The sequence below is a fragment of the Alteromonas sp. Mac1 genome (assembly GCF_001562125.1).
Taxonomy (GTDB): Bacteria; Pseudomonadota; Gammaproteobacteria; order Enterobacterales; family Alteromonadaceae; genus Alteromonas; species Alteromonas stellipolaris.
Genome location: NZ_CP013932.1, coordinates 959,045 through 1,016,715 on the forward strand (window position 1 = coordinate 959,045; position 57,671 = coordinate 1,016,715).

General features: G+C 44.3%; 58 protein-coding genes and 1 other RNA gene (2 of these 59 running past the window's edge). 39 read left to right on the plus strand and 20 right to left on the minus strand.

What is annotated here, in order from left to right:
- The 10 genes from xerD to mazG all read left to right on the plus strand — a co-directional run.
- Nucleotides 1-911, plus strand: the 3' portion of a protein-coding gene (xerD, locus tag AV939_RS03990; protein ID WP_057793803.1) for a site-specific tyrosine recombinase XerD. It extends 7 nt beyond the left edge of the window; only the last 911 of its 918 coding nucleotides appear in the window; the start codon falls outside the window, past its left edge; it ends in the stop codon at nucleotides 909-911.
- A 183-nt stretch (nucleotides 912-1,094) separates the two neighbouring features.
- The gene (gene dsbC, locus AV939_RS03995) at nucleotides 1,095-1,817 is read left to right on the plus strand and encodes a bifunctional protein-disulfide isomerase/oxidoreductase DsbC (RefSeq protein WP_138118119.1); all 723 of its coding nucleotides are present in this window, start codon (nucleotides 1,095-1,097) and stop codon (nucleotides 1,815-1,817) included.
- A 137-nt stretch (nucleotides 1,818-1,954) separates the two neighbouring features.
- Nucleotides 1,955-3,676 (plus strand): single-stranded-DNA-specific exonuclease RecJ, encoded by a 1,722-nt coding sequence (gene recJ, locus AV939_RS04000; protein ID WP_057793799.1) that lies wholly within the window; start codon nucleotides 1,955-1,957, stop codon nucleotides 3,674-3,676.
- Between the two features lie 63 nt (nucleotides 3,677-3,739).
- Nucleotides 3,740-4,015, plus strand: a complete 276-nt coding sequence (locus AV939_RS04005) for a hypothetical protein (protein WP_057793797.1) — start codon at nucleotides 3,740-3,742, stop codon at nucleotides 4,013-4,015.
- A 45-nt stretch (nucleotides 4,016-4,060) separates the two neighbouring features.
- The gene (gene recO, locus AV939_RS04010) at nucleotides 4,061-4,774 is read left to right on the plus strand and encodes a DNA repair protein RecO (RefSeq protein WP_057793795.1); all 714 of its coding nucleotides are present in this window, start codon (nucleotides 4,061-4,063) and stop codon (nucleotides 4,772-4,774) included.
- A gap of 155 nt (nucleotides 4,775-4,929) precedes the next feature.
- Nucleotides 4,930-5,667 (plus strand): pyridoxine 5'-phosphate synthase, encoded by a 738-nt coding sequence (gene pdxJ / locus AV939_RS04015; RefSeq protein ID WP_057793793.1) that lies wholly within the window; start codon nucleotides 4,930-4,932, stop codon nucleotides 5,665-5,667.
- Between the two features lie 54 nt (nucleotides 5,668-5,721).
- Nucleotides 5,722-6,099: a holo-ACP synthase gene (acpS, locus tag AV939_RS04020; RefSeq protein ID WP_057793791.1), complete on the plus strand. Its 378-nt coding sequence runs from the start codon at nucleotides 5,722-5,724 to the stop codon at nucleotides 6,097-6,099.
- Nucleotides 6,100-6,116: 17 nt separating this feature from the next.
- Nucleotides 6,117-7,538, plus strand: coding sequence for a 23S rRNA (uracil(1939)-C(5))-methyltransferase RlmD (gene rlmD / locus AV939_RS04025; RefSeq protein WP_057793789.1), 1,422 nt, complete (start codon nucleotides 6,117-6,119; stop codon nucleotides 7,536-7,538).
- 12 nt (nucleotides 7,539-7,550) lie between these two features.
- Nucleotides 7,551-9,734 (plus strand): GTP diphosphokinase, encoded by a 2,184-nt coding sequence (gene relA / locus AV939_RS04030; RefSeq protein ID WP_057793787.1) that lies wholly within the window; start codon nucleotides 7,551-7,553, stop codon nucleotides 9,732-9,734.
- Nucleotides 9,712-10,635, plus strand: coding sequence for a nucleoside triphosphate pyrophosphohydrolase (gene mazG / locus AV939_RS04035; RefSeq protein WP_057793784.1), 924 nt, complete (start codon nucleotides 9,712-9,714; stop codon nucleotides 10,633-10,635). The genes relA and mazG overlap by 23 nt, the downstream gene beginning before the upstream one ends.
- A 33-nt stretch (nucleotides 10,636-10,668) precedes the next feature.
- On the opposite strand, the gene AV939_RS04040 is transcribed toward mazG, so the two are convergent.
- Both AV939_RS04040 and AV939_RS04045 read right to left on the minus strand, forming a co-directional pair.
- Nucleotides 10,669-11,313 (minus strand): tetratricopeptide repeat protein, encoded by a 645-nt coding sequence (locus tag AV939_RS04040; protein ID WP_057793782.1) that lies wholly within the window; start codon nucleotides 11,311-11,313, stop codon nucleotides 10,669-10,671.
- 94 nt (nucleotides 11,314-11,407) lie between these two features.
- On the minus strand, nucleotides 11,408-12,298 hold the full coding sequence (locus AV939_RS04045) for a transporter substrate-binding domain-containing protein (protein WP_057793780.1): 891 nt from the start codon (nucleotides 12,296-12,298) through the stop codon (nucleotides 11,408-11,410).
- A 286-nt stretch (nucleotides 12,299-12,584) separates the two neighbouring features.
- On the opposite strand from AV939_RS04045, the gene rplM reads away from it, so the two are divergent.
- The 15 genes from rplM (at nucleotide 12,585) to AV939_RS04120 (ending at nucleotide 29,025) form a co-directional block, all read left to right on the plus strand.
- Nucleotides 12,585-13,013: a 50S ribosomal protein L13 gene (gene rplM / locus AV939_RS04050; protein WP_013785378.1), complete on the plus strand. Its 429-nt coding sequence runs from the start codon at nucleotides 12,585-12,587 to the stop codon at nucleotides 13,011-13,013.
- Between the two features lie 12 nt (nucleotides 13,014-13,025).
- Entirely contained in the window at nucleotides 13,026-13,418 is a 393-nt protein-coding gene (gene rpsI, locus AV939_RS04055; RefSeq protein WP_013785377.1) for a 30S ribosomal protein S9, read from the plus strand.
- A 134-nt stretch (nucleotides 13,419-13,552) separates the two neighbouring features.
- Nucleotides 13,553-14,116: an RNA polymerase sigma factor gene (locus tag AV939_RS04060; protein ID WP_057793778.1), complete on the plus strand. Its 564-nt coding sequence runs from the start codon at nucleotides 13,553-13,555 to the stop codon at nucleotides 14,114-14,116.
- On the plus strand, nucleotides 14,116-15,105 hold the full coding sequence (locus AV939_RS04065; protein ID WP_057793776.1) for a FecR family protein: 990 nt from the start codon (nucleotides 14,116-14,118) through the stop codon (nucleotides 15,103-15,105). Before AV939_RS04060 ends, AV939_RS04065 begins: the two co-directional genes overlap by 1 nt.
- A gap of 67 nt (nucleotides 15,106-15,172) precedes the next feature.
- Nucleotides 15,173-18,298, plus strand: a complete 3,126-nt coding sequence (locus tag AV939_RS04070; protein ID WP_057793774.1) for a TonB-dependent receptor — start codon at nucleotides 15,173-15,175, stop codon at nucleotides 18,296-18,298.
- Between the two features lie 75 nt (nucleotides 18,299-18,373).
- Nucleotides 18,374-19,582 carry a M14 family metallopeptidase gene (locus AV939_RS04075; RefSeq protein ID WP_057793772.1) on the plus strand — a complete coding sequence of 403 codons (1,209 nt, stop codon included), beginning with the start codon at nucleotides 18,374-18,376 and terminating at the stop codon, nucleotides 19,580-19,582.
- Nucleotides 19,579-21,102 (plus strand): amidohydrolase, encoded by a 1,524-nt coding sequence (locus AV939_RS04080; RefSeq protein WP_231751161.1) that lies wholly within the window; start codon nucleotides 19,579-19,581, stop codon nucleotides 21,100-21,102. The genes AV939_RS04075 and AV939_RS04080 overlap by 4 nt, the downstream gene beginning before the upstream one ends.
- A gap of 350 nt (nucleotides 21,103-21,452) precedes the next feature.
- Nucleotides 21,453-22,085 carry a ubiquinol-cytochrome c reductase iron-sulfur subunit gene (gene petA, locus AV939_RS04085; RefSeq protein WP_013785371.1) on the plus strand — a complete coding sequence of 211 codons (633 nt, stop codon included), beginning with the start codon at nucleotides 21,453-21,455 and terminating at the stop codon, nucleotides 22,083-22,085.
- A 1-nt stretch (nucleotide 22,086) separates the two neighbouring features.
- Nucleotides 22,087-23,349, plus strand: coding sequence for a cytochrome b (locus tag AV939_RS04090; RefSeq protein WP_013785370.1), 1,263 nt, complete (start codon nucleotides 22,087-22,089; stop codon nucleotides 23,347-23,349).
- Nucleotides 23,349-24,083, plus strand: a complete 735-nt coding sequence (locus AV939_RS04095; protein WP_057793768.1) for a cytochrome c1 — start codon at nucleotides 23,349-23,351, stop codon at nucleotides 24,081-24,083. Before AV939_RS04090 ends, AV939_RS04095 begins: the two co-directional genes overlap by 1 nt.
- 109 nt (nucleotides 24,084-24,192) lie before the next feature.
- Complete coding sequence (gene sspA, locus AV939_RS04100; RefSeq protein WP_013785368.1) at nucleotides 24,193-24,825, plus strand: stringent starvation protein SspA; 633 nt, start codon at nucleotides 24,193-24,195, stop codon at nucleotides 24,823-24,825.
- The gene (locus AV939_RS04105; protein WP_082604968.1) at nucleotides 24,822-25,277 is read left to right on the plus strand and encodes a ClpXP protease specificity-enhancing factor; all 456 of its coding nucleotides are present in this window, start codon (nucleotides 24,822-24,824) and stop codon (nucleotides 25,275-25,277) included. The genes sspA and AV939_RS04105 overlap by 4 nt, the downstream gene beginning before the upstream one ends.
- A 136-nt stretch (nucleotides 25,278-25,413) precedes the next feature.
- A complete protein-coding gene (locus AV939_RS04110) occupies nucleotides 25,414-25,767 on the plus strand; it encodes a tRNA-binding protein (protein ID WP_057793766.1) in 354 nt (117 codons plus the stop codon).
- Nucleotides 25,768-25,925: 158 nt separating this feature from the next.
- On the plus strand, nucleotides 25,926-26,825 hold the full coding sequence (locus AV939_RS04115) for an AraC family transcriptional regulator (protein ID WP_057793763.1): 900 nt from the start codon (nucleotides 25,926-25,928) through the stop codon (nucleotides 26,823-26,825).
- Between the two features lie 181 nt (nucleotides 26,826-27,006).
- Nucleotides 27,007-29,025 (plus strand): cache domain-containing protein, encoded by a 2,019-nt coding sequence (locus AV939_RS04120; RefSeq protein ID WP_138118111.1) that lies wholly within the window; start codon nucleotides 27,007-27,009, stop codon nucleotides 29,023-29,025.
- Between the two features lie 37 nt (nucleotides 29,026-29,062).
- Here the strand turns inward: AV939_RS04120 and mgtE are convergent, their stop codons facing one another.
- From mgtE to AV939_RS04180, 12 genes are all read right to left on the minus strand, one after another.
- The gene (gene mgtE / locus AV939_RS04125) at nucleotides 29,063-30,421 is read right to left on the minus strand and encodes a magnesium transporter (RefSeq protein ID WP_057793761.1); all 1,359 of its coding nucleotides are present in this window, start codon (nucleotides 30,419-30,421) and stop codon (nucleotides 29,063-29,065) included.
- A gap of 158 nt (nucleotides 30,422-30,579) precedes the next feature.
- A complete protein-coding gene (locus AV939_RS04130) occupies nucleotides 30,580-30,852 on the minus strand; it encodes an HPr family phosphocarrier protein (RefSeq protein ID WP_013785364.1) in 273 nt (90 codons plus the stop codon).
- Entirely contained in the window at nucleotides 30,852-31,697 is an 846-nt protein-coding gene (gene rapZ / locus AV939_RS04135) for an RNase adapter RapZ (RefSeq protein ID WP_041453031.1), read from the minus strand. The genes AV939_RS04130 and rapZ overlap by 1 nt, the downstream gene beginning before the upstream one ends.
- Nucleotides 31,698-31,731: 34 nt before the next feature.
- Nucleotides 31,732-32,178, minus strand: a complete 447-nt coding sequence (gene ptsN, locus AV939_RS04140; RefSeq protein WP_057793759.1) for a PTS IIA-like nitrogen regulatory protein PtsN — start codon at nucleotides 32,176-32,178, stop codon at nucleotides 31,732-31,734.
- An 8-nt stretch (nucleotides 32,179-32,186) separates the two neighbouring features.
- Entirely contained in the window at nucleotides 32,187-32,474 is a 288-nt protein-coding gene (gene hpf / locus AV939_RS04145) for a ribosome hibernation promoting factor (RefSeq protein ID WP_013785361.1), read from the minus strand.
- Nucleotides 32,475-32,503: 29 nt separating this feature from the next.
- On the minus strand, nucleotides 32,504-33,988 hold the full coding sequence (locus AV939_RS04150) for an RNA polymerase factor sigma-54 (protein WP_013785360.1): 1,485 nt from the start codon (nucleotides 33,986-33,988) through the stop codon (nucleotides 32,504-32,506).
- A gap of 75 nt (nucleotides 33,989-34,063) precedes the next feature.
- Nucleotides 34,064-34,789: an LPS export ABC transporter ATP-binding protein gene (lptB, locus tag AV939_RS04155; RefSeq protein WP_057793757.1), complete on the minus strand. Its 726-nt coding sequence runs from the start codon at nucleotides 34,787-34,789 to the stop codon at nucleotides 34,064-34,066.
- A 2-nt stretch (nucleotides 34,790-34,791) separates the two neighbouring features.
- A complete protein-coding gene (lptA, locus tag AV939_RS04160) occupies nucleotides 34,792-35,343 on the minus strand; it encodes a lipopolysaccharide transport periplasmic protein LptA (protein WP_082604967.1) in 552 nt (183 codons plus the stop codon).
- On the minus strand, nucleotides 35,312-35,890 hold the full coding sequence (lptC, locus tag AV939_RS04165) for an LPS export ABC transporter periplasmic protein LptC (protein WP_057793754.1): 579 nt from the start codon (nucleotides 35,888-35,890) through the stop codon (nucleotides 35,312-35,314). Before lptC ends, lptA begins: the two co-directional genes overlap by 32 nt.
- Nucleotides 35,887-36,453, minus strand: a complete 567-nt coding sequence (gene kdsC / locus AV939_RS04170) for a 3-deoxy-manno-octulosonate-8-phosphatase KdsC (protein ID WP_082604966.1) — start codon at nucleotides 36,451-36,453, stop codon at nucleotides 35,887-35,889. Before kdsC ends, lptC begins: the two co-directional genes overlap by 4 nt.
- Complete coding sequence (locus AV939_RS04175; RefSeq protein WP_057793752.1) at nucleotides 36,453-37,427, minus strand: KpsF/GutQ family sugar-phosphate isomerase; 975 nt, start codon at nucleotides 37,425-37,427, stop codon at nucleotides 36,453-36,455. Before AV939_RS04175 ends, kdsC begins: the two co-directional genes overlap by 1 nt.
- Nucleotides 37,427-38,383 carry a calcium/sodium antiporter gene (locus tag AV939_RS04180; protein WP_057796342.1) on the minus strand — a complete coding sequence of 319 codons (957 nt, stop codon included), beginning with the start codon at nucleotides 38,381-38,383 and terminating at the stop codon, nucleotides 37,427-37,429. The genes AV939_RS04175 and AV939_RS04180 overlap by 1 nt, the downstream gene beginning before the upstream one ends.
- A 434-nt stretch (nucleotides 38,384-38,817) precedes the next feature.
- On the opposite strand from AV939_RS04180, the gene mlaF reads away from it, so the two are divergent.
- The 7 genes from mlaF to murA all read left to right on the plus strand — a co-directional run bounded on the left by mlaF (nucleotide 38,818) and on the right by murA (nucleotide 43,522).
- Nucleotides 38,818-39,618, plus strand: a complete 801-nt coding sequence (gene mlaF / locus AV939_RS04185) for a phospholipid ABC transporter ATP-binding protein MlaF (protein WP_057796340.1) — start codon at nucleotides 38,818-38,820, stop codon at nucleotides 39,616-39,618.
- A complete protein-coding gene (mlaE, locus tag AV939_RS04190) occupies nucleotides 39,615-40,391 on the plus strand; it encodes a lipid asymmetry maintenance ABC transporter permease subunit MlaE (RefSeq protein ID WP_057793750.1) in 777 nt (258 codons plus the stop codon). Before mlaF ends, mlaE begins: the two co-directional genes overlap by 4 nt.
- 9 nt (nucleotides 40,392-40,400) lie before the next feature.
- Nucleotides 40,401-40,874, plus strand: a complete 474-nt coding sequence (mlaD, locus tag AV939_RS04195; protein ID WP_013785351.1) for an outer membrane lipid asymmetry maintenance protein MlaD — start codon at nucleotides 40,401-40,403, stop codon at nucleotides 40,872-40,874.
- A gap of 110 nt (nucleotides 40,875-40,984) precedes the next feature.
- Nucleotides 40,985-41,638, plus strand: a complete 654-nt coding sequence (locus AV939_RS04200; protein ID WP_376738717.1) for an MlaC/ttg2D family ABC transporter substrate-binding protein — start codon at nucleotides 40,985-40,987, stop codon at nucleotides 41,636-41,638.
- Nucleotides 41,635-41,943, plus strand: a complete 309-nt coding sequence (locus AV939_RS04205; RefSeq protein WP_057793744.1) for an STAS domain-containing protein — start codon at nucleotides 41,635-41,637, stop codon at nucleotides 41,941-41,943. The genes AV939_RS04200 and AV939_RS04205 overlap by 4 nt, the downstream gene beginning before the upstream one ends.
- A 44-nt stretch (nucleotides 41,944-41,987) precedes the next feature.
- Entirely contained in the window at nucleotides 41,988-42,245 is a 258-nt protein-coding gene (locus AV939_RS04210) for a BolA family protein (RefSeq protein WP_057793741.1), read from the plus strand.
- A gap of 14 nt (nucleotides 42,246-42,259) precedes the next feature.
- On the plus strand, nucleotides 42,260-43,522 hold the full coding sequence (gene murA / locus AV939_RS04215) for a UDP-N-acetylglucosamine 1-carboxyvinyltransferase (RefSeq protein WP_057793739.1): 1,263 nt from the start codon (nucleotides 42,260-42,262) through the stop codon (nucleotides 43,520-43,522).
- Nucleotides 43,523-43,676: 154 nt separating this feature from the next.
- On the opposite strand, the gene AV939_RS04220 is transcribed toward murA, so the two are convergent.
- From AV939_RS04220 to AV939_RS04230, 3 genes are all read right to left on the minus strand, one after another.
- A complete protein-coding gene (locus AV939_RS04220; protein ID WP_061997167.1) occupies nucleotides 43,677-44,747 on the minus strand; it encodes a trypsin-like peptidase domain-containing protein in 1,071 nt (356 codons plus the stop codon).
- Nucleotides 44,748-45,001: 254 nt separating this feature from the next.
- The gene (locus AV939_RS04225) at nucleotides 45,002-46,369 is read right to left on the minus strand and encodes a DegQ family serine endoprotease (RefSeq protein WP_057793735.1); all 1,368 of its coding nucleotides are present in this window, start codon (nucleotides 46,367-46,369) and stop codon (nucleotides 45,002-45,004) included.
- Nucleotides 46,370-46,449: 80 nt separating this feature from the next.
- Complete coding sequence (locus tag AV939_RS04230; protein WP_057793734.1) at nucleotides 46,450-46,887, minus strand: ZapG family protein; 438 nt, start codon at nucleotides 46,885-46,887, stop codon at nucleotides 46,450-46,452.
- Nucleotides 46,888-47,150: 263 nt separating this feature from the next.
- Here AV939_RS04230 and zapE point away from each other — a divergent pair, with 263 nt between their 5' ends.
- Nucleotides 47,151-48,248, plus strand: coding sequence for a cell division protein ZapE (zapE, locus tag AV939_RS04235; protein ID WP_057793732.1), 1,098 nt, complete (start codon nucleotides 47,151-47,153; stop codon nucleotides 48,246-48,248).
- A 120-nt stretch (nucleotides 48,249-48,368) separates the two neighbouring features.
- Entirely contained in the window at nucleotides 48,369-49,091 is a 723-nt protein-coding gene (locus tag AV939_RS04240) for a YebC/PmpR family DNA-binding transcriptional regulator (RefSeq protein WP_057793730.1), read from the plus strand.
- 110 nt (nucleotides 49,092-49,201) lie between these two features.
- On the opposite strand, the gene AV939_RS04245 is transcribed toward AV939_RS04240, so the two are convergent.
- Entirely contained in the window at nucleotides 49,202-50,101 is a 900-nt protein-coding gene (locus AV939_RS04245; RefSeq protein WP_061997169.1) for a DUF2306 domain-containing protein, read from the minus strand.
- Nucleotides 50,102-50,300: 199 nt separating this feature from the next.
- On the opposite strand from AV939_RS04245, the gene AV939_RS04250 reads away from it, so the two are divergent.
- A complete protein-coding gene (locus AV939_RS04250) occupies nucleotides 50,301-51,500 on the plus strand; it encodes a helix-turn-helix domain-containing protein (RefSeq protein WP_061997171.1) in 1,200 nt (399 codons plus the stop codon).
- A 27-nt stretch (nucleotides 51,501-51,527) separates the two neighbouring features.
- Here the strand turns inward: AV939_RS04250 and AV939_RS04255 are convergent, their stop codons facing one another.
- Complete coding sequence (locus AV939_RS04255) at nucleotides 51,528-52,052, minus strand: DUF421 domain-containing protein (protein WP_061997173.1); 525 nt, start codon at nucleotides 52,050-52,052, stop codon at nucleotides 51,528-51,530.
- Between the two features lie 141 nt (nucleotides 52,053-52,193).
- Here AV939_RS04255 and AV939_RS04260 point away from each other — a divergent pair, with 141 nt between their 5' ends.
- The 4 genes from AV939_RS04260 to rnpB all read left to right on the plus strand — a co-directional run bounded on the left by AV939_RS04260 (nucleotide 52,194) and on the right by rnpB (nucleotide 57,240).
- Nucleotides 52,194-52,601 (plus strand): hypothetical protein, encoded by a 408-nt coding sequence (locus AV939_RS04260; protein ID WP_061997175.1) that lies wholly within the window; start codon nucleotides 52,194-52,196, stop codon nucleotides 52,599-52,601.
- 70 nt (nucleotides 52,602-52,671) lie between these two features.
- The gene (locus AV939_RS04265; protein ID WP_061997177.1) at nucleotides 52,672-55,284 is read left to right on the plus strand and encodes a protein translocase subunit SecDF; all 2,613 of its coding nucleotides are present in this window, start codon (nucleotides 52,672-52,674) and stop codon (nucleotides 55,282-55,284) included.
- Between the two features lie 92 nt (nucleotides 55,285-55,376).
- Entirely contained in the window at nucleotides 55,377-56,837 is a 1,461-nt protein-coding gene (locus AV939_RS04270) for a potassium/proton antiporter (RefSeq protein WP_061997179.1), read from the plus strand.
- A 53-nt stretch (nucleotides 56,838-56,890) separates the two neighbouring features.
- Nucleotides 56,891-57,240: RNase P RNA component class A (gene rnpB, locus AV939_RS04275), an RNA gene on the plus strand.
- A gap of 41 nt (nucleotides 57,241-57,281) precedes the next feature.
- Here rnpB and AV939_RS04280 read toward each other — a convergent pair.
- A protein-coding gene (locus AV939_RS04280; protein ID WP_061997181.1) for a putative bifunctional diguanylate cyclase/phosphodiesterase crosses the window boundary here: on the minus strand, nucleotides 57,282-57,671 show its end. The gene runs 1,563 nt beyond the window's last position; 390 of the gene's 1,953 nt are visible here — the last part of the coding sequence; its start codon lies beyond the right edge, outside the window; the stop codon is at nucleotides 57,282-57,284.

The following is a 57,671-nucleotide window of genomic DNA, read 5'->3' on the forward strand; positions in this document are numbered from 1 at the left end:
GTGAGCTTACTTATGTGCCTGCTGCTAGTCAGGCACATATCGATGGCTTTATAGAAATGCTGTGGCTTGAGAAGGGATTGTCTGATCATACTCAACAAAGTTATCGCACCGACTTAACTAAACTGGCTATATTCTGCAATAACCAAGGCATTAAAGACATTGCGGTACTTACCACCGAAATGATGCAAGATTATCTTGCCTACCGTCACGACAAGGGGCTTTCAGCACGAAGCACACAACGTGCAATGAGTGCGTTACGGGCTTTTTATACGTATTTAATTGGTAAACAAATACGGGTAGATAATCCAATATCTTCCTTATCAAACCCTAAATTACCTAAATCTTTACCTGCCTCGTTAAGTGAGCGTCAGGTAGAAGACTTACTCGCCGCGCCCTTAGTTGAAGACCCTATAGAGTGCCGAGATAAAAGCATGCTCGAAGTGCTTTATGCCACGGGATTGCGGGTAAGTGAACTTATCGGTTTACAAATGAGTGAGGTAAGCTTGCAGCAAGGCGTGGTTCGGGTGACTGGTAAGGGTAACAAAGACAGACTAGTACCATTGGGTGAAGACGCCATAGAATGGCTGTTAACCTACATAAAAACGGCTCGGCCAGTTCTTGCGACAAAGCAATCAGATTATGTATATTTGAGCAGACGCGGTCAAAAGATGACGCGGCAAACCTTTTGGCATCGTATAAAATATTATGCAGTGAAAGCCAATATTGACCAGCACTTGTCTCCACATACTTTACGTCATGCCTTTGCCACGCATTTACTCAATCATGGCGCCGACTTGCGCGTTGTGCAGATGTTGTTGGGGCACAGCGATTTGTCGACGACCCAAATCTATACCCATGTGGCGACCGAGCGATTACAAACACTTATTCACAGTCATCACCCTCGGGGATAACTCCACTAATTGGTAAGGCAAACTTCAGTGTTCCCCAGCGAGGGGTGTGTTAGCATTGCTTTAAATACTCGCTAAGTATTGCTTTAGTGAAACGAATAGATGAAATTTTTCTCAACGTTAAGCGGTCTTAGTTATATCCCATTTTAATATTTTGAAAGCATGGTTGCTGTCGGAGTAAATATAGTGAAAGTAGTAAAATTTAGCCTATTAGTTGCAATGGTGTTCACCACGAGCCTTTTTGCGAGTGTTGCAAGCGCAGCTGATGATGCGGCAATTAAAGATAAGCTGACTAATATGCTTGGCTTAGACGTTGACTCTCTTGCCGATTCTCCTATTCCGGGCTTGGTACAAGTATCTACCAACCGTGGTTTCTTTTATGTCAGTGATGATGCTAAATATCTAGTTCAAGCGCGTATTCTTAATATTGATGAAGGCATGCGTAATGAAACGGAAGTTGCCTATTCAGGCCTTCGTATTGAAGGGGTGAACGAAATGGCGTCATCGGCCATTACGTTTAAAGCTAAAAACGAAAAGCATGTGATCAGTGTTTTCACCGATACCACTTGTGGTTACTGCCGAAAGCTTCATAAAGAAGTGGGCGACTTAAACGACATGGGTATTACCGTAAACTACTTGGCCTTTCCTCGTGCTGGTTTAGATAGCCAAAATTACCGAGACATGGTGTCGGTATGGTGTGCGGCAAATCCACAAAAAGCATTAACTGACGCAAAAGCGGGCAACGATGTGGCAACCGCTAAATGTGCTAATAAAGTTGCAGAACAATATTTGTTAGGGCAAAAGTTGGGTGTAAATGGTACCCCTAACATTGTATTACCAGATGGCTCGCTTATTCCTGGTTACCAACCTGCTGGTATGATTGCACAGGCTATTGAGCAAGCCGAATAGCGTCAATCTTAATTTTTTAAAAACGCACCATAGCAAAAGGTAATGCTTAGGCTAGGTGCGTTTTTTATGTTCTCATTTTACCTACCTCATTCCCTTGGGTATCATTACCCTCTAATTAACCGTAGTGATGAATGTCGATGATATTGCCTGTAGTGCGCCGTGAAACTGGTGACGCCCCTCTTGCTTCTGCTTTGCACCCTGTTATAGACCGGATTTATCGCGGCAGAAACGTACAAGATGTTAGCGAATTAGAAAATGGCCTTAAGGGCCTTACCCACTTTAATGAGCTAAAGGGTATGGCTGCTGCGGCGAGCATTCTGGCTGACACCATTGAGCAGGATAAGACCCTTATTATTGTAGGTGACTTCGATGCCGACGGCGCGACTAGTATTGCGGTGTGTATCCACTCACTGCACATGATGGGCTTCAACAATGTGGACTATCTTGTGCCGAATAGATTCGACTTCGGCTATGGTCTAAGCGTGCCTATTGTGGATATCGCTAAGCAGCAAGGCGCCGATGTTATCATTACGGTAGATAATGGCATTGCATGTATTGAAGGGGTGACGCATGCAAAAGCATTGGGCATAGAGGTTATTGTTACTGATCACCACTTACCCGGTGATACGCTTCCTCCCGCCGATGCGATTGTAAATCCCAATCAACCAGGTTGTACCTTCCCCTCTAAAAACTTAGCTGGGGTAGGTGTGGCGTTTTACATTATGTTAGCGCTTAAAACCGAACTACAGCAACGAAACTGGTTTACTGAAAAGCATATTCCAGCGCCTAATTTGGCATCGTTACTAGACATTGTGGCTGTAGGCACCGTGGCCGATGTGGTGGTATTAGATAAAAACAACCGAATTTTGGTACACCAAGGCTTACAGCGAATTCGAGCAGGTAAATGCAGACCGGGTATTAAAGCCTTAGTTGAAGTGGCTAATCGAGACTGCACTCACCTTACCTCTACCGATTTAGGTTTTGTTATTGGCCCTCGCTTAAATGCAGCCGGCAGATTAGACGATATGTCTCAAGGCATAGCTTGCCTGTTAGAAGACGATACTATGCAAGCTCGCATGATAGCCTCGGAGCTAGATGCACTAAACCGCGAACGTCGAGAAATAGAAACTGGAATGAAGGCGCAAGCCGAACAAGTGCTAGAAAAAATGTCCCTCACTGAAGGCGATATTCCTGCCGCATTGGTAGTATATCAAGCGGATTTTCACCAAGGTGTAATTGGTATCGTGGCGGGGCGCTTAAAAGAAAAGTATTTGAAACCGGTTATCGCTTTTGCTCATCAAGACGATACGACTATAAAAGGTTCGGCTCGCTCTATCCCAGGAGTGCATATTCGTGATGTACTCGATGAAGTGAATACCCGCTTTCCGGGCGTTATTGATAAATTTGGTGGACATGCGATGGCAGCCGGGTTGAGTTTACCGGTTGCTAACTTAGCCGCATTCGAGAAGGCCTTCATCAACATTGCTAAGCAGCATGTGGATAAACTAGACGGCAACCAAGTACTACTGTCTGACGGCAGCTTAACGGGACAAGAGTTGTCTTTGTCTTTTGCCCATTTGCTCAGGCAAGCAGGTCCCTTTGGTCAGGGCTTTGAATCGCCACTCTTTGATGGTGAGTTTCAAGTGGTGCAACAACGTCTGGTGGGTGAAAAACACTTAAAGCTGGTATTGCGAGAACCTTCAGTGGGCGAAGTAGATGCCATTGCCTTTAACATTGATATTAAAGCTTGGCCGAATGCCATGGTAAAACAAGTGCGTATTGCCTACCGATTAGATGTAAATGTATTTCGCGGCCAAGAGTCTGTACAGCTTATTATCGAACAGCTAGAAAGCGCATAAAGGCAAAGCACGCAGAGCATAGCGCTCACTCATCAGAACACAACGCGGTGCAAGGTGAATAATATGAAATCAGAGACTGACAAATTAATCAGCAAGCATGGCCAGTTAAATCAGTCTGATAATATGAAGGTGGTGTCTCATGTTCAGCGTGAAGAAGATGACTGGATACGGCACACGGTAATGCTAGAAGGCATTGATGTCCCGTTTATCTATCGACGAAAAAAGCAGTACCAAAGCTTAAAGGGCGCGCGGGTTAATATCACTTACTACCGACAGGTAGAGGAGGTGGCGGGCATTGAATTTGAAACCATGAAAGTGGTACGCATTAAACGAAGCTAAGCCCACTAGTCTGCTAGCGCTGGTAAATAAAACACAGGAAAATGAATGAATAACGACTGGTTGACTGCTTTTGTGTTGCACCGCCGAGCTTATCGGGAAACCAGTTATATTGTCGATTTCTTTACCTTAGAACAAGGTAAAGTGAGTGCTGTGGCAAAAGGTGTACGTAACAGTAAATCTGATAAAAAAAGCCTGCTTCAACCTTTTCAAGCGCTCAAACTTCAACTTGCCGGTAAATCTGATTTAAAAAATTTACGGCACGTAGAAAGCACCGCGCCATCCATTAATTTAGCGGGTACGCCGCTATTTTGTGCCATGTACCTCAATGAACTCACCAATAGAATAATGCCTGCTGGCCTTGCCAGTGAAGCGGTGTTTGAGGCTTACGAGCAGGCGCTTACGGCGCTATTTAACGATGATGACATTGAAATTACCCTGCGAAAGTTTGAATTATCGCTTCTAGATGAAATGGGGTTACTGCCTGATTTCACTGAAGATGTAGAGTACGACATGCCCATTGAAGCAGAAAAACACTATGTGCTTCAGCCTGAGTTTGGCTTTTGTGCGCTGCCAGATGATGTGCCAAATGGCTACACTCGTAAGGGCTTGCCAGGCAGTGCGTTACTTGCCTTAGCCCAAGGTGAATTTACGCCCATGAGCAAACGGGTGGCCAAAGTATTGTGCCGTGATTTACTCAAGCCGCTAATTGGTGATAAACCGCTAAAAAGTAGGGAATTATTTGTTATTCGAAAGCACTAGTGCAATAAGTGTTACGCATATTTAATCACGCTTTTTGCCACGTGATAGTTCGAAAGTTTGTTACAATGGCGCTTATTCAATTTTAGACAGGCAATACGCGAAACTTCTATGACTCGCTGATTGCCAAATGCTTGTTCTACTATAGGTATCTGTTAATGAGTACACTTCTTCTTGGCGTTAACATCGATCATATTGCCACACTTCGAAATGCCCGCGGCACCAACTACCCAGATCCGGTGCATGCTGCTGATGTTGCAGAACGCGCGGGTGCAGACGGTATTACCGTTCACTTACGAGAAGATCGTCGCCATATAAAAGACAGAGATGTACGCATTTTGGCGCAAACTATCAATACCCGCCTAAACTTAGAGATGGCGGTTACTGATGAAATGCTCTCTATTGCTGAAGAAGTGAAACCGGTGTTTTGTTGTTTAGTGCCGGAAAAGCGTGAAGAGCTAACCACTGAAGGCGGTCTTGATGTTGCGGGTAATTTAGCCGTGATGAAACATGCTTGTGAGCGTTTAGCGGCTGCAAATATTTTGGTTTCGTTGTTTATCGATGCAGATAAAAAACAAATAGATGCAGCGGTTGAGTGCGGTGCACCTTATATAGAAATTCATACAGGCCAGTATGCTGAAGCAACCAGTGAAGCAGAGCTTGAAGAAGAGTTAGCCCGATTAGTAGAAGGCATTGAATATGCCGATAAACTAGGGCTTAAAGTGAATGCTGGGCATGGGTTGCATTACCATAACGTGAAACCGATTGCGGCTATTCCTCAACTTATCGAGTTGAATATTGGCCATGCGATTATTGCACGAGCCGCGTTTGATGGCTTAGCAACTGCGGTTGCTGATATGCGCAAGCTTATGCTAGAAGCACGAAGCGGCGTGTAAACTCGAATTTCAAAAAATGCACATTAACGCTAGCAACAACTAAGAGAATACCTTGTGGCCATAGCTGGATTAGGCACAGACATTATTGAAATTGCACGTTTAAATAAAAGCGACGCTACCACCGAGCGCCTCGCCAAACGTGTGCTCACGCCTTACGAACTTACCCTTTATGTTGCTAGCAATGACCCCGTGCGCTACTTAGCCAAGCGTTTCGCCGCTAAAGAGGCTGCGGTTAAAGCCTTAGGCACTGGTATTGGTAATGGAATAAGTTGGCAACATATTGAAGTGCGTAACAATGACCTTGGCGCACCAGAACTTCACTTTTCCGGTGAATTTGCCACGCTGTGTAAACAGCGCGCTATTACCTCTAGCGTAATAAGCATATCTGATGAAATACACTATGCGGTTGCTACCGTTATTCTTGAAAATTAATGTAACGGGAGCGCCACGTGGCCATATTTTATAAACCGAGCAAAGGCAAAAACAAAAGCAATGTGAAAGGACGAGTGCGCGGCGCAGGCTCGGGCGAAAAGCAGCACATTGTAAAAACCAAACAATCTTGGCCCTCGGTTGATGACATCAATGCAGCCAATGAAGCGGTAACTATTGATGGTATGGATTGGCAGGGGCAGGGTGTTGCTCGAGGTGAAACCTTATATTTTGTTGATGGTGCATTACCTGACGAAACCATACAAATAAAAGCGCTTTCAAGCAACAAACAGATTGTTAACGCAAAAGTCACTAAAGTGAATACACCCTCAGTACACCGCCAAAAACCGTTTTGCGGGGTGGCAAATCAGTGCGGTGGTTGTCAGCTTCAGCACGTAGAGCCTCAAGTAGCCCTGGCACTACGAGACGATGCGCTTAAAAGTATGTTCCAGCGTAAACTCGGTTTCAACGAGGGGGCATGGCAAGCGCCCATCAGCGGCGACAGGCCACGCTATCGCCGTAAAGCCCGCCTAGCAATTGATGCAAGAAACCCAGATAAAATAAAACTTGGCTTTCGAGAAAGTGCGGGCAAAAACATTGTTGATATCGATGGTTGCCCGGTTTTGGTTGAGGCGCTAAGTCAGCTTATTGCGCCACTTAAATCTGCCATTACAGGCTACGCAAGCGCTCGCCTTGTTGGGCATATCAGCCTATTGGCGGGGGAAAATGCGGTGCAAGTTACTGTGAAGCATACCCGCTCTCTAGCCAACGACTTTATTGCGTCACTGTCCCAGTTTGCTGTGGAACAAAACGTGAATATGACAATCGAAGACGGTAATGGCGATTTTACCTCATTGCATGAAGTAGCACCTATCACTTGTAACACAGTAGACGGCTTTTATTTGCAACCTGGGCCTAATGACTTTGTTCAGGTTAACGCAGAAGTAAACACTAAAATGGTGGCGCAAGCTCTGTCATGGTTAGCACCAAAAGCCGGTGAACGCATTGCCGATTGGTTCAGTGGTTTAGGTAATTTCACCTTGCCCATAGCCAACAGTGGCGCTACGGTAAGAGCAGTGGAAGGAGTTGCTGAAATGGTGCAGCGCGCCAAAAGTAACGCCCTCGAACAGGGCATTATTAACGTTGACTGGATGCAGCTTGACTTAGCTGACGAAAAATCAGTCGATAAAGCGCTAGCAGGTGGGTTCGATAAAGTACTACTCGACCCGTCTCGTGAGGGGGCTTTGACGGTTTGTCATGCACTGGTTCGCGCTATACCAAATACGATAGTGTATGTTTCTTGCAACCCGAACACATTTTCACGGGATGCGCGTATTCTGATAGATGGAGGTTATCAAATGCAAAAAGCGGGTGTGATTGAAATGTTCCCCTTTACCCATCATATGGAAACGATGGCGCTATTTACACGCCAACAGCAATAGCGAGCAGCGGTTATGGTGACAACAAGAAAAGTGCATGCAGCCGATAGACCTCCCTTTGAGGTTTGGCTAGATAGCCTCGATTTAAGTGAAGAAACCAAAGACAAACTACGCAGTGTGTCTTCTATGCCAGAGCGCCTTCTCGTCGGCCAGGAAATGGTTGAAATACTCTGTCAGCTCAATATGGACGATGTCACCTTGCAGGCGGCATTAGTCTTTCCCTACTGCGAACAACATTGTTTGACCGAAGCGGATATTGAGCAAGAGTTTGATAGTGAAATCCGTGACTTAGTCGTGGGTGTAAGGCGTATGGACGCCATTAAAACCTTACATGCTAGAAAAGCGAATGGCTCGCCGTTCAACGAAAAATCTGATGAACAACATATAGATAGTATTCGTCGTATGTTGCTAGCTATGGTTGAAGATGTACGTGCCGTTGTGATTAAAATGGCAGAACGTATTTGCGCCCTTCAACAAGCGAAAAAAGCAGATGAGGAAACGCGGGTTATGGTGGCTCGTGAATGTGCCAGCATTTATGCCCCATTGGCTAACCGTTTAGGGATTGGTCAATTAAAATGGGAACTAGAAGATTTAGCCTTTCGCTATCTGCACCCTATTACTTACAAACAAATTGCTAAGCAACTTGACGGTAAACGTCGAGAGAGGGCTGAGTATATCGATGGAATTGTTGATGATCTGCAATCATTAATGAATAGCGAAAATATTCGCGCCGATGTGTACGGCAGGCCAAAACACATTTTCAGCATTTGGAAAAAAATGCAGAAAAAACGCCTCACCTTCGAACAATTATTCGATATACGTGCCGTGCGGGTTATCGCCGAGCGGTTGCAAGATTGTTATGCCGCGCTTGGCACCGTGCACGCCAGCTACAAGCATTTACCCAACGAGTTCGACGATTATATCGCCACCCCTAAATCAAATGGCTATCAGTCTATTCACACGGTTATCGTGGGCCCCGAAGGTAAGCCTGTCGAAATTCAAATTCGTACACATAAAATGCATCAAGACGCCGAACTAGGGGTTGCTGCGCATTGGAAGTACAAAGAAGGCAGTACGGGTAAACAGTCGGGTTACGATGAACGTATAAACTGGCTTCGCCGCATATTGGCTTGGCAAGAAGAAGTGGCCGAATCTGGCGATATGGTGGAAGAGCTGCGCAGTCAGGTATTTGATGATCGCGTGTATGTATTTACCCCAAAAGGCGATGTTATCGATTTGCCTCAAGGCGCTACGCCCCTAGACTTTGCCTACTATATTCACAGCAACGTAGGGCATCGCTGTATTGGGGCAAAAGCGAATGGACGAATTGTGCCTTTTACTTATCAGCTGCATAGCGGCGACCAAGTGGAAGTGCTCACAGGCAAAGAGCTGAACCCTAGCCGAGATTGGATGCACCCAGGTTTGGGCTATGTGCACTCATCTCGCGCCCGCGCTACTATTCATTCGTACTTCAAAAAGCAAGATAGGGATAAAAACCTAACTGCAGGTAAAGAGCTGCTAGAGCGTGAACTACATCGCGCCCACTTGCCCACCAAAATAGCCAGTGAAGTGTACGAGAAGTTTAACGGCCATAGTGCTGATGACCTTTATGCGGCAATAGGCACAGGTGATGTAAGGGTAATGCAAGTGATTAACTTCATTCATTTCCTACAAGAACCAGAGCCAGAAGAGCCTGAAATTAGCCCTAAAGTAAAAACAAAACGTACGGCTAAGGGCGCAGGCAAAAAGGATGCAGTGGTTGTACAAGGGGTTGGTCATTTGATGAGCCAGTTGGCCAATTGTTGTAAACCCGTGCCTGGTGAGCCCATTATGGGGTATATCACGCAAGGGCGTGGGGTAAGCGTACATAAAGAAAGTTGCGATCAATTACAGCATTTGCTTGAGCAGCACCCAGAACGCCAAATTGAGGTGAACTGGTCACAAGAGCTTAAGGTAGGGTTTGAAACCTCCGTCGATATCTTCTGCCACGACAGAACCGGTTTATTGCGCGATATCACAACCGTACTCGCCAATGAAAATGTGCCATTATTGGGTGTGAATAGCTTAAGTGATAAACACAGGCAAACGGCGCTAATTACCATTTCAATTGAAGTACAAGACTTAGATACTTTATCAAAAGTACTTGCTCGTTTACGTCAGTTAAAAGGCATTACGGATGCAAAACGCAAACAATTCTGAGTTGCCAGAGGTAAAACGACTTCAAGAAATAATGGCGAAGCTTCGAGACCGAGAGTCTGGTTGCCCGTGGGATGTTCAGCAAACCATGGAAAGCCTAACCCGTTATACCATTGAAGAAGCCTACGAAGTGGTTGATGCTATCGCGAAAGGTGAGCCCTCAGATATTCGTGACGAACTGGGCGATTTGCTGTTTCAAGTAGTGTTCTATTCGCGCATTGCAGAGGAAGAGGGCAATTTTACCTTTGATGATGTTGCGAAAAGCATTAGCGATAAAATGACTCGCCGTCATCCTCACGTATTTGGTGACCCTTCTTCTCAGCCAAGTAATGAGGAAGATTTAACTGCACAGTGGAACAGTATAAAGGCCCAAGAAAAAGCCCTCAAACAACAGGTCTTAAAGCAAAACCTGAATGCCACTTCGAACACTAATGGCGATGAACAGGCTTTTTCCAGTCTTCTTGATGATGTGCCGGTGGGAATGCCGGCATTAATGTATGCCCAAAAACTTCAAAAAGCCTGTGCAAAGGTAGGTTTTGATTGGCCAGAAGTGGCGCCTGTTTTGGATAAAGTGCGTGAAGAAGTTGAAGAGATTCAACAAGAACTTGATGCTGAAACTCTAAATCAGCAAGCCTTAGAAGAAGAAATTGGCGATGCATTGTTTGCTATGGTAAATCTGGCAAGACATTGTAAGGTAGATGCTGATACGGCGTTGCGTAATGCCAGTAACAAGTTCGCCAAACGCTTTAAAGTGGTAGAGTCTTTAGCCTATAAATTAGCTTCTGACGACTTGACTGTAAAAAACCGCGAACCTGAGAGTGATGCGTCACCGTTGGCAAACATGACGCTTGATGAGATGGAAGCGCTATGGCAGCAAGCGAAAATCAGCACTGCTAAGTCATAACGCTTTATAGCGTTCTATTAAAAAGCTTAGCCGTTATAGCTTACTCGCTACTTTGGCCTCTAAACTTTCTATTTCTGCTCTGCGCCCTTTATCCGCAATAGGGCGGTTTTGTTTTTCAGGCGCGCTTTTGGCTAATGTCAAATGCCGAGCTGCCTCTTCATACTCGCCATCATCAAACAAGTATTCTGCGTAAAAGTAGTGCGTATCCATACTGTTTGGGTAAAGCGCTAGCGCCTTTTCAAACAAGCGCGCTGCTTTTTTGTCACTGCCAAAAGCAACCGGCCAGCCAGGTACATTGTGATACAGCGCCGCTAATACGGTTAATGCAGTACCTTCTAATACTTGCTCATCTGCCTCTATGGCTTTTTCTAGATTTGCTCTTGCCGCTTTGGCAAAGTCTAACGCATCTAAACCACCTTTTGCTTTTGCGGCACTAGATTGAGTAATGGCTAACCATGTCAGCGCTTCGGCACTGTTATTGGATGATGCAACAAAGGCTTCAGCATCAACAATAAGCGCTATAAAGGCTTTTTCTTTTTCGCTGTTATCAGCTTCATAATTGATTGACGCCCACTGCTGCTGGATATTAAGCAATGTGCTGCTGTTGTCAGCGAAGGTAAGATTTGCATAAACCATAAGAGAGATACAAACCGAGATTAGTCCACGTTTACCGCGCATTGTGGGGTTCCTAATTGATGATAAATAGAATTTTAGTCGGGGGTTTTACCAGTAACTCGGGGTATAAAACAAGAAAAATGGGCCCACGAGGTAATTATTCACCTAAAAGCGCCTTCATGGCTTTTTCTTTTTCTAAATCCCAGCGTGCGTAATCAAGCAAATATGGTAAAGAATGGTTTTGCAAAAAATGCCTAGCGCGATGAGGATCGTCCGCCAATGTCAGGGCGAGTTTATGAGATTCAAATTGATTAAACAGGGCTTCAAGAGTGCCGTTTTCAATCAGTCGTGACAGGCCAACACGAATTCTTTTTGCTAGAGCACTGTTATCAGGGTGCACGAAGAAGTATTCGTAATTGGGGTAAATAAGAAGATGATTTTTATCGATAGTAACGGGTTTGTCGGCATGACGTATTAAGTCACCGTTTACCTCAATAACATTTCGAGGAAAACCATCCACAATACCTTTTTCCACCATGGTGTACATTGACGTAAACCATAAACTCCATTCTTCGCCTGCTGCATTAAAGCCATTTGATTGGAGTACGTGTAAGTCGGGCCAGTCGTTCCCCTGCACTAAGGTGCGGGTTTTAAGCTCATCGGTACTTATTGCATGTGGAAAGTTGTGTTGGGCATCTTTCGCAATCACTAATACTCGGTACCCAGCCAATCCTTTTAATAGGGGGAGTTTGATTGGGGTTAGTAATTTCTCACGCTCAGCATTAGTCACACTCCACATTATATGGGCATCACCTTTTAACAGGGACACTACTTGTCGACTTTGTGACATAGGTTGAGGGTGCAGGGAAATCTGCGCATCACCATATTCTGGAGTTGCCGACATTACAGCCTCAAGAACTTCCTGCTGATAAAAACCATAATCGTCATCAGCGAATGCCCGTGTGAGAATAACGTTATTAGACTCTGCTTTAGCATAATCACTTGCCATAAATTGGAGTACTACTAAAACAAAGACCGATAAACGCATTCTTTCCCTATTCATTCTTTTCAAAAAAGTATTCTGCTTGAAATTAACGGAATTAATTAAGCTTGTCACGGTTTCTGTAGAAACTTTGCGCAGAAAAAGAGCCCATATTTGCAAATTAGGGGTTCGCATTTTCGTCAAAACCTGTATAATTCGCGCCCTGCCCAGTTACGCCCACCTTTGGGAAGGTGGAAGAATCGACCGGCTCGAAGGGGTCTTTGTGTTGATTTTATGGTGATTTCTGGTGTTCAGAAATCAGTAACGACGATATTATTCGGGTGATATTTAAATGAAAACTTTTGTTGCAAAGCCAGAAACGGTACAACGTGACTGGTACGTGGTTGACGCCACAGACAAAACTCTAGGCCGTTTGGCTTCAGAAATCGCATTGCGCCTTCGTGGTAAGCATAAGCCAGAGTACACTCCTCATGTGGACACTGGTGATTACATTGTAGTTATCAATGCTGATAAAATTACGGTTACTGGCCGTAAAGCATTGAACAAAATCTATTATGCACACAGTGGCTATCCAGGTGGTCTGAAAGAAACTAACTTTGAAAAGCTGCTAGCTTTCAAACCAGAAATGGTTATTGAGAAAGCAGTGAAAGGAATGCTGCCAAAAGGTCCTCTAGGCCGTGCAATGTTCCGTAAAATGAAAGTTTACGCTGGTGCAGAACATAAGCACGCAGCACAGCAACCACAAGTTTTGGACATCTAAGGGGCAATCGAAATGGCAGATACTCAATACTACGGCACCGGCCGCCGCAAAAGTTCTACCGCTCGTGTGTTCCTGCGTCCAGGCTCAGGTAACATTCAAGTAAACAAACGTGCTCTAGACGAGTACTTTGGTCGCGAGACTGAGTGCATGGTTGTTCGTCAACCTCTAGAACTTGTTGAAATGTTGGAAAAGTTTGACCTATACGTCACTGTTAAAGGTGGTGGTTCTAACGGTCAAGCTGGCGCAATTCGTCACGGCATCACTCGCGCTCTTATGGAGTACGATGAGACGTTACGTCCTGCTCTACGTAAAGCTGGCTTCGTTACTCGTGACGCTCGTCAAGTTGAACGTAAGAAAGTGGGTCTACACAAAGCGCGTAAGCGTCCACAGTTCTCAAAACGTTAATTTTACGTTTTATGCAAAAAACCCGGCTTTCGCCGGGTTTTTTATTTTCTGGCTTAAATAAAATCAAAAAAAGTGGAGGTGTTTATGCTTCACTGCGTATTAGTAGGTAGGCCAGAAATGAACGAAGAATTAGTGTGAAAGTTGTTTATTTAAATACTCAATCAGCTATAGCGCAGTCTCAAAGCGACAACGCTACGCTCTACCATCTTATTTCTGAGCATGAGCCGGCACTTCGTCGATTTATCCGAGTAAGGGCACGAGCTAATTCCCCAGAAGTGGAAGATATTATCCAAGAAATGTACGCCAAACTGTTTTCACTAGATGGATTGGCTCAAAAGATTGAAGCGCGCCAAGATACGTTTAGAAGCTTTCTGTTTACCGTGGTCACCAATTTAATCATCGATAGAGAACGGCGAGCAAAAGTGCGTGCTCATGAGGCGCATGAACCATTTTCTGATACCCTATACTCTACGTGGAGCAATGAGCCCGAGAAGCATGCAGGGATAGCTGAAAAACTCATAGAAATTGAAAACGTGCTTGAAAATATCAATCCTCATCACAAATCTGCATTCGTGCTTTGCCGTGTTGAAGGTAAGGCTTATCGGGAAATTAGCGATATATTAGGTGTTTCTGTCAGTACGGTAGAAAAATATATCTCAGCCGCACTCTCGGCGATTCGTAATAAGGTACAAGATTAATGGCTACGGGTTTGAACCAGCATTTAATAAATAAACGCGCAAGTGAATATGTTGTGCGCCTTTACTCTGGTGAGCTAACAGCTAAAGAAGAAAGTGAGATCCTTGCGTGGTGCGATGCCAAAGCTGCCCATCAAGCAGCTTTTGATGATGCACTTTTAGTATGGGAGAGCTCTGCTCACATTGCGCCTCATATAGGTTGGCGACAAAAGCTGGAAAAGCGCTTCTATCGCATGCGCTATCTAGCGGCATCTATTGTTGTAGCATCGTTCTGCTTTTTACTCATCACGCATCACAATGCGCCTGACCAAAGTATTGATAACAGTGAGCTTGCCAATAATTACTCTACTGCCATCGGCGAGGTCAGCAATGTTGGATTATCAGATGGCTCTACCATTACGTTAAATACAGATACCCGCATTAATATAAAGTTTAGCGAAACGCACAGAGAGCTTTGGCTAGAACAAGGTGAGGCATTTTTCGATATTGCTAAAGATCGCTCCCGTCCATTCCTAATTCATACCGCAAAAAAAACAGTGAGAGTCGTAGGGACGAAGTTTAATATTAAGCTATCACAGGCTGGATTTGATATTGCTGTAGAAGAAGGAATCGTCGCCATAGAAGAAAAGGCAGAGGCGAACACCAACAAACCAACGAAAGATGATACCCAAGTGTTATTGGAAGCCGGCGCAGTTGCATCGTTCAATGATACCAGCGCACTTATCGCAAAAGAAAGTGTGGACAGTGTAGTAAAAGCGCAAAGTTGGCGTACGGGTTACTTACGTTTTGATGAAGAACGGTTAGATAAAGTTATTGCCAGTTTTAATCGCTATAGAAGCAAAAAAATAGTGATTAATCAGGATGTAGCCGATTTGCGTATTAGTGGCGTTTTTAAGCTGTCAGATGGCGATGCAATTTTAACGGCACTTGAAGCAACCTTGCCGATAGAAGCGAAAAGAGATGAAGAAAATATAAAATTAGTGAAGAAATAGCGGAGGGTTTTGTTTTTGGCTGCGTATTAACTAAAAGGGAACACATTACAATACTATAGGAGCAGCCATGAAGTTGCCAAAAACTACAACAAGTACGTTAGCCCTGTGTGTCGCATTGTCACTTAGCACAGGCTTAAAAGCACAGCAAATAGATAACCTTTCAATTCAAGCTACTACACTTGATAACGCATTACTCTCACTGGCACAGCACAGTGAAATTCAAATTTTGTTTTCAGACGCTAGAATAAAGCAAAAACTAGCCCCTAAGCTAGAAGGCAATATGGATGTGCAAGATGCACTTTCCACCTTGCTTAAAGGCACGGGCTTCACCTACAAGCAAACCTCTGAAAGTACCTATATCGTTACACCGATTGGAAGCGAAGAGAAAAACCAACCACAAAACCCTTCTGCCGTTCCCGTTACTGCTGACGTTCAAAAACAAGAAGCAAGTGTAGAGCGTATTCAAGTTACTGGCTCAAACATCCGTGGAATGCAAGATACTGGCGCATTGCCCGTCACCATGATGTCATCTGAAGATATTGATGGTTTAGGCTTAAGCAGTGGCGCGGAAATTTTAGCGGAGTTACCACAACAAGGTGCCGTAAATTTTAATAGCGAGCGTGTAGTTGGTGGCGTAAACGATGCACGTGGCGATGTCTCTTCAGTAAATCTACGAGGTATAGGTACAGGCTACACACTTACACTGTTGAACGGTCGCCGATTAGTGCTACACCCAGGTACGCAGGCCGAAAACTTGGTGCCTGTCACTACTGTGAATTCAAATACGCTGCCAGTTAAAGGGCTAAAAAGAGTTGAAGTGTTACGCGATGGCGCTGCGGCTATTTACGGTACTGATGCCATATCAGGTGTAGTGAATTATGTATTAGACGATAAATATACCGGCGGTGAGCTTCAAGCTCAATATGGCAGTAGCCAAGGTACAGGTCGCGACCAAATCAATTTATCAGGCGCTGGTGGCTGGTTATTTAATAATGATAAAACACACGTTACTTTTAGTGGTGGGTACTATCATCGTGACATGGTAATGGCGAGTGAGCGGGACTATGCCGCCAGTTCTGACTTACGCAACTTCAGCGAAGTGCCTGCTGATTTTGTTGGCGATACACAGCTAGATAATCGCTCAACGGTAACGCCATGGGGCGAATTCTCCTCAGACAGTTTAGGCACGTTTCACCTTGAGCCAGCGTCATACAACGATTGTGTTGCAGACGTTAGTGGCGATGTGTGTGCGTCTTCTGGATCAACACCTCGAGATATGCGCTTCGATTCAAACTCACAGCGTAGCTTAAGCTCTGAAGTAGATAGGCTCAACCTGTACACCTTGGTGAATCATCAAATCAACGACGACGTTGAGATATACGGTGAAGCCCTTTACTACTCGGCAACGGCAAAACGTATTCGTGAACAATCGGGCAATCTAACAGCACAGCGTTTTACGGTGTCTGCTGATGCATTTTACAACCCTTTTGGTGAGGACGTAACAGTTCGTCGCTATCGTCCCATTGATACAGGCCCACGAAATATCGAAGTCGATGACTACAGTTATCGTTTATTAGCAGGCTCCCGTGGTTATATAGGCGATTGGGACTTCGACTCAGCCGTGTTGTATTCAAAAGCGAATACCATAGATACCGCAAATCGAATTAACACCACCTTGTTCCAACAAGCGGTTAATAGTACCGATGAAAGCACGGCTTACAATATTTTCAGCGGCGCCAGTGTAACTAACCCAAATACGGTTGATGATACGCCTGTATCACAAAGTGTTATAGACAGTTTTAAGGTGGACGTTGAGCGGGAGTCAGAAACAGAACTTGCTTCAATTGACGCCAAAGTGTCTCGACCAGATTTATTTAGTTTACCCGCCGGTGATGTAGGTTTTGCCGCAGGTGTTGAATATCGCTATGAGAGCTTTTTTGACAAACGAACCGATGATTTGAACGGTACGCTATTTTTCAGTGACCTAGTGGGTGGCACTTCGTCTGAAATTGCTAGCCAAGTATTAGGAAGTAGCCCCACGCCTGATGCCAGCGGAAGTCGCAATGTAGTATCTGCGTACGCAGAATTTGCCATTCCATTGCTGGCCGATAAACCCTTTATTGAAAGTTTGAATTTGCAGGTGGCTGGCCGTTACGAAGATTTCTCTGACGTAGGCAGCATATTTAAACCTAAATTTGCCCTTGCATGGACGGTAAATGAAAACGCGTTAATTCGTGGTGCTTATTCAGGGGGCTTCAAAGCGCCAGGGTTACCACAGACCACAGCAGTAAATGTTGCCCGTTCAAATACCAGAACCGATCCGGTGACACAAACGAATCGTGGTACGCTAGAACTTCGAAATGGCAGCGATACTTTAAGCCCCGAAGAAAGTGAAAACTACTCGTTTGGTGTAGTACTTACGCCTACCAAAGCGTTAACCCTTACAGTCGATTGGTGGCAAATCAAGCAAGAGAACACGGTGGGTATTTTAGATAGTCAGACGCAAATTTTGTACGATGCGTTATTGCGAAGCCAAGGTAGTTCAAATGAAAATGTGGTTCGTGATGAAAATGACGAAATTATATATATTCGAAACGACTACACCAACTTACTTCCAAGAGATATTTCAGGTATCGATTATAGTGCCGATTACCGTTTTGAAACTGAAGTGGGTGACTTTTCCATCAAGCTCAGTGCCGCCAACTTACGAAAGTTCGATCAAGGATCTGACGATATCACAGACTTAGTCGTTGAAGCGCAGGAAGCTGGGAACGATGCGTTATTGTTTGAAGGAGAGCAAGTTGCCATATTTGGTAGCGATGGCGACCTTATCCGTCAAAACGAACGCCCTGAATGGCGGGCTAACTTATCGCTAACTTATTCTCGCGATGCATGGCGTGCCGGTCTTAAATATCGTTATGTTAGTGATGTTGAAGACACTAGCTTAAATTATACCGACGATTCAGGTGATTTAGTGACTTACGTCATTGATGATTGGTCAACGTTAGATGCGTACGTAAGTTACCGCTTTAGTGAAGACGCACTGTTTAGCGGAAAAACCAAAGTGACCGTAGGCATGCGTAACCTGACTAACGAAGAGCCGCCGTTTGCCGATGAAACCTTTGGTTTCAGCAGTAGCCTTCATTCATCGATTGGCCGTTATACTTACGTAACGCTTAATCATAAATTCTAGGTTAAACACTTAATCTACTTCCACATCATAAAAAGGCGCTTACTATTAGGTGGGCGCTTATTTCATGGAGATATCATGTTTCGATTATTTTTCATTGCACTGGGGTTTGCCTCCCTTCTTGCTTCCCCTGTTGCATTGGCGTGTGAATTCGAAGGCGTTACTTTTTCTGCAGATTTTGAAGCCGGTAAGTTAGATTCCTGTGAAGTCGACGAAAACGGCACCTATGTATTGAGCTTCTTACCAGAAGATAAGCCTATAAATCCTAGCCCTTGGTATTACTTTAGCGTTACAGCAGCAGGTGATTCATCGTCGAAACAAGCAGAAAAAGTAGACGTAGTACTTACCTTTGACGGTTATACGCCAAGGTATTTACCTAAAGTGAGTTACGATCAAAAAAGCTGGAAGATAACCGCGTTTGATACCGCTGAGCAGGGCATGACCCTATCTTTACCTGTATCAAAACGGCCACTATATGTGGCAGCTCAGCGTCCTATTCCAAATTCTGTTTACACAAACTGGCTACAACAAGCAGAGCAAGACTTTGCCATTAAGCCGTTTACGATTGGTAAATCTACCGAAGGCCGCACGCTTTCTGCATTTACTTTAGAAAAGCCAGAAAACACAGAGTGGGTTATTTTCATTGGTCGCCAACACCCACCGGAAGTAACAGGCGCAGTAGCTATGTTCTCTTTTCTAAATCAATTCTTAACCACTACGTTTGAAACCAGTGCGTTTTTGTCGCGCTTTAATGTGTTGGTAGTGCCAAACATAAACCCTGATGGTGTCGCTAATGGTCATTGGCGACATAGCCTTGGCCATAAAGACCTAAACCGCGATTGGAATGTATTCTCTCAACCAGAGACCAGAGCAGTGAAAAAGTATCTGGATAAAATAACGGATGCTGGCGGGAAAATTGTAATGGGCATGGACTTTCACTCTACCCACAACAATGTTTTTTATACCATTCCTGTAGATGAAAGTATTGCCCCTAGCAACATGGTTGTAGACTGGTTAGCCGACTTGCAAACGCAAACAAAAGGCGTGTTTAAAGTCGTAGATAAACCTGGCACTTCGCCAGGGAAGGGGGTATTTAAACAGTTTTTTGCTGATGTTTATCACGTGCATGGCGTTACCTATGAAGTCGGTGATAATGAACCAAATGAAAAAACTCGCTACGTTGCTAAACATGCTGCCAATACGCTTATCGATACGTTAATTGCCACCCCTGCTGAGGCATTTTATATTAAAGCATGTGCAGGCGAAGCAGCAAGTTGTGAGCAATGATGATGCATTTATGTACAATTAAACCGACAGCCCTTCGTGATAAACTTGCTATTGCAGTGCTCATATCCTCCATTAGTGTTGTGGGCGCTGTTAAGGCTCAGAGCGTTGAGCAAACCGATATTTCGGCTATAGACTCTAAAGGCGCGGTTACGTTTGCTCACCAAAGCACAATGAAGCACATCGCTAAAACCATGTGGGAAAAACCTGAACTGGGTTTTCTAGAGCATAATAGCAGCGCATTAATGCAACAGACGCTGATTGAACGTGGCTTCAAAGTCACGGCCGGTGTTGCAGGAATGCCTACCGCATTTATCGCGCAGTACAGCCCAACTGGCCAAGACAATAAAGCCGATAACAAGCCTGTTATTGGCTTACTTGCCGAAATGGATGCCCTACCCAGCATGGGGGTCTTAAATACGTCTGACAAGCAGCCGATTAGCACTAACGGACATGTTCATTCTGGTCATGCTTGTGGACACAACTTGTTTGCCGGTGGGGTAATAGGCGCTGCGCTTAGCTTGGCTGATTATCTCGATACCCATCCAAATCAAGGTTCTCTGAAGGTTTTTGGCGCACCTGCTGAAGAAGGGGGCTCAGGGAAAGTTTATCTGGTTAAGGCCGGCATATTTGAAGATGTAGATGTTGCATTACATTGGCATCCTTCAGATAGCACGACGTCTTCACCCTCATCTTCGCTGGCCAATAAGAGCGGTAAGTTTCGTTTTTACGGTGTAGCTGCTCATGCTGCCGCAGCGCCAGATAAAGGGCGCTCGGCATTAGATGGCGCAGAAGCCATGAACATGATGGTAAATTTAATGCGTGAGCATGTACCAGACGGGACGCGAATTCACTATGTCATCACTAACGGCGGAAAAGCGCCCAACGTAGTGCCGGATTTCGCCGAAGTGTATTATTACGTGCGTTCAGCGCAGCCTTCTGTGGTGTTATCACTATGGGAAAGATTAGAAAAGGCGGCTAAAGGCGCAGCACTTGGCACTGAAACCCGTGTTGATTGGGAAGTCACAGGAGGGGTGTGGAATGTATTACCTAATGTGACCTTATCAAAACTAATGCACAAGCATATTGAAGCCGCACCGCCGATTATTTTGACCAAAAGTGAGCAGCAGTTTGCTAGCGAAATAAGTAGCACTCGCGAACAAACCTTTAATCACAATGCTCACAGCACACCAGAGCCCTTTGATGAAAAGATTACTGTTTGGTCGGCATCAACTGATGTAGGTGATGTGAGTTGGCAAGTGCCTACCGTGGGACTATCAAGCGCCACCTGGGTAAAAGGAACTCCGCCTCATACATGGCAGGCGTCAGCAATGAGTGGTACTGATATTGGTTACAAAGGCATGTACTTGGCCAGCGAGGTACTCACACAAACCGCGATATCGCTTTTTGCTGAACCTAAAAATATTAGTAAAGCAAAGCAAGAGTTTCGGCAACGAAAAAGTACGTTGAACTATGAATCCATGCTTGGGCAGAGAGCACCAGCACTCGATTATCGTAAGTAGAATATTTTCGTACTACAGCGTCAAAGGTTTATAACAATCTTGTAATATTACTAAGAGATTTGGCCGAATTTCGGTCAAATTCTTGATTTTATTCCAATCACTCACTAATTCTTAACGATGACCCCAGATTAATTTATTGCTTAAATACCAGTAAAACCTTGTGTTTATAAGGGCTTTTCTTTTATCATTTGCGGTCGAAATTTGACGAAACTTTAGTGAATTCTCGAATGAGCCCATAAGTGCCTTCGAGTTAACTTCATGACAAGCCATATGATGGGCGATCCTAACGTGATAAAACCAGTAAAAGTTAGGGTTATACATCATAATTATCCGAACCTGGAGAAATGTGGATGAGCAATGTATCTGTAGATGCAACAGAGTCTGCACACAATGACAACCAGCCAGAAAACAACACCCGTCGTCGGTTCTTGACCGTTGCCACGTCGGTAGTTGGTGGTGTAGGTGTTGTTGGAGCGGCAGTGCCTTTTATTGCGTCCTGGAATCCAAGTGCCAAAGCGAAAGCGGCCGGTGCTGACGTTGAAGTAGATATCAGCGGGATTGAACCTGGACAGCTAGTGCGTGTGATGTGGCGAAGCAAGCCTGTATGGATTGTTCGTCGTACCCCTGAAATTCTTGAAGAATTGAGCACTCACGAAGATAAACTGAAAGATCCTAACTCTGAAGCAGAGCAACAACCTACGTTTGCCCAGAACCGTTTCCGTTCTATGAAAGAAGAGTACCTTATCTTAGTAGGTATTTGTACGCATCTAGGTTGCTCACCGCAGCACCTTAAAGATGGTGCTTTCGAAGAAGTAGTGGAAGGGGTTCCAGATGGTTTCTTCTGCCCATGTCACGGTTCTAAGTTTGATATGGCTGGTCGTGTATTCCAAAACGTACCTGCGCCATTAAACCTTGTTGTACCGCCTTATCAGTTCGTTGATGATACAAATATCATCCTCGGCTCAGAAGCGGAGGCTGTGTAATATGAATGCTTTTTTAGAGTGGATTGAAGCGCGTATTCCAATTATGCGTGTGGCGAATATGCACGCCATCCAATACCCAGCCCCTAAAAACATGAACTTTTGGTACGTGTTTGGATTCTTGGCTACCATCGTTTTAGTTAACCAAATTATTACTGGAATCTGGTTAACAATGAACTTCGTACCGACTTCTGAAGGTGCGTTCGCGTCTGTTGAATACATCATGCGTGAAATTGATTACGGATGGATCATCCGCTATATGCACAGTACTGGCGCTTCAGCGTTCTTCATTGTGGTATATCTGCATATGTTCCGCGGCATGATTTACGGTTCTTACCAAAAGCCTCGTGAATTGCTGTGGGTGTTTGGTATGTTTATCTACCTTGCACTAATGGCTGAAGCCTTCATGGGTTATGTATTGCCTTGGGGACAAATGTCGTATTGGGGGGCACAGGTAATTGTATCTCTATTTGGTGCGATTCCAGTTGTAGGTCCAGACTTAGTTATCTGGCTACAAGGTGACTATGTTATCTCGGGTGCTACGCTAAACCGATTCTTCGCATTGCACGTTATTGCATTGCCATTGGTTATTGTTATTTTGGTATTCTTACACATTATTGCGCTACACGAAGTGGGTTCAAACAACCCAGACGGTATCGCCATTAAGCATAAGAAAGGCTCGTTACCTGAGTCAGAAAAGACTAAGTTCCAAATTCATGAGTACTACACTAGCAAGTATGATATCGCTGATGACATCTTGCCATTCTTCCCGCACATGGTGCTGAAAGACTTAGTAGCGTTCTGTATTTTCTTAGCTTTGTTCACGTATATCTTGTTCTTCGCACCTGAAATGGGCGGCAAGTTCCTTGAGCATCCTAACTTTGAAATTGCGAACCCGTTGAAAACACCTGAACATATCTTCCCTGTTTGGTACTTCACGCCGTTCTACGCCATTCTTAAGGCCGTACCTGATAAGTTAATTGGTGTACTTGCTATGTTTGGTGCTATTGCAGCCTTGTTCGCTTTACCATGGATAGATCGCGGTCGTGTTAAATCGTGGCGCTATCGTTGTGGTTTACACACAGTAAACCTTATTGTGTTCGCAATTGTGTTCGTTTTCTTAGGTTACTTAGGTGCTACACCTCAAGAAAACTGGAAGATTGTTGCGTCGCAAATCGCGACTGTTATGTACTTTGGTTTCTTCGTGTTGTTGTTCCTATACAGCCGTAACGAGAAAACTAAGCCTGTACCAGAGAGGATTGCCTAATGAAAAAATTGATGTGCTTTTTAGCATTTTTTCTACCGGGTGTAGCGTTAGCCGCTGGTGGTAGTGTGCATCTTGATAAGGCACCTATCGACCTAACCGACAAGGCCTCGTTGCAACGTGGTGCGCAGTTGTTCATGAACTACTGCTTAGGTTGTCACTCAATGAAGTATCAGCGTTACCAGCGTACGTTTGCCGATTTAGGTATCCCTGACGAGCTAGGAACTGAAAACCTTCAGTTCACTGGCGAGAAGGTTGCTGATTATATTACTCGTGCAATGCCTGAAGATGCAGCTGCAGGTTGGTTTGGTGCTGCGCCACCAGACTTAACGCTTGTCGCTCGTGTTCGTGGTGAAGATTGGATTTATACTTACCTACGTTCTTTCTACGTAGATGAGAGCCGTCCATTTGGAGTGAACAACAAAGTATTCCCAGAAGTGGGTATGCCGCATGTGCTTCAACCTTTGCAAGGTACACCAACTGAAATGCACGAAGAAGTTATGGTCGACGGCGAAATGGTTGAACAATATGTAGGTATTAAATCTGATGGTACAGGTTCAATGTCTCCAGATGAGTACGACCAAGCCGTTGCCGATATTGTTAACTTCTTAGAGTATACCGGTGAGCCAGCTAAGCTAGATTCACACCGTATTGGTAAATGGGTTCTTATCTTCATTGCCGTACTGTTTGTATTTGTTTACTTGCTGAAGAAAGAATACTGGCGAGAAGTGCACTAATCGCACAGAATTATGTATAATAGCAAAGGGGGCTTCTCGCCCCCTTTTTTAGTATTTGAATTTCGCCCGATTTAGTGGGCATAACTAGTTTCTCGACGGAGGAAATTGAATGGCCGTAGCCGCGAATAAACGTTCTATTATGACGTTGTTCTCTGACACAATTGATATTTACAGCCATCAGGTGCGTATTGTGTTGGCAGAAAAAGGTGTGGGTGTTGAAATAAGCTACACAGATCCTAGCAATCTGTCAGAGGATCTGTTGGAGTTAAACCCTTACGGAACCGTTCCAACTCTTGTTGATCGTGAACTGGTGCTTTATAAATCGCATATCATCATGGAATACCTTGATGAGCGTTTCCCGCATCCACCACTTATGCCAGTTTATCCGGTATCTCGTGGCCAAAGCCGTCTTATGATGCACCGCATCGAGCAAGACTGGTATTCGTTAGCAGCTCGTATCTTCCGTGGTGAAGGTAACGTTGAAGCTGCGCGTAACGACTTACGTGAAGCGCTACTTGCATTAGCACCTGTATTTGGTGAATTGCCTTACTTCATGAGCGAAGAATTCAGCTTAGTTGATTGTTATCTTGCTCCGTTATTATGGCGCTTACCTGCTTTAGGTATTGAGCTTAATGGCGCAGGTAGTAAAGAAATTAATGCATACATGAACCGTATCTTCTCTCGCAGTTCATTTAAAGCATCGTTAACCGATCAAGAGCGCGAGATCCACAACCCACTATGACATCTATGACGTCTAATCAGCCCTACCTATTAAGGGCCTTTTACGAATGGATAGTGGACAACGATCTCACCCCATACATTGTTGTTGATGCAACCAATGAAATGGTGGAAGTGCCTTTAGAGTTTGTTAAGGACGGGCAAATCGTTTTAAACGTGTCGCCTAGTGCGTGTGTGAACTTCTCATTGGACCTAACCGGGCTTTCTTTTCAAGCTCGTTTTGGTGGCCAACCAAGAAGGTTAAGCATGCCTAGCGAAGCCATTATGGCGATTTATGCTCGTGAAAATGGCGCTGGTACTGTATTTGCTACCGAAGAGGAGATGGCCAAAACAAGTAAGCCATCTGAACCTCAAGCCACTGGGCCTGCTTCTATTGAAGACGTCGACGCGTCTGATAATATAGATGCACCCGTTCCCCCTAAAAAGGGAAAGCCTACCTTAAAAGTTATTAAATAAGCATTCTGACTTTCTGCTGCCTTAGCAGGAAGTCAGCTTATTCTTTACCATTCAAATATGTAGCTCGCTACTTTTTCTGTTACTTTCCCAGTTTACTAATATAGTTATTAACATTAACTAGTTTGAAAGTGAACTTATGCAAAACGCCCCTATTAAAGATCTTATTGAGTTCAGTGATTTTGAAAAGCTGGATATTCGTGTAGGTACTATTATCAATGTTGCTGACGTGGAAAAGTCTAAAAAGCTGATGAAGCTCGCTGTAGATTTTGGTGATCATCAACGCTCAATTCTTGCGGGTATTAAACAAGAGCGTGAAAACCCTTTAGAGATTAAAGGCAAGCAAGCGCTGTTTGTCGTGAATTTACCCGAGCAAAAAATGGCGGGCGAAGTATCCCAAGGTATGTTGTTCGATATTGGCTACGCTGATAATTTAACGCCTTGTTTGGCCATGCCTGAAACACCAATGCCCAACGGTAGTAGAGCAGGTTAGTTAGAAGAACTCGGTATCTTTACCCGTATCAGGGGCGAAACTCTTTGTGCTAAAATAATCACTAAGTATCAAGTGGTCTTATTTATGGCAGTGTAATCTGCTAAAATATGCCTATTTGTATCGTTATTGTTTTATATCTGTCTTTTGGTGCCAGCATAATGTTCAAACAAGAAATTAAAACGCTCATCGAGAATAAGCTTACCAAAGATGGCTTATTTGAAACCGGTGTTAAAGGTGTGCAACTATTCAGAGTGACCGAAGGGGTTCGTTGTGCGCCTGCGGTATACGAGCCTACAGTAGTGGCAATTGTCAGTGGTACCAAGGAGGCGATACTAGATGGGAAGTCTTATGTCTATGGCACTGACCAATACATGTGCTGCAGCATGTCTATGCCTGTAGAGGCGGGCACACCTAGCGCGTCACCCGACAATCCACTGTTGGGAGTATTCATTTCCCTTGATACTCGTGTGATGACCGAGCTTACCATGGAAGTAGAGCGGGCTTGCGGCATGCAAAGACAATCAAAAGGGGCTAAGTTTCCGCCAAGTATTGCATTGTCTGATTGGGACAATGACTTTGCTGAAGCGCTAATGCGATTATTGCAGTTAAGCCAAAATACGGCGGATACCGCTGTACTTGGCGACAGTCGCCTTCGCGAAGTCTATTACGCCATATTGAAAGGGGGGGCTGGGGAATCGGCAAGACGCGCATTTGGGGTAGGCAATGAAATTGCTCGCGCCATCGACTATTTATCAACGCGTTTAGATGAAACGGTCACCATCGAGGATATGGCATCGCAGGTGGGCATGAGCAGGGCGGTATTCCATCGCAAGTTTAAACAAGCGACAAGCATGTCGCCAATTCAATTTATAAAGTCTATGCGATTGAATACGGCAGCAATGAAAATTGTAGGTGGTATGAACGTGAATGAAGCCGCGATGGACGTGGGTTACGTGAGCTCATCTCAATTTAGCCGAGAGTTCAAACGTTTGTACGGACAATCACCCAAGCGATGGAGCCAAGGTAGGCAAATACCCGCAGGATTGCTTGAGTATTAAACTAAAGGTGTAAGCCGATTGTATTGCATTGTCGCAAATATATTGGGATGGTAAATAAGTGCATTACACCTTGTTAAGTCAAAAGCAACATTTACGACTAACCACAAAATTGTAAAAGAAATTTCGTTCTTCAAGCACAAAAACTATTTGTCATAAAATAAAAATAATAGGCAGTGCAGTAGTGGAACAATTACTTTTAAATAACCGACAAAAATTACAAGCGGCTATTCCTCTGATTAACAGCTACAACGATAGGTTTGATGATTTGAACCATTGGTGGGGCAAAATCTCGCTTATAGGTAAAATCAATAGCCATAATGTGTCAGATAGCATTTTAGAAGAAATGCTTAGCACCAAAGAGAAATTCTCTGAGTTACAGGGTCGGCTCATTCAAAACCTGATGAAAGAGCACTTGTTGAAACGTTTGGCTGATGATCATAATAAATCTCAAGTCGCTATCGATATTCTTATCAGAAATTTGTTTGAACGTACTGCCGATGTAGGCTTTCTGGCAACTGATGATGATATCCGAGCTTTCTTGCTCAACACTGACTCGCAATCTGAAGACATTAACAATATTCGCTATCGTCTAGAGGAATACGTAAAAAAATACAGTGTATACGATGAAATTCTTCTTCTCGATACGCAGGGGCGGGTAAAGGCTAATTTGGACAGTGATAGTCCAATTGAATTTAGCGAAGACCCTCTAATTTCGAAAACCTTATCGTCTAAAGATGACTATACAGAAACCTTTCGTTATTCAGATCTTCAACCCCATAAGCGCAATGCATTAATTTATTCATGCGCGATTAGGGAAAGTAACGAGAAGGATGCAAGAACCCTAGGTGTTCTTTGTTTATGCTTTAAATTCGACGATGAAATGCAGTCTATTTTTAAGAACTTGCAATCTGAACGTGCCGCTAGCAGCATTATGATTGTGTCTGAAAACAGAGAAGTCATGGCGACTAGCCATCCACAAAAATTCAAAATTGGTGAAAAAATACCTAAGTGTGGTTCTCCTGACTTAGTCACTATGAAACACAATAGCTTTATATCCACAACGTCGGCAACCAAGGGATACCAGGGTTTTAAAGGCTTATCATGGCAGGGTGTAGCTATGACGCCATTAAATAATGCTTTCAAGCATTCAAATGATACCGTGCAACTTCAAACAGACTCTTGTCAGTTACTTAATTCAAAACTCTTTTCCGATGAATTGAAGCAAATATTCAAAACATCGATGTTAATCAATGACGATCTGAGTTTAGTGGTATTGAATGGTATTATTGCTGCAGCGCGCAACAATGCTGTTGAATTCATGCCGGTACTTTCTGAGATCAAATCGACCGGCGAGAGCATAGCGTTAATTTTTTCTAATTCTATCGATAACCTACAATCTACCGTGATCAGCGCACGTCTTGGTGATGTTAGATTTTGCGCCAGTTTAGCGGTAGATATTATGGATCGAAACCTATACGAGAGAGCGAACGATTGTCGTTGGTGGGCGCTTACCACTGCGTTCCGACAGCATTTGCAACTTCCTACCGTAACGCCTGATGCTCAACAAAAAATTTCAGATATTCTTCGTTACATTAATGACCTCTATACGGTTTACACCAATTTATACGTTTATGATAAAAATGGCATTATTATCGCGGTATCTAACAAAGAACATGCGTCAGTGGTTGGAGACAAAGTTGATCCGCACAGTGGCGCCATAGATGCGTTAAATTGTACGGATTCACAAGAATATTCGGTGTCGAGATTCGTTCCGAGCCCGCAGTACGATAATAAGCACACTTACATCTATAACGCGTCAATTACCAGTCTAAAACAAAATAGTGTTGTGGGCGGGATAGGCATTGTGTTTGACAGCGCTCCACAATTTAGTGAAATGTTAAACGATTCGTTACCAAAAGATGAAAGCGGGCATACTTTGATGGGCTGTTTTGGCATGTTTTGTCAGCGTGACGGCATGATCATTTCTTCTACAGAAGGTTGCCCTCAACACGTTGGGGAGGTTATCGAGATAGAACCATCTCTTTTAGGCTTAGCTAATGGTGAGGAAGACTCTCGAATTATAAATTACCAAGGGAAGAAATACGCAATAGGTGTTGCTGCGTCTAAAGGGTATAGAGAATATAAAACAACCGGTGATTATCGAAATGATGTGGTGGCCTTCATCATGATGCCAAGCTAAATAACCTTAAAGCAACCTGTAAGCGATTGTCGCGGCGTTACATTAAAAACAGGGTCGCAGTACCTAAGAATGCAAATATACCCACTACATCAGTAATGGTAGTGAGTATTACGCTTCCGGCTAGCGCAGGGTCTATTTTCAAACGTTTCATGATGAGTGGCAAGGTAGCGCCTGCCATTGCTGCGGCTATCATATTAACCAACATGGCAAAGGCGATAATGATGCCTAGCATGTAGTCTTGTTTCCAAAGCGCTATTACCGAAGCAATTAAGATTGCCCAAATCGCACCGTTTAAGAAACCAATAGATATCTCTTTGCTGATTAACCAGCGGGAGTTGTTGGCATTAACGTGCCCAAGTGCCATACCACGAATAACGAGGGTAAGTGTTTGGTTACCTGCTACGCCGCCCATACTAGGCACTATGGTATTGAGTATGGCTAGTACAGCTAGTTGGCTTAATGTGGCTTCAAATAAATCACTTACCATGGCTGCCATTAGCGCGGTAACCAGGTTTACAGCCAGCCATACTGAGCGTCGCTTGGTACTTTGAAGTACGGGGGCAAAGGTATCTTCGTCATCGTCTAAACCCGCCATACTCATCATGGAATGCTCAGCGTCTTCACGAATAATATCAACCACGTCATCAATAGTAATTCGGCCGACTAGACGGTGTTTTTCATCAACCACCGGGGCTGATAGCCAATTATAACGTTCGAACAAGCTGGCAACTTCATCATCTGGCATATGAACAGGAATGGCTTCAGACTCTTCATCCATTACATCCGATACCTTGGCTTCGGTTTCTGCGGTAAGTAATCGCGTAACCGGAACGATACCGACTAAATTATCAGTTCGATTCACTACATAAAAGGTATCGGTGTTTTCAGGTAATTCGCCTTTAAGGCGAATATAACGAAGTACAACATCAATGGTCACGTCAGGGCGAAGAGTGATGGTGTCGGTATTCATGATGAACCCAGCAGTCTCTTCACCGTATGACAGCGCTTGTTCAGCTCTGAGTCTGTCTTGTGCATCCATTGAATCAAGAATATCTTGCAGCACTGGTTCTGGAAGGCTGCTAAGGGTAACCGCTAAGTCATCGGTATCCATTTCTTCTAACGCGTCTACTACGTTGGCAGGCAGCATCTTGGTGATGATACCGTTACGTACGTCGTCAGAAAGTTCTTCTAGAATATCACCGTGGAAGTCACCATCAATAAGCTCCCATAGTTCGTCACGGGTGCGGCTTGGGCTAGATTCGAGAATATGTGCAACATCAGAAGGGGGTAATTCCAGCAGAAGCTTACGTACAGAAACAAATTGGCCGTTAATTAACGCGCCATTAAGTGCCCTGAGTTGGCTTTGTACGTATTTTGAGACCAGCGCTTCTGCCACTGCTTTTGCCTAAAAATGGAATTCTTTATAACGATAGGATATCGCACTTGCCATGACGCTGTCATGACAAAAGCGCAGCGGGGACAGACAATTACGGGTTATATGATGAAATTATAAGCGGCTTTATTCAGAAAGTCGTAACACAGGCAAGTGTAGTATTATTCGTCTTCGTTAAAACGGCCTTCAATTAAGGTTTCAATGGCGTTTAGTGCTGCTTCAGCATCATTCCCTTCAACCACTACGTTCACCTGTTCACCTTGGTGGCTTTCTAGCATCATTAAGCCCAACACACTGTTCGCATCGGCTTTCTTATCGCCTTTAACCAGCACGATTTTAGCGTCAAATTGATTGGCTAATTGAACCAACTGGGTGGCGGCGCGGGCATGTAAGCCCAACTTATTGACGATAGTAAGTGTTTTTTCAATAGTCATTACTGGTTTAACTCGCGGTGGCGAATTTGAACATCTGGGTGCATTTCGCCAAAGGTTTTCGCTAACGATTGCGCAATAAATACTGAGCGGTGCTGACCGCCAGTACACCCAATCGCAATGGTGACATAACTACGGTTATTGCGTTCCAAATGTGGCAGCCATGTGGTTATTAAGTTCTGAATTTGCCAAATAAATTTTGTCACAACAGGCTGAGAGCCCAAAAACACTTCTACAGGAGCGTCTAAGCCAGTTAAGTGCTTTAAATCTGGTTCCCAATGGGGGTTGGGTAGAAAGCGGGCGTCAAATACATAGTCGGCATCTTTAGGTATGCCGTGCTTGAAGCCAAACGATTCAAACACCAATACCAAACGAGAGCTTTTCTTACCTAGAATTCGCTCGCGAATAAGTTCTGCGAGTTGATGAATGGTGAGCTTATCTGTATCAATATACAAATCGGCGCGCTCAACAATAGGCGCAAGTAAATCTGATTCGGCTTTTATCGACTCAGATAAGGATTTGTTGAGCTTGGCTAACGGGTGAAGTCGGCGTGTTTCACTGAAACGCTTCACCAGCACATCGTCGCTGGCGTCGATATACACAATGGTCATAGACCAAGACGAGGGTAGGTAATCTAAAATCTCTACCAAGTCGGCTGGATTTTTTGGCAGGTTTCTTACATCAATACTTACCGCGACTTGGTCATATTCATCAACCACAGTATGGGTAAGGGTAGGGAGAAGGTTAACCGGAATATTATCTACGCAATAGTAGCCTAAGTCTTCAAGGGCACGTAGCGCAACTGATTTTCCTGAACCGGATCGACCACTGATAATAATCAGTTTCACCTGCATTTCTCCCTTTAAAATATGGTGCTGTGCTTTATTGGCTTAAAGCCGTAATAATGTCGTCACTGGTGGAGGCCCGCCTAATGGCTTTCACCGTTTCTTTATCACTTAGTTTACCGGCAACGGTAGCAAGTGTTTGTAAGTGACCTTCTGTTTTCTCTTCAGGCACTAACAAGGCAAAGAATATATCTACGGGTTGATCGTCAAGCGCATCAAAATCGATGGCAGGGTTACTGGTTACAATAATGGCGATAACGTGTTCTAAACCCGGTAATCGACCGTGAGGCAATGCAATGCCATTGCCAATACCCGTACTTCCCATTCGTTCACGGGCAAGTAGGCTAGCTAACACTGTGGCCTGATCGATGTCGGGATTATTTTTAGCGGCAATGTCGCTAATAATCTCTAAAATACGTTTTTTACTATTACATTGAACCGCACACTCGGTGCGGTCCAAACTTACTATGGCTTGAATTTCCATACTAATATTTAGTGCTTTTTCAGCTTTTCCTTATGCTTGATAACTTGCCTGTCGAGCTTGTCGATCATGCTATCTATCGCCGCATACATGTCTGTATTATGAGATGAAGCAAACACTTCTGCGCCGCTAAGGTGCATGGTGGCTTCGGCTTTTTGATTGAGTTTTTCGACGTTCAGGATGACATGCACATTAGATATGTGGTCAAAGTGACGCTCTAGTTTGCTGAACTTAGTATCGACATAGCTACGCAAAGAGTCAGTAATTTCGACATGATGACCGGTAAGGTTGATTTGCATATTTCGTCTTCCTTAAATTATCAAGGCCTTTAGATAAGGCTTTTGCGTTGGTTTGACGGCGGAATCGATAATGATTCCCGGTATTTTGCTATTGTTCGCCGGGCAACTTTAATGCCTTGTTCGGCCAACAATTGAGCAATCTTGCTATCGCTTAATGGCTTGCTGGGCGTTTCCGCTGCCACAAGCTTTTTAATTAACGCGCGAATAGCGGTAGATGAACACTCACCACCAGATTCCGTTGCCACGTGACTAGAGAAGAAATACTTCAATTCGAAAATGCCACGTGGGGTATGCATATACTTTTGCGTGGTGACACGTGAAATGGTGGATTCATGCATATCTACCATTTCTGCGACATCATTTAGCACCATTGGTTTCATCATTTCTGGGCCGTGCTCGAAAAAGCCCATTTGTTGCTGCACAATACAGTTCGCTACTTTCATCAAGGTGTCATTTCTTGACTCAAGGCTTTTTATAAACCATTTGGCTTCTTGCATGTGTGAGCGAATAAATTGCGAATCGCTGCTGTTTTTAGAGCGTCTGCTCATGGCAGCATATTGCTGATTTACGCTTAATTTAGGCAGGCTATCGGGGTTAAGTTCCACCACCCAACGGCCATTCTTTTTGTTTACCGAAACATCAGGAATAACGTATTCCGGCTCTTTGGTAATTAATGCACTACCTGGACGAGGATTCAACGTTTGCAATAAGCGCATGGCTTCGCGAAGTTGATCTTCTTTCAAACGGCTCTTGCGCATTAACGTACGGTAGTCTTTGCTGCTAAGTAGGTCTGAATACTCGTTGATAAGCTGTCTTGCTTCAGTAAGCCATGGCGTGTCGTCTGAGAACTGGCGAAGCTGCACAAGCAAACACTCTTGCGGAGTACGTGAACCTGAACCGATAGGGTCGAACATTTGAATACGTTTTAGTACGCATTCAACTTCGTCCATTTCAACCAATTCTTCAACATCGTCGGAATTCACTGACTCTAAAATCTGTTCAATGGGTACGTTGAGGTAACCAGATTCATCAATTGAGTCGATAATGGCGGTAGCAATTGCGCGGTCGGTATCTGAAAACGGGGTTAAACGCATCTGCCAAAGCAAATGGTCTTGAATATTGTCGGTAGTTTCACCCTGAAACAGTTGGTCGTCATCATTATTAGAGGGACCTGGAGCGGGTGCAGATGAGGCCGAGTAATACTCGTCCCATGTGCTATCAATTGGCAATTCGTCGGGAAGGTCGTTCTTTTCAAGCGCGTCTCCTGCTTCTAAAGAATCGCTAGATGCAGTAGGAGCTGCTTCTACAGAAGGGTCATCTCCATCCATGTTGTTTTTCTCAACAGGGTGGTCATCGCCGCCTTCTTCAACTTCTAAAAGTGGGTTTGAGTCTAGTGCTTCCTGAATCTCTTGCTGCAGGTCGAGCGTAGACAACTGCAGCAGCTTGATTGCCTGCTGCAACTGCGGTGTCATGGTAAGTTGTTGACTGAACTTTAGCTGTAAAGATGGTTTCATCTACGTCTTATTTTTAAACTCTTGTTGTGAATATACCCGTACTTAAAACTGAAAATGACAATTCGGTTACAGTAACTATAGCCTGAATTGTTCTCCTAGGTATACATCCCTTACTTTCTGATTACTTAAAACTTGTTCTGCCGTCCCTTGCGCGATGAGTTCGCCTTGGCTCACAATATACGCTTTCTCACACACATCCAGTGTTTCTCTTACGTTGTGATCGGTGATTAGGATTCCAATTCCTCTGTCACGAAGATGTTGGATAATCTTCTTTATATCATTAACCGATATAGGATCAACACCAGCAAATGGCTCATCAAGCAAAATAAATTGCGGATCAGCGGCTAAAGCTCGCGCGATTTCTACTCGGCGACGTTCACCACCGGATAAACTCATACCCGTACTATTACGTATATGGTTGATATTAAATTCATCAAGTAGCGCATCGGCTTCTTGTTCTTGCTCTGCTGAACTTAACCCTTTACGGGTTTGTAAGATAGCCATGATGTTCTCAAACACCGTCAATTTTCTAAAAATCGAGGCTTCTTGCGGCAAATATCCAATTCCGCGGCGTGCACGTTCATGCATGGGCTCGTGGGTTAATTCGCTGTCATCAATGCTGATTTTGCCCTTATCAAGGGGCACTAAGCCAACAATCATGTAGAAGGTAGTGGTTTTACCGGCACCATTTGGGCCGAGTAATCCAACGATTTGCCCAGTCGATACTGATAAGCTTACATCGCGAACCACCTGACGTGCTTTATACGCCTTTGCAAGGCTCTGTGCGCTCAACGTTGCCATTATTAGTTATCGCCTTCGTTATTCGATGACGCTTTACGTATTGCCTCAGGCGTAAATACGGTAGTTACTCTGCCACCTTCACCGTCTTTGCCGCCTGTTGCAAGCAATTGTTCTGTAACCATGTCAAAGGTAATCTTGTCGCCTTGTACTTTACTGGTGTCTTGCTGTAATTCAGCACTACCTTGTAAAGAAATAGTTCGGTTTACCACTTCATAGCGAATTTCATTGGCCTTCGCTGTGACGGTGGCACCGTCTTCAAGTTCTTGCGAGTAGCTGGCTGGTTTGCCGCGAGCAACGAATATCTCTCGTCCATCACCTTCGCTGGCAATAACTTCAACTTCATCGGCATTTATTACCAAAGAACCTTGGGTAATTCGTACATCATCTTTAAACAATGAGGTTTTATTTTTGCCGTCAACAAATTGCGATTTCGAGTCGACTTTAATGGGTTTGTTAAAGTCGCTTTCAGCCGCTATAGCCACAGTAGCGAATAGGCTAACAGCTAGGCTGGTCGCTAATGCTTTAGTGGCTAGGCGAATAAATGGTTTGTACATGGTCTATTAACTCGTATTCCTGGGTACGCAAATTGGCGTTAAACCCATTGCTGTTAATCACATATTGTAAGCCACGTATTTCCACGGGCTGATCAGATGTCATTTGCTTAGTGTACAGGTTTATCTCTATAAACGCTGTGCGTATTGTTCTTACAAAGTCATCGACACTTTGGTTTTCAATAACGACATTATTTTCTAGCTGTATCAATTCGTTATTATACAAAGTACCTTCTGTCGCGGTCACTTCCCACGGAGACTGTGCATCGTCGGTATACAATGTATATCTGGGCTTTTGGAATAAAACAAAGCCCAATTGGTCGTAATGTTCCATCGACGCCGCAAATACTTTGTGATTTAGCTGGCCTTCTTGATTATACAAGGTGGTCGTTAAGTTTTTGGCTTTGTACGCGGGCTTTAATGCATCTAACCCCTGATTAGTCTGCTGGGTAGGATCTTCTTCCATCCAAATCGGAATATACATGGCGGATGCCAATATAAATAACACCGAAATACTCAAGCCTAATCGGTCAAACCCTAATACCTTCATACGCTAGCACCTTGAATGCCGTGCAGTTTGTCGTTTGCTTGAAGTAGAGTGTCACATATTTCACGTACCGCACCGAAGCCACCTGGCAATGCGGTGATCCAGTTCGCTTGTTGGGCAACCGCAGGGTGGGCGTCTTTTACCGCAATTTTTATGTTAGCGTGAGGGTACATGCCGGTATCTGGCATATCGTCACCTACCACCGCCACATGCTCGGGCTTAAGTGATAAGCGAGTCATAAGTTCGGCCAGTGCGTCAGACTTATTTTCTTCACCTTGCACGATGTGTGCAACATTCAGCGCTTTCATTCTATTTTCGACAATGGCAGAGCGCCTGCCCGTAATGACCGCTACCGCTACTCCAGAATTCACGAGCGCTTTAACGCCGTAGCCATCCCTAGTATGAAATGCTTTTAACTCTTCGCCAGCATTACCGAGGTAAATACGGCCATCCGAAAACACACCATCTACATCACACACTAATAATCGAACATGCTTTAACGAGGAATACAAAGCTTCAGGCATAGCGGTATAAAGTGTATTTACGGTTGTTTGGGTGTCGCTCATTATAAAACTCCCGCTTTGAGTAGCATGTGCATGTTGAACGCGCCCACAGGCTTGCGGGTTTCATCCGTTACCATAAGCGCGCTTATCTTATGGGTTTCCATTAAGTTTAGCGCTTCCACGGCGAGTTGCTCTGGCATGGTTGTTTTACCGCCCTTGGTCATCACTTGTGTAACCGTTGCGGTATGCAAGTCTATGCGGGCATCTAAAATACGGCGTAAGTCACCGTCGGTGAAAATTCCAATCAATATACCTTGATTATCGATAACCCCTGTCATACCCAAACCCTTATTGGAAATTTCCAATAGCGCGTCTGCAACCAGGGCGTTTTCGTCTACCAAGGGTAATTCGCTACCCGTCAGCATAATATCGCTTACTTTAAGCAATAGTTTTCTGCCTAAGCTGCCACCAGGGTGGGAAAGCGCAAAATCGTCAGAGGTAAAACCTTTGCGATCAAGTAGCGCGACGGCAAGGGCATCACCCATTACCAGCGTCGCGGTAGTGCTAGAGGTAGGTGCTAAGCCTAAAGAGCACGCTTCTTTTTCTACGCTGATATTTAATACCACGTCTGCGTGCTGGCCTAACGAACTGGTTACGCTATTAGTCATTGCAATAACCGGCACGTTTAAGCGCTTTACGATGGGTAATAGGTTAACGAGCTCTGCGGTTTCACCAGAATTAGAAATAGCGAGTAGCACATCACCTTTGCTTAACATGCCTAAGTCGCCATGGTTAGCTTCGCCTGGATGCATGAAAAACGACGGGGTTCCGGTACTGGCAAGTGTTGCTGCAATCTTGTGCCCGATATGCCCTGATTTACCCATGCCGCATACCACAACCTTGCCTACGCAGTTTTGTAGCAAAGTGCATGCAGTAACAAAGTCATCGTTCATACGAGATGCAAGCGCTGATATTGCCTGCGCTTCTATTTCTATGACGCGCTTAGCTGAAGTGATGAAGCTATTTTCTTGTGACATTACGCAAAAAGCCAAAATTGATAACCAATAAAGCAAGCAATCAATAAGCCGCCATTTCTTCGACTTATTCGACGATTACCCATCAAGGTGAAACTAAATAAGAACAATAATAAAGTTAGCCCAAGCACAACAAACATATCGCGGTTATAAACGTCAGGGTCTAACGCGCCCGGGGAAATTAAGCCCGGCATGCCTAGTACGGCAAGTAAATTGAAAATATTAGAGCCAATAATATTTCCTAAGGCCAAGTCGTCTTCCCCTTTAAGCACACCTGCAATACTGGCAGCCAATTCGGGCAGGCTGGTACCAAGAGCTATAATGGTCAAACCGATAACTAAATCCGACATACCTAGGTACTTGGCTATTTCTACTGCTGAACCTACCAAGAAGTGTGCACTCAGCGGTAGCAATATTAAGCCAACAACAATCCAAAAAATGGCGGAAGAGGTGGGTACATCGTTAGGAATTTCATCTGTCGTCTCACTCACTAACGGGTCTTCTTTGTCTACTTTCATAGACAACCATCCCATTAAGCCTAAAACAATCACGAAGAGGCTGATGAGAATGATGCCTTCCAGGTGAGTAAGTTCGCCATCGAAAAGAAAAGCAACCGCAATGACGGTAATAACAAGTAGGGCAGGGAGTTCACGCTTTAACGTAGAGGAGGCAACAAGAAGCGGTTTAACTAGCGCAGTAATACCAAGCACAAGGGCAATGTTGGTAATGTTTGAGCCTAATGCATTACCTACGGCGGTATTCATATTACCGTTAATAGATGCTGCGGCTGACACCACAATTTCAGGCGCAGACGAACCCATTGCGACAATGGTTAAGCCTATCATCATGGGCGCCATACCAATATTCTTGGCAAACGCTGATGCACCGTAAACAAAACGGTCTGCACTCCAGCTAAGTACAATCAGTCCAACTAAAAAAATGACTACGTTTAAAAGCACAACAACCAGCATAGTTAGGAATTTCACAAGATTGTCGCAAAAACAATGCCATTTGCCTATGGGAACTATCGCTTATTTTAGTAAAGGTGGTATTAAGTGCCCCTTTGATCATGCTTACTGATTGAAAATTATTCGAATTTTCTAAATTCGAATAAATCGAACATAACTTGTAACGTTTTGCTTTTGTGCCGCGCTTGAAAAAGCGTACAATGTCACTTAATTACACTGCTCAGTAAACTTTATCGATTTAACGTACTCAAAGGCATAGAACTTGCCTTGGCATTAGCTGTTATGTAAAGCAGTTATAGAACACTAATAGCGTTAAAGGCGACTTAAGTAGCTTAAATCTTACATCTATAGGAAGTGAGTGATGTGTGTCATTACTTGCTTTGCTGGTATCACTAATTATTCAAGGGTCGATAAATAAAATCGCTATGGACCATTTAGTCGAGATAGACAACCTAACCTTTCGACGCGCAGACCGTGTTATTTACGACGGTATTACGCTGAGCATTCCGAAAGGAAAAATTACGGCCGTAATGGGCCCCAGTGGTATAGGGAAGACCACCTTACTGCGCCTTATAGGCGGGCAATTAACGCCAGATGAAGGTGATATACAGTTTGATGGTGATTCTATTGTCGCCATGAGCCGTAAAGAGCTTTATCAAGCACGTCGTCGAATGAGCATGCTTTTTCAAAGCGGTGCTTTGTTCACTGACATGACGGTTTTTGACAATGTGGCGTTTCCACTGCGTGAACATACCAAATTATCGGAAGATCTTATCGCTACAACTGTCGCATTAAAGCTACAGGCTGTTGGGCTAAGAGGCGCTGCGCAACTCATGCCAAGCGAACTTTCCGGTGGTATGGCACGTCGTGCAGCGTTAGCCAGAGCCATTGCGTTAGACCCTGACCTTATAATGTACGATGAACCTTTTGCTGGCCAAGATCCTATTTCCATGGGCGTACTGGTTAAATTAATCAGAGGGCTTAACGACGCGCTAGATTTAACGAGCGTTGTGGTAACCCACGACGTGACCGAAGTACTCACTATTGCCGACTATATTTATATTTTGGCAGACAAAAGGGTGATTGGTGAAGGAACCGCGCAGCAAATTAGAGAAAGCGATTCTGAGTTAGTTCAGCAGTTCTTAAAAGGTAAAGCTGATGGACCTGTGCCATTTCATTACCCTGCTCCGGATATAGAAAATACCTTTTTCGGAGGGGATAAATGAAGTTTTTCCAATCGATAGGTGCTAACACCATTGGTAAATTAACCGCCATTGGCCGCGCTACGTATATGTTAATGGGAGCGCTGTTTGCCGTTCCTAGATTGAAAAATATTCCGCTTACCATTAAGCAGGTTCATGTGGTGGGCGTTCAGTCTTTGTTAATTATTATCGTGTCAGGATTATTCATTGGCATGGTAATGGCACTGCAAGGCTATACTATTTTAGTTGATTACGGCGCTGAAGGTAGCTTAGGCCCTATGGTGGCGTTATCACTGCTTCGTGAGCTTGGACCAGTAGTAACCGCACTATTATTTGCAGGTAGAGCGGGTTCTGCACTCACCGCCGAAATTGGTCTAATGAAGGCCACTGAGCAAATTAGTAGCTTAGAAATGATGGCGGTTGACCCGCTAAGACGTATTGTCGCTCCTCGCTTTTGGGCGGGCATTATTTCTATGCCAATGTTGGCGCTGATATTTAGTGCGGTAGGTATTTTAGGCGGACACCTAGTGGGCGTTGATTGGTTAGGTGTAGATGTTGGCAGTTATTGGTCAATTATGCAGTCTACAGTGGAATGGGGCGAGGATGTGGTAAACGGCATCATTAAAAGCCTTGTTTTCGCCTTGGTTGTCACCTGGATAGCCATATTTAAGGGTTACGATTCTATTCCTACGTCGGAAGGGATCAGCAAAGCTACTACAGAAACTGTAGTGTATTCTTCATTAGCAGTATTAGGGCTGGACTTCGTGCTTACCGCCCTTATGTTTGGCATTGAGTAGGGTTGAGTCATGAATAAATATAAATCTGAAGTATTGGTTGGCATGTTCGTTGTATTAACCATTGGTGCGGTAATGTTACTGGCACTAAAAGTGGCTAATCAATCGGTAGGTGGCGATGGTGATACCTACACCCTGTACGCTAAATTCGACAACATTGGTGGCTTAAAAGCGCGCTCATCGGTAAAGGTGGGGGGTGTGAACGTTGGTCGTGTTTCTTCTATTACACTTGATCAAGAAGACTTCACGCCCGTAGTAGAGTTATCAATTTTGAAAAGTTACGACGGTTTTCCAGAAACTAGCTCAGTTTCCATACTGACCTCTGGCCTACTAGGTGAGCAATACGTTGGTTTCCAGCCAGGGTTTTCGTTTGACGGGGTAGCAAACCTTAAAGACGGCGATTACTTACAAGACACTAAATCGGCGTTGGTATTAGAAGATTTGATAGGGCAATTCTTATTTAGTCGCGGAAGTGACGAAGAGTAAGAATTCAAAGGTTAATTAGAATTAATAAAGACCTGATGAAACCTAAAAGGGACTTTTCAGGTCTGTTGTAATAAGTATTTAGTTTTAGGAGATAAACATTGAAAAAGTTAATGATGGTAATGGGTGTGTGGATGTTCTCTTTAGTGGGAATGGCACAAGCTCAAGAAATCAACGAGCAAAACCCGTATGAGTTGGTTAAAGGCGTTGCTTCTAAAACCTTCGATAGAATTAAAGCGAACCAAGAAGCGGTTAAAGCTGATCCTGAAATGTTGCGCACCATTATGGAAGAAGAGCTAGTACCTCATATCGACTATAAATTTGCTGCTTTCATGGTATTGGGCAAACACTTTAAATCTGTTCCGCAAGAAAAAATGGGTGAATACATTACTGTATTCAGACAATACCTTATTACATCTTACGCGGTTGCGATGGGCTACTACGACAACCAAACGGTTCAATTTGAACCTGAGTCGTCGTTCAGTGATAAAAAATCAGTAACAGTTCGTGCCGTAGTTCAAGATCCAAAGCGTCCAGAGATTAAAATTGCATTTAAAGTACGTAAAGACTCTAAAACTAATGAGTGGAAAGCGTACGACATGGTTGCTGAAGGTATCAGCATGCTAAATAGTAAGCGTAGCGAGTTTGAATCTATCCTTCGCCAAGATGGAATAGATGCCGTGATTGCGCTAATGAGAGAAAAAATTGGTAAGCCGGTTGAGCTAAATCAAGATGAGCCTATCGATTTTGACGGAGAAACTGCGTGAGCCTTTTCCAGGTTAACGATAATGCCCAAGTCAGTGTGCATGGTCATTTAGACCGTGACACGCTGTCTAAAAATTTTTGGGAAAGTTTAACCTCTTCGCAAAGCGCTATATTGGTGAAAGCGGGTACGTGTTGTATAGACTTAGGCGATGTTGAGCGAGTAGACAGCGCTGGATTAGCTTGGATATTAAACGCAATTAGAGATGGAAAGCGTGAGGGGATTAATGTTAGCTTGCGTGAACCTCCAGAAAAATTACGTAAACTGGCTAAAATAAGCGACGTTGATGGCTTTTTACCAGTAGAATGATCTTAATTAGCTAGGTAAAGAACAAGCAGGTAAAGAAGTAAGTTATGGAATTGTCCGAAATTGAAAAAATTCTCACCGACGCCTTAGAGCTTCAAGAAGTTCATGTACGAGGCGAAGGATCTCATTTCAACATTATCGCGGTAGGCGATATTTTTAATGAGATGAGCCGCGTAAAACGCCAACAGGCCGTTTATGCACCCTTATCAGATAAGATTGCCGATGGGTCTATGCATGCCATTACAATCAAAACCTTTTCAGTAAAAGACTGGGAGCGTGAGCGCCAGTTTCACATTCCTCAGTAAGCGGGTCTTTTTTCGTGGATAAACTTGTTATAAAGAAAGGCCCTGCACTACAGGGAACCGTGCGTATTTCCGGTGCTAAGAATGCTGCGTTACCATTATTGATGACCAGTTTACTTAGCGACCAGCCATGTCGTTATACCAACGTGCCTCGACTGCGTGATATTAATACCACAGTAGCACTGTTGCGAGAGCTAGGCGTTGAAGTAGCACAACCTGCTGCAAACGATGTTGTATTAGACTCAAGCACGCTGCAAAGCATCACAGCTTCATACGAGTTAGTACGCACTATGCGTGCTTCAATTTTAGTGCTTGGTCCTTTGCTTGCGAAACAAGGCAAAGCAAACGTATCACTTCCTGGTGGCTGCGCTATAGGTGCACGCCCTGTAAATCTTCATTTAACTGGCCTTGAAAAAATGGGCGCAAAAATTGAAGTAGACGAAGGGTACATTCGCGCTGAAGTTGATGGTCGTTTAAAAGGTGCACGCATCTTTATGGACATGGTTAGTGTTGGCGCTACCGAAAACCTAATGATGGCAGCCGCGTTGGCAGACGGTACTACCGTGCTAGAAAACGCTGCGCGTGAGCCTGAAATTGTCGATTTAGCTAACTGCCTTATTCAAATGGGTGCGGTTATCTCTGGTGCAGGTACTGATAAAATTACTATTGAAGGGGTAGAAACCCTAAATGGTTGTGACTATCGTGTACTGCCTGATCGTATTGAAACCGGTACTTTCTTAGTCGCTGCTGCGGTAACAGGCGGAAAAATTCGCTGTACTCATGCAGCACCTGAAACATTAGAAGCGGTTATCGATAAGCTTGAACAAGCCGGTGCGGTTATCACCCAAGGTGAAGACTGGATTGAGCTAGACATGCAAGGCAAGCAGCCCAAAGCAGTTCGCGTTAAAACTGCGCCACACCCTGCATTTCCAACAGATATGCAAGCCCAGTTCGTTACGTTAAACTGCGTAGCGGAAGGCACAGGTGTTATAACCGAAACTATCTTTGAAAACCGCTTTATGCACGTACCAGAGCTACAACGTATGGGTGCTGAAATTGCCCTTGAAGGTAACTCTGCGGTATCTAAAGGCAGCTCAGCGCTTAAAGGTGCACCTGTAATGGCAACCGATTTACGTGCGTCTGCAAGCTTAGTGATTGCTGGGTTGATTGCCGATGGTGAAACTCACGTAAACCGAATCTATCACCTAGACCGCGGTTACGAAGCTATTGAAGAAAAGTTAGGTGCACTTGGCGCCAACATCGAGCGTGTTAAAGAGTAATAATTAAGAATAAAGAGCCACGAGCAATGTGAGTTAATTGCTCATTCACGGCTTATAGAAAAAAAGGCGCCTATGATGGTTTATCATAAGGCGCCTTTTTTGTGTTTGTGATTAATGCATTTTATTCGTTAGTACAGGCAGCGGCGAAAGCGCTTTATTCTTGCGCTCGTAGCTCAGCAACTAATGCATTAATAGTAAGCGGGTTACCACCACGGCTAATTTCAAGCTCTAAGGTAGTACCAGGTGCAGTTTCTGCAATCATGTCCAAGGTCTTCGACGCGCTTTCTAAACGAATGCCGTCAATGGCTAATATAATGTCACCTGGTTGCAAGCCAGCTTCATCTGCAGCGCTACCGTTAGCTACCGCCGTAACTTCAATACCTGGTCGGTTGCGGTACTCACCACCAATAAACCCTAGTTGACCACGAATAACACGGCCATTATTGATAATTTTGTCCATCACTCGTTTGGCGAGTTCGTAAGGTACTGCGAAGTTAATGCCGTCTACATTACGAACACGATTACGAGAATCACGTACTTGGAAATTCGCGTTGGTAATACCCAATAATATACCGTTACTGTCTACCAGTGCGCCGCCCGAATTACCTTGGTTAAGCACGGCATCAGTTTGGATGAAATCAACATAGTTTGATAGCCCGTTGCGTCCAGCGCGACTGACAATTCCTTGCGTAATCGTTTGTCCTAAATCGAAAGGGTTACCGATAGCCATTACCACATCACCTACGTGAATATCTGGCTCGGAAACTTGGGGAATAATGTGTAAGTTGTCTGCAGTTACTTTCAATACCGCTAAATCGGTAAGTGGGTCGTTACCCACTATTTGTGCTTCCAATATTCTGCCGTCTTGCACCGCAACATAGATGCTATCAGCATTTTCTACTACATGGTGGCAGGTAAGAATATAGCCGTTTTCGGTCATAATCACGCCTGAACCTAAACTGGCGCGCTCTCTAGGCTGATTGCGAAACAAGCCGGTGTCGTTCTCAATACTAACGCTATAAATATTCACTACAGCAGGGGCAGAGCGGCTTAAAGGCGAAAAATAGCTTTCACGGCTGGCACTCACAGAGGGCTCGGTGAAAAGTCCTTGGGTAAGGCTGCTACCTTGACGTAAATCCGGCAACAAAAACAACAGAAGCAAGGCTACTATTGTTCCAAGGAATATTGATTTTATAATGAAATTAACTATTGAGCTGCCAGTCACAAGCCACACTTACATTGTTTTTAATGCCAAAGCACTTCAGCCCACAAATTTGAGCCAAAATAGTTGGCAAAATAAGGCTTTGTGTTGATGGTATTTTTTTATTTGATTAAGTTAAAGGATATCACCTTATCCGTCAATCTGTCGTCTTTAATCCGATTGGGCATAAGCATTTTACGGCAAACCTACATTTTCACTAAATTACGCATAAAAAAACAGCGCCTCTGGGCGCTGTTTTATGTACAAGTTCGTTACAACTACTGACGAATCAATAAGTAAATCGTAGAGTTTCCACGTTTAACATTAAGAGCAATAACCCCTTTTGCTTTATCTAACGCATCTCTAAACTCAGCCACAGATGGCGTGCGTAGGCGGTTCACACCCATCACAATATCATCAGGCTTCAAGCCAATGCGTGCAGCGGGGCTGCCATTAGCCAGTTCAGAAATAACCACACCCGCATTACCTGCTTCATCAGTACCATTAGTTAGCGTAGCACCTTCAAGTGCAGGATGAATTTGTGCAGCTGTGACGGTTGATTGCGTAGCATCGCCAAGTACGACATCCATATTCATCTTCTTACCTTTACGCATAATGGTAAGTTCAACCTCAGCACCTGCACCCATGCTAGAGATTTTAGCTCTCAGCTCTTGGAAGCTATGCAAGTTTCTACCATTAATACCGGTAATAATATCACCAGCTTGAATACCCGCTTTGTCAGCAGCAGATTCTGGAGTTACTTCACTAACAAACGCACCAATGTTCACATCGGCGTTCATCGCTTCTGCCAGGCCTGCATCTATGTCGCTGCCTAGAATGCCCAATAATCCACGGCGAACTTCGCCATATTCAGCAATTTGATCGACTAAGCTTTTCATCATATTGCTAGGAATGGCGAAGCCAATTCCCACGTTACCGCCGTTAGGACCGAAAATTGCAGTATTTATACCGACGAGTTCGCCGCGCAAACTAACCAAGGCTCCACCCGAGTTACCACGGTTAATTGCAGCGTCGGTTTGAATGAAATCTTCGTAGCCACCAATGTTCAAACCAGAGCGGCCTAATGCACTAACAATACCTGAGGTAACTGTTTGTGATAAACCAAAAGGGTTACCAATAGCTACCACAAAGTCACCCACTCGTAACGCATCTGAATCGGCCAGTGGTAATGCGGTAAGATCATCTGAATCGATTTTCAACAACGCTATATCACTTTGTTCATCAGAGCCGAGTTTTTTTGCTTTAAACTCACGGCCATCGGTAAGCTTGACGGTAATTTCATCGGCATTATCGACAACGTGGTTGTTCGTTACCACATAGCCTTTATCCGCATCAATAATAACACCTGAACCCAACCCCCTAAACGGTCGCTCTTGAACCTGTTCTTGCGGTGCGCCGAAAAAATACTGGAACATTTCAGGCACTTGTTGACGAGAGCTTTGCGTTCCCTCAACGGCAATACTTACCACTGCAGGCGTTGCTTCTTCTAGCATTGGGGCCAGAGACGGCACCTCATCCTTTTTATCTGAAAAGAACGGCAATGCCGCATAAGAGTTCACGCTAAAGCCAAGAGAACTTACTAATACTGCAGACGCCACGACATACTGACGAAAAGACACTTTCATGCTCGCTTATACTCCTTCAGGTTATTGCGATATTGAATCATTTTACTAAAGACTCTGAAATAACTGAAAAAGTTCCTAAATTATGACTTGTCTGCGGTGGATTGCTCAGAACCGCCGACGAATAGACCCGACCCTGAATTCGCAAAATCTTTTGGTTGGGTGTCGGATACTTTATTTACTTTAGACTTTTCAGAACTTTTTAAATTGTTGCGAAGGTAAGACGTCGCTTGTTCACCGTAGAAGGGGACTTTGGCGTCTTCATCGTCACTGCTTTGCGTGAGCAATGCTTCGTATTCTTCAATTTGTTGCTTCAGTGTTTCGCATTGACCTTCAATACTTTCAAGGCTTTGACGGGTTTGATGAATGTGATGTTGAGCTTGCTGAGCTAATATCTCTTTCACTTGCTGCTCTGTTTGAGCTGCATTATTCCCGCCCGTTTTGGTTTGTACAAAACGACCTATAAAAAAGCCAATGATTAAACCCACCACTAGTAAAGCAAGAGACACTAACAGTTCCATTCTATTCTCCGAATTAACGTACTACTCACATTAAGTACACCTTGATACGTGCTACCTAATGCATTCGACCATTACTTGAATATAGCAAGAGCCAGTATGAAAAGCGCATAGAGATCGCATTAATTGTGTTTATACGAGCTATGCAAATTAACTAGGTACGATTCTACCGTGATTTCCATTAAAATTAAGGTCATAATTGATAATTTCAAGCAGGTCGGTGCAGCCACGGCCACTATTGACATTTTGCGGGAGTGGAATAGGCGATGACGCCATGGGAAAAATATCAAGTAGATTTGACGTCGCCTGAATTTCAGTACGATGCAGCACAAGAAAATGCGGTTAAAGAATTACAGCGTTTATTTGAGGAGTTAACCCAGCCAGAGAAAAAACATACGTGGCGGGTAAAGCTTAAGTCGGCATTTGGTAAAGGCCAAAAGAACGCTGGCATTCAAGGTATTTACTTTTATGGCGGTGTAGGCAGAGGAAAAACCTATTTGGTGGATACCTTCTACGACTGCCTGCCGTTTAAAAATAAAATGCGTGTGCACTTTCACCGGTTTATGCACCGAATTCATGACGAGCTTAAGCAGCTTACCAACGCACAAGACCCGTTAAAAACCATTGCAGCCAAGTTAGCCAAAGAAACCAAGGTAATTTGTTTTGATGAGTTTTTTGTATCGGACATTACCGATGCCATGATCTTAGGCACGCTAATGGAAGAGCTTTTCGGTTATGGCATTGTGCTGGTGGCTACATCAAACATTGTTCCAGATGACTTATACAAAAATGGCCTTCAGCGTGCACGCTTTTTACCGGCTATCGACTTAATTAATCAAAATACACGAGTGATAAATGTAGATAGTGGTGTGGACTATCGTCTTCGTACTCTTGAACAGGCAGAAATTTATCATTACCCCCTTGATGGCGATGCGATTAAGAATTTACATAGTTACTTTGCGCAGTTAGCACCTGAAGCGGGTTCAGAAAACGAAACGATAGAAGTGAATAACAGGCAAATAGACACCCTTAGAGATGCTGATGGTGTGTTAATGATAGAATTTAATGCGCTATGTGGTGGGCCGCGAAGTCAAAGCGATTATATCGAGCTAAGTCGTTGTTACCATTCGGTGTTATTAGCTAACGTAAAAGTGATGGGGCAACATAATGACGATGTTGCACGCCGCTTTATTGCCATGGTAGATGAATTTTACGAACGTCATGTAAAGCTGATTATTTCTGCCGAAGTTGCAATGGACAATTTATACGGCGAGGGGCTGCTGAACTTTGAATTTAGACGCTGTTTAAGCCGATTAAGCGAAATGCAATCGCACGAATACTTAGCCACTGAGCACTTACCTTAACTAATAAAAACAGCGAGAGTGCCCGTGGCACTGTATTGTTGGGCATAAAATCGGTAGAATTTGCCCAATTTTTTCTGCTACTGATGGCAGAACTCCATTTGTAAAAAAGAGAATCTTAAGATGGGAAGAGCATTCGAAGTAAGAAAAGCCGCTATGGCCAAGACCGCTGGCGCAAAAACTAAAGTGTATTCAAAGTACGGTAAAGAAATTTACGTGTGCGCTAAAAACGGCGGCGCCGATCCAGATACTAACTTATCGCTTCGCCGTTTAATGGAGAAAGCGAAAAAAGACCAAGTACCAGGTCACGTTATCGATAAAGCTATTGATAAAGCCGCTGGTGGCGCGGGTGAAGACTTTCAACCTATGCGTTATGAAGGCTTTGGCCCAGGCAACTGCATGGTAATTGTGGATTGTCTTTCTGATAACGCTAACCGTACCATTACTGAAGTACGTAACTGCTTCACTAAGACTAATGCAAAGCTTGGCGCACAAGGCGCTGTGTCGCACATGTTCGATCACCAAGCCGTATTCCAATTTGATGGCGACGACGAAGACGCTATTTTAGAAGTTTTGATGGAAGCGGATGTTGATGTTACTGAAGTGGAAGGCGAAGACGGCAAAATTACCGTTTATGCGCCACATACTGAGTACTTCCAAGTTAAAACTGCACTTACCGAAGCCTACCCAGATATTAGCTTCGACGCAGAAGAGATGAGCTGGATCCCGCAAACGGAATCAGACATCAGCGAAGAAGACATGCCTATGTTCGAAAAATTCATGGACATGCTGAACGACTGCGACGACGTACAAGATGTTTACCACAATGGTATAACACCAAACTAAACGCTTTTAGTACGCTACGTTATTTAAAGGCCCTCTATTTAGAGGGCTTTTTTGTTTGTGTAGAAAAGGGGAAATGTACAAATGCCCAGCCAGAAATATTATAGCAAACCCTAGGCGATAACTGCCGGATACCAGCTCCCCAATGTTAAGCCAAAAAGTCCAATAAGAAAGATAGCAGAGACAACCAACAGCGTTGCGCTTATGAGATGTTTTAGTAGGGAAGTTCGATTGCTATTGCCAATAGCACTGTCGGTAGCATTAACGTTAACCATCCAAATTAACTGTGCAATAATATGAGGTGCTACATAAGACAGCACACTTACACTTATTACCGCAGGGCCAGTAAAGTTAGCGGTATTAATGCCAAGGGTGCCAAATAATGTCATCCAAGCGAAAATGAACAGCCTAAAAAAGAGCACGCCATTGGCGGCTAAAAATAAATGTAGCGCCCATCGTTGATGTAGTGCCACGTTGGCGTTTCTTATCGCGCGAATAGCAAAGAAACTACTTAGAATCACCATCCCGCCCGAAAAAGCCGTTAACCCATGTAGCAAAGGGGTGCCAACGGTGCCCCTTGATAGAAGAAGATACATACCAGCTAATGAAATACTGCATGCAAGGGTGACAAAAAGCCGACCATTATATTTATGAAAGGTTTTATATTTACGCCTAATGGCTGGGATAAGTTGCAAGCTTCCGCCAATGATCATGACTATCGCCAATAAAACATGCGCGGCATACATGGCATTGCCAAGTGAGTCTCCCGCAACAAAGGCCGTGCTATTAAAGCGATTCCATTGAGACACTCCTTGGGTTATACCTGTAAAGCCATAACCTGTAATCAAATAACTAACAAAGAAAGCTTGCGCGATAAGCAAGCAAGAAAATCCTATTTTCTGGCTGGTATCGTACAGCTTTGATGCGGCTGATAAGGTAGTAGGTGTTAGTGGATCAGATGCTCGGGTTTCAGGGTTTAGAGAAACGGGTGCTAGGGTACTTTTCGCCAACATGTCTTTGCCTCTTGAATAAATGTTTTGCCCTCTAATGTTCCTCTATCGTAAAGAAAATAAGGGCTCATTCTTCTCAAATTCGGAAAATGAATACCTTTAGTTGGGGCTTTTGACATACTCCTTAACAAAGTTCTTTTGTGCTTAGCGGCGATTCTTCTTACACTGAGGGCAGAGATATATATTAAGGCGTAGAACCCCTGTGGCGTGGCAAAGCGATTTACCTTATTACCTTTTAGTGTGCTGTAGTTTGGGCATAATGCTTACCCATGCGTTCAAAAATGATAAGCAGACAGTTAATTATTTAATCGCCATATTTAGTGCATCGCTTTGTATGGTGGCCACGCAGAAATTGAGTGCTGATACCCTTGGCGTGTATCAGTATGTTATTGGGCTAGCAACATGTGCAACGTGCAATGTGGTTTGGTTAATTGCAAGAACGCTATTTCGAGAACATAACCCCTTAAGTCGCAGACATATTGCGGTAGCACTTGTGGTTGCAGGATTAGTGATATTTAATCAAACGTGGCACTTAGTAGTTTCGAGCGATATTCCACACCTGTTAAACCAAGCACAGATGCTTAAACTTAAACAGGGAATGAATGAAATTACGACCTTGCTTTCATCAAGCATTTTAGCATTGTCGTTTTGGGAAGCTTTGCGCGGGTTTGAGAACAAAAATATCATCCAAAAGCGCCAGTCGATAGTCTTTGCCACAGCTTTTTTCCTTGGCTTATTTAACTCATCAATATTACCTAAATTTCTATTCACGCCCACAGAAGTTGAATTTTACGCACCCTGGTTAATATGCTCTTCGGCAATGCTAATTCTTGGTGCCATTCAATACGTGGTTCACTCGCAAAAAATGAGTGTTCGACGACGTGGGCAAATAAAAAATCAACCACAGAATGAACCACGAAATCAAGTTAACGCTGGCACACCTAGTCAATCATTAAATGGCGGCATCTCTGATTCTTATTGTCTCAATAGCACTAGCAGTGAGGGCGACGCAATACAACAAGATGAAGCAATTGATATGGCTGTTGTGAAAGGAATAAATACGTTAATTCATCAGGAACAAATATTTTTGCAACCAAACTTAAAAATAGCTCATTTAGCGCAAGCGTTAGATACCTCGGAATATAAAGTCAGTAAGGCCATAAGAGGCTACTTTGCTGCGGCCAACTTTAACCTGTTCGTGAATCAGTTTAGGGTAAAGCATGCTAAGCAACTATTACGGGATAACGAATGCCAGCAATGGAGTATTTTAGTAATAGCATTGGAGAGTGGTTTTTCGTCCTTAGCAACATTCAATCGGGTGTTTAAAGCCATTTCAGGGCAAATGCCAAGTGAATATAGAAAGCAGGGAAGTACAATGAATTATAGTGTGACGAGCGTATAAAAAAGTGGTTCATAGGTATGTAGAGAATCACTGATGAGCAATAGTTTTAGTGCCTTCTAGCATGTCATCTGCACAATGATTTCCGTGAAGCACAGAAATGTCGCCAGTGGTTTCCAGCACTACCGCTCTAACTTGTTGCATGTTTAGCACGTTTGCTTCTCGAAGCTTTGCCATAAGGTCGCTACGGGCCACCCGGGTTTCAGCTAGCGCAGAGTCAATAATTTCACCGTCGCGCATTAATATAACAGGGGTATTTTGCATAAGTGCTTCAATCTTATCGGAGCGTCTGCGCAATAGTGCAGTGACGAACTGCACTAAGAACAGGGCTGCCATAGCAATCATGGCCTGAAAGAACGCGCTCCAACTATTGGCTTGAGACGCACTTGCTAGCAATGAACCTACTGCTACCGTCATCACAAAATCAAAATTGGTCATTTTGGAAAAGGAACGTAGTCCATTCACGCGAACCAGTAACACCACCCAGAACATCCCCATAGTAGTTAGCAGTAAGCCTTTAAGCAGTAAATCCAGAGTAGGTAGGGCGCTAAACATGGCGTTCTCCTTAACATGGTGATTAACACTATTTGTACCGTGTTAGTAGACAAAGAGATTAATATTTTTCGGTTTGCTTTTTACTATTTCATACCCATATACAGCGCAACGGAATAATAAAAAGTTATCACTACTGCTCTCATGCATCGTTTCAAGCCTGAACGTCTCAATGACGATCACTCATCATTTAAGAAAAACTACGCGTCTTCAGTTTACGCGTGGGTGTTTTCTATTGTGGTGTCGGTACTTGTATTCAGCGCGCCATTTTCAGCTTATTCCGCGAATGATACGGCATCGTTTAACGAGCAAACCCCGCAGATATCCTTTTCCGACTTCGGACTTTCTGTTGCTACACGCTTTGGGTTTACCCAGCACAATCAAAAGCAAGATGCCGACCTAGATAATTCAGATGAACATCTACTTCTCTTTGGGTATCAACCCCATTTAGTTCTCGTCAACTTCTCGGGTGCTATCTTTAGCAAACCCTTTGAATATATTGCCTTTCACTGGAAGGGCATATCGAGTCGCGGTCCACCTTCTTCTCTGTAATACCTTACTGATATCACGCGCTGCACTTGCAGTGCTTCTCATTTTTTAAAGGTTTATTGCAGGACTTTTTATGACACGATTTTCATTTCGCGGCCTAGTGTATGCGCTAGTTATATTACTAGGCCTACTTAGCGCCGCCCCCAATATTTTACCCGATTCTATGCGTCAGCATGTACCACAGTGGTACAGCCAACACACGCTTTCCCTCGGTTTGGATTTACAAGGTGGTTCTCACTTATTGTTAGAAGCGGATACCGATGCGTTATTTGCTCGGCAGTTAGACACCTATTCTTCAGCACTTTTTAGTGACTTAAGAGAACAAAATATTCGCTACGTTAAACATGCTTCTAAACAAGGGCTAAGCGTTCAATTTACACTTTCGAACCCCGACGACTTTTACAAAGTTAAACAACGGGCAAGTGAAGTGGCGATGCAATCTGACGGTAGTAGCGCGTTGCTTCTGACACAGCAGGGTACTGCTCCAAAAGGCAATGCTTCAAAAGGTATTAGCCAAAAAGGGAATGTGATTGTCCTTGAGCTGACTGAGGAATACCAAGCAGCAGTAGTAAAAGATGCCATCAATCGCAGCCTCGAAGTTGTGCGTAAACGGCTTGACGAAACCGGTCTCACAGAACCCAGTGTTACCCGCCAAGGTAGCGATGCTATTTTAGTGCAAATGCCCGGTATATCAGACCCTGCCAATGTGAAAGCCTTACTAGGCACAACGGCGCAAATGCGTTTTCATTGGCAAACTCAGGTGAGTAATAGTGAGAGCTTTATTCGCGCCGACATTAACGATAGGCAGTATTTGCTTGAAAAGCATGTGGCACTTGAAGGTGAGCATATTACCGATGCGGCAGCGGTGTTTAGCCCTGAAACCAGTCAACCCGTGGTGACGTTTCGCTTAGATAACGAGGGTGCACGACAATTCGCCACCATGACTAAAAACAATATAGGCCGCGTGCTGGCAGTTGTATTAGATGACACGGTAGTCACTGCACCGGTTATCAATAGTGTTATTCCCGGTGGCAGAGGCGAAATTACCGGTAGCTTTACCATGAGTGAAGCACAAGATGTGGCACTCATGCTGCGCACAGGGGCGTTGCCTGTTCCACTGCATATTATTGAAGAGCGCACCGTGGGGCCTGATTTAGGAAGCGATGCTATTGAAACCGGAGTGAAAAGCGGCATTGCAGGGGCACTGGGTGTTTTAGTCTTTATGCTGGCCATTTACGGACGTTGGGGCGCGATTGCGAGTCTAGCGCTTACGGTTAATATGGCATTGGTATTCGGTGTGCTTACCCTCTTTGGTGCCACACTTACTCTCCCTGGTATTGCTGGGCTAATACTCACCATGGGCATGGCAGTAGATGCGAATATCCTAATTAATGAACGTATTCGTGAGGAAACCAAAAAAGGGCGGCCAGCAGGTAGCGCGCTTAAAATTGGGTTTGAAAAGGCGTTTGGTACCATTGTGGATTCAAACTTTACCACGCTAATTGCAGTTAGCTTGCTTTTTGTTTTTGGTAGCGGACCGGTAAAAGGCTTTGCGGTAACCATTGCGATAGGTCTGATAACCTCGCTGTTTACCTCGGTAGCGCTCACTAAGTTGCTTATGCAGCGAGCCACTAAGAAGCATCAAAGAGAGCCCATTAATTTATCGTCGCCACTGTTAACCATGGCCGATAAGTTAGGACCGTTTAACTTTTTAAAGTCTAAAAAATTAGCGTTGAGTGTGTCACTGATATTAACCCTGTGCTCAATGGCGATCTTCTTTAAGCCTGGCTTGCAATATGGCGTAGACTTTACTGGCGGCACTATGATGGAAATTTCTGCGCCGCAGCTTTCTACGGAGCAGTTGCGCACAGTGTTAAAAGAGCACCACTTTGAAGATATTGCTATTCAAGAATATGGCGCAAAGAATCAGTACTTATTACGTGCACCAGTATCGGAGCAATCGAACGCATTATCTAATATAGAAGCTAATACAGGAGCTAGCACCGAAGCTAATACGGTTGCCACGCAAGGCAGCAATATTGAAGTGTTAAAACAAGTGATACAAGACGCTGACAGCACTGTGGTGTTTAACAAGGTTGACGTTGTGGGGCCGAAAGTGAGTGATGGCTTTGCCGACCTATCTATTTTAGCTTTACTGATTGCTGGTGGCGGTATGTTGGCCTATCTATGGTTTCAGTTTGAAGCGCATTTTGCTACCGCGGCCTTACTTACCGTGCTGCTTGATTTAACCAAAACCATTGGGTTTATTGCCTTAACCGGTATTGAGTTTAATCTTACCGCGGTGGCCGCGCTACTGGCCTTAATAGGGTACTCAATTAACGATAAAGTGGTAGTGTTAGACCGTGTGAGAGAGTTACTGCGCATTAGCCCAGAGCGCTCGCTGGCTGATATTATTAATGAAGCGGTAAATAGCACGCTTAGCAGAACGGTATTTACCTCGTTAACCACGCTGCTCGCGTTGTTACCTATGGCGCTAGTAGGCGGCGACGCAGTTAGTAGTTTTGCTGTACCTATGGTATTTGCCGTTGTTATTGGCACCTCATCTACTTTGTTTATTACTTCATCGTTACTCCATATGTTGGGTAAACGCAGAGAGCAAAGGGGGAAAGCACAGCTTCGCCCAACAGCCGAGGAGGTAAAAGCGTCGCTGGCACATATACCTTAAGCGCTAAAATCGAAATAGGTAGGGCGGTAAAATACCGCTTTGCCCATTTCATCTATATACTTCAATACTGTTATGTTAGAAGGAGATAACTTTTGTTTGCCGTAGACCACATCATTCTACTCAGTGCTTTATTAGCCATTTTCGGCGTGTTGGTCAGCAAACTGTCTCCTCGTTTTGGTGTACCCGTACTTGTTCTCTTTTTGGGGGTGGGTATGCTTGCTGGTGAAGATGGTATCGGTCGTATTTCTTTTGATAATGCCGATGCCGCACATTCCATAGGAACCTTCGCACTTATCCTCATTCTATTTGATGGTGGGCTTCAAACTTCAAAGAAGTCTATTAGGCGGGCGTGGAAGCCGGCAGCGTTACTTGCCTCTATTGGTGTGGTCGGCACCGCGGCCATAACCGGTGTGGCAGCCATGTACATTCTCGATTTGCCCCTTTATTTAGGGCTGTTGCTTGGGGCAATAGTGGGCTCTACCGATGCGGCGGCGGTATTTTCTGTACTGCGTAATGCGGGCATTTCTATTCCATCAAGACTAAAAGCAACCCTAGAGCTGGAAAGTGCATCAAACGATCCAATGGCCATATTCCTCACTATTGGTCTTATCACTCTTATTCAAGATAGCAGCACAAAGGCGTCAGAATTAGCCTTATTGTTTGTCAGCCAAATGGGGGTGGGTGCAATTACAGGTGCAGTGGTCGGCGGCTTAGCGGTGGCGCTATTTAGGCGCGTAACCCTTATGGCAATTGGTTTGTATCCCGTATTCGTTATGTTATTTGGGGTGTTGGCCTTTGGTTTAGCGGCGAACTTAAATGGCAGCGGCTTTTTGGCTACTTTTATAACTGGCGTAATCGTAGGTAATAGCCGATTTTCCTATCAACGAAATACCTTTGTATTCATTGATGGCCTCGCGTGGCTAAGTCAAATTGCAATGTTCGTTATTTTAGGCTTGCTGGTAACGCCTTCTGAACTTTTACACACATGGAAAGAAGGCTTGTTAATCGCGGTAGTGCTTATTTTTGTGGCTCGGCCGCTGGTGGCAATGCCATTGTTGTTATTAAGCCGGTTTTCGTTTAAAGCCTCGGTGTTGATTTCATGGGTAGGGCTTCGCGGTTCTGTGCCTATAATCTTGGCTATTTTTCCGTTAATTTTTGAATTACCCAGCGCTGAGCTTATTTTTAATGTGGTATTTTTCATTGTGATGATTTCAGCCTTGCTACAAGGCTCAAGTCTGCCATTTGCCGCACGTAAATTAGGCTTAGTACTCGATAATCCTCGGGGGGAGTCGAATACGCTAGAAATCGTTAAAGTGGCAAAAGATAAACGGGAGCTCATTGAAATAGTGCTTCACTCTATGTCTGCCTCAACAGGCAAAAGTATTTCAGAGTTGGGGTTACCCGAAGACACTGTCGTGGCGTTAGTAGCCCGTGGTGAAAGTACGCTTATTCCCAAAGGAAGCACGGTATTACAGGCAGAAGATCAGGTTTTTGTTATAACAAAACTGCTGGATAAAAATATCGTAGAGACCTGCTTTTACGGCGATACCTAAAAGCTGCCAAGTGATTGTCGCTAAATAGGCCATCTTCATGTAGAATGCGCCGCGGAGTTGGCCAGGCAATCGCCGCTTTCGTAAGAAAGGGGAGGAAAGTCCGGGCTCCAAAGGGCAGGGTGCCAGATAACGTCTGGGCGGCGCGAGCCGACGACAAGTGCAGCAGAGAGAAGACCGCCTAAGCCAGCAATGGCCGGTAAGGCTGAAAGGGTGCGGTAAGAGCGCACCGCACACCTGGTAACAGGTTGTGGCAAGGTAAACTCCACCCGGAGCAAGACCAAATAGGATCCCTTAACGTGTGGCCCGCATGGGGATCGGGTAGGTTGCTTGAATCAGTGAGTAATTGCTGATCTAGAGGAATGGTTGCCCACGACAGAACCCGGCTTATCGGCCAACTCCACCTTTATTTGTGTAAGTGAAGCGTCTGCTTCACTTACCCTTTCTTTAAGCGCTCAATAATTTGAGTAAGTTATCCCAAGGTAACGGGCGCGATAAATAATATCCTTGTGCCCAGTCACAGCCGTTTTCTCGCAGATACGTCATCTGAGCTTCAGTTTCAACGCCTTCGGCAATAACGCGAAGATCGTAAAGCTTTGCCAAATTTTGAATAATCATCACCATTTTGTTGCGCGCTTCACGTTCTGAAAAGAGATCGTTAACAAATGAACGGTCGATTTTCAAACAATCGGCAGGGTAATGTATCAATTGACTGAATGCCGTGTAGCCGGTACCAAAATCATCGAGTGCTAAAGACACCCCTAATTCATCCAGTGCTTTTAGAGTTTCTAAACCGCTCACATCGTCGGCCACAAATGCGGTTTCAGTGACCTCGAG

Bases quoted from the DNA above. Each gene is read 5' to 3' on its own strand.
- petA (WP_013785371.1), top strand. From the start codon at position 21,453: ATGAGCAATGTATCTGTAGATGCAACAGAGTCTGCACACAATGACAAC.
- AV939_RS04080 (WP_231751161.1), top strand. From the start codon at position 19,579: ATGATGATGCATTTATGTACAATTAAACCGACAGCCCTTCGTGATAAA.
- mlaE (WP_057793750.1), top strand. From the start codon at position 39,615: ATGAAGTTTTTCCAATCGATAGGTGCTAACACCATTGGTAAATTAACC.
- AV939_RS04230 (WP_057793734.1), bottom strand. From the start codon at position 46,887: ATGGAACTGTTAGTGTCTCTTGCTTTACTAGTGGTGGGTTTAATCATT.
- AV939_RS04075 (WP_057793772.1), top strand. From the start codon at position 18,374: ATGTTTCGATTATTTTTCATTGCACTGGGGTTTGCCTCCCTTCTTGCT.
- lptB (WP_057793757.1), bottom strand. From the start codon at position 34,789: ATGGCAACGTTGAGCGCACAGAGCCTTGCAAAGGCGTATAAAGCACGT.
- AV939_RS04110 (WP_057793766.1), top strand. From the start codon at position 25,414: ATGCAAAACGCCCCTATTAAAGATCTTATTGAGTTCAGTGATTTTGAA.
- AV939_RS04200 (WP_376738717.1), top strand. From the start codon at position 40,985: ATGATGGTAATGGGTGTGTGGATGTTCTCTTTAGTGGGAATGGCACAA.
- AV939_RS04210 (WP_057793741.1), top strand. From the start codon at position 41,988: ATGGAATTGTCCGAAATTGAAAAAATTCTCACCGACGCCTTAGAGCTT.
- ptsN (WP_057793759.1), bottom strand. From the start codon at position 32,178: ATGGAAATTCAAGCCATAGTAAGTTTGGACCGCACCGAGTGTGCGGTT.
- AV939_RS04130 (WP_013785364.1), bottom strand. From the start codon at position 30,852: ATGACTATTGAAAAAACACTTACTATCGTCAATAAGTTGGGCTTACAT.
- AV939_RS04175 (WP_057793752.1), bottom strand. From the start codon at position 37,427: ATGTCACAAGAAAATAGCTTCATCACTTCAGCTAAGCGCGTCATAGAA.
- recO (WP_057793795.1), top strand. From the start codon at position 4,061: ATGAATAACGACTGGTTGACTGCTTTTGTGTTGCACCGCCGAGCTTAT.
- AV939_RS04240 (WP_057793730.1), top strand. From the start codon at position 48,369: ATGGGAAGAGCATTCGAAGTAAGAAAAGCCGCTATGGCCAAGACCGCT.
- AV939_RS04255 (WP_061997173.1), bottom strand. From the start codon at position 52,052: ATGTTTAGCGCCCTACCTACTCTGGATTTACTGCTTAAAGGCTTACTG.
- pdxJ (WP_057793793.1), top strand. From the start codon at position 4,930: ATGAGTACACTTCTTCTTGGCGTTAACATCGATCATATTGCCACACTT.
- kdsC (WP_082604966.1), bottom strand. From the start codon at position 36,453: ATGAGCGACACCCAAACAACCGTAAATACACTTTATACCGCTATGCCT.
- relA (WP_057793787.1), top strand. From the start codon at position 7,551: ATGGTGACAACAAGAAAAGTGCATGCAGCCGATAGACCTCCCTTTGAG.
- AV939_RS04115 (WP_057793763.1), top strand. From the start codon at position 25,926: ATGTTCAAACAAGAAATTAAAACGCTCATCGAGAATAAGCTTACCAAA.
- mlaF (WP_057796340.1), top strand. From the start codon at position 38,818: ATGGACCATTTAGTCGAGATAGACAACCTAACCTTTCGACGCGCAGAC.
- AV939_RS04225 (WP_057793735.1), bottom strand. From the start codon at position 46,369: ATGAAAGTGTCTTTTCGTCAGTATGTCGTGGCGTCTGCAGTATTAGTA.
- AV939_RS04090 (WP_013785370.1), top strand. From the start codon at position 22,087: ATGAATGCTTTTTTAGAGTGGATTGAAGCGCGTATTCCAATTATGCGT.
- hpf (WP_013785361.1), bottom strand. From the start codon at position 32,474: ATGCAAATCAACCTTACCGGTCATCATGTCGAAATTACTGACTCTTTG.
- AV939_RS04260 (WP_061997175.1), top strand. From the start codon at position 52,194: ATGCATCGTTTCAAGCCTGAACGTCTCAATGACGATCACTCATCATTT.
- AV939_RS04245 (WP_061997169.1), bottom strand. From the start codon at position 50,101: ATGTTGGCGAAAAGTACCCTAGCACCCGTTTCTCTAAACCCTGAAACC.
- AV939_RS04005 (WP_057793797.1), top strand. From the start codon at position 3,740: ATGAAATCAGAGACTGACAAATTAATCAGCAAGCATGGCCAGTTAAAT.
- zapE (WP_057793732.1), top strand. From the start codon at position 47,151: ATGACGCCATGGGAAAAATATCAAGTAGATTTGACGTCGCCTGAATTT.
- AV939_RS04150 (WP_013785360.1), bottom strand. From the start codon at position 33,988: ATGAAACCATCTTTACAGCTAAAGTTCAGTCAACAACTTACCATGACA.
- lptA (WP_082604967.1), bottom strand. From the start codon at position 35,343: ATGTACAAACCATTTATTCGCCTAGCCACTAAAGCATTAGCGACCAGC.
- AV939_RS04095 (WP_057793768.1), top strand. From the start codon at position 23,349: ATGAAAAAATTGATGTGCTTTTTAGCATTTTTTCTACCGGGTGTAGCG.
- AV939_RS04045 (WP_057793780.1), bottom strand. From the start codon at position 12,298: ATGCGTTTATCGGTCTTTGTTTTAGTAGTACTCCAATTTATGGCAAGT.
- mazG (WP_057793784.1), top strand. From the start codon at position 9,712: ATGCAAAACGCAAACAATTCTGAGTTGCCAGAGGTAAAACGACTTCAA.
- AV939_RS04070 (WP_057793774.1), top strand. From the start codon at position 15,173: ATGAAGTTGCCAAAAACTACAACAAGTACGTTAGCCCTGTGTGTCGCA.
- recJ (WP_057793799.1), top strand. From the start codon at position 1,955: ATGATATTGCCTGTAGTGCGCCGTGAAACTGGTGACGCCCCTCTTGCT.
- AV939_RS04065 (WP_057793776.1), top strand. From the start codon at position 14,116: ATGGCTACGGGTTTGAACCAGCATTTAATAAATAAACGCGCAAGTGAA.
- rpsI (WP_013785377.1), top strand. From the start codon at position 13,026: ATGGCAGATACTCAATACTACGGCACCGGCCGCCGCAAAAGTTCTACC.
- rplM (WP_013785378.1), top strand. From the start codon at position 12,585: ATGAAAACTTTTGTTGCAAAGCCAGAAACGGTACAACGTGACTGGTAC.
- lptC (WP_057793754.1), bottom strand. From the start codon at position 35,890: ATGAAGGTATTAGGGTTTGACCGATTAGGCTTGAGTATTTCGGTGTTA.
- sspA (WP_013785368.1), top strand. From the start codon at position 24,193: ATGGCCGTAGCCGCGAATAAACGTTCTATTATGACGTTGTTCTCTGAC.
- AV939_RS04040 (WP_057793782.1), bottom strand. From the start codon at position 11,313: ATGCGCGGTAAACGTGGACTAATCTCGGTTTGTATCTCTCTTATGGTT.
- mlaD (WP_013785351.1), top strand. From the start codon at position 40,401: ATGAATAAATATAAATCTGAAGTATTGGTTGGCATGTTCGTTGTATTA.
- AV939_RS04105 (WP_082604968.1), top strand. From the start codon at position 24,822: ATGACATCTATGACGTCTAATCAGCCCTACCTATTAAGGGCCTTTTAC.
- AV939_RS04265 (WP_061997177.1), top strand. From the start codon at position 52,672: ATGACACGATTTTCATTTCGCGGCCTAGTGTATGCGCTAGTTATATTA.